Below are 54,102 nucleotides of genomic sequence, written 5' to 3'. Positions count from 1 at the left end.
CATGCTCATAGCTTTTTTAAATCGTTTTTTTACTTCTTTGTAATATATTAACGTAATGTTATATCTTCACCATTTAATATCTTTTTCATCGTCTTCGCTGGGCACATAGCACCACACATAGTACAGGTTCCTTCACATTCAGGTTTGCTTGATTCATAATAAGCACGTGCTTTTTCTGGATCAATCGATAACGGGATCATCGTATCAAAATCCACGGCTACCCGTGCCTTACTCATAGCATCATCCCAAGCCTGAGCACCAGGAATACCTTTTGCTAAATCTGCAGCATGAGCAGCAATACGTGCCGCAATAATTCCTTCTTTAACATCATTTACATCAGGCAAACGTAAATGTTCGGCAGGCGTTACATAGCAAAGAAAATCAGCCCCACAAGAAGCAGCAATAGCTCCCCCGATAGCACTCGTAATATGATCATACCCTGGTGCAATATCGGTGACCAATGGACCTAACACATAAAAAGGTGCACCATGGCAAAGTCGTTTTTCTAATCGCATATTTGCAGCAATTTCATTTAAAACCATATGCCCAGGACCTTCAATCATCACTTGTACATTATGTTCCCATGCTCGTTTAGTAAGTTCTCCTAACGTAATTAATTCTTCAATTTGTGCCGCATCTGTTGCATCATGCGTACACCCTGGACGACAGGCATCCCCTAAACTCAAAGTAACATCGTAGGCTTCACAAATATCTAACAATCTATCGTAATATTCATAAAATGGATTTTCCTGATTATTCATCTCCATCCAAGCAAATAAAAGAGAGCCTCCCCGTGATACGATGTTAGTTAAACGAGGATTCTTTTTTATACGATCTGCCGTTTTTAAATTCATCCCACAATGAATTGTCATAAAATCGACCCCATCTTCAGCATGCTGCTGAACAACAGAAAAAAATTCTTCTACGCTAATTTCTTTTAAATCCTTGTCCAACATTCCTACTGCATCATACATAGGTACAGTCCCAATCATGGCTGTCGACATATCAATTAATTTGGTTCGAAATTCACGAGTTTTACCGAAATTACTTAAATCCATAATCGCTTCAGCTTTGAGTTCAATCGCATTACGTACTTTTTGCAGTTCTTCTTCGTGATTATTGTGTTCTGGTGATACGCCAAGATTTACATTAATTTTTGTACGACAGTCTTGCCCAATCGCCTCTGGTGACAAGCTAGTATGATTTTTGTTTGCAGGAATTACCACTTTTCCACTAGCAATAAGACTACGTAATTTTTCCACATCCATCTGTTCTTTTTTTGCAACAATTTTCATTTGTGGAGTAATAATTCCTTTTCGTGCTGCATCCATTTGTGTTGTATACATCTTGCTAACCTCCCCATTAATATAAAAAAGCTCACCCGACATAGGTGAGCTAATTACCAATTTCGCTTCCCTACGACGGCATTATCCGTATCAGGTACAAGGGTCAAATTTCTCATTTTCTCAGCCATATGGCTCCCCTAGCTTTTACACTTGCATACATATATGATATATTATATTTTTTTACAATCGTATTGTCAATAAAAATATATCTTTTATACATATTGCGTATCAAAATTATTCAGTGATATAATAAAATCAAAATATTTTTAAGGAGGATTTTATGAAAAAAATACAAATGAAACACCTGTTTTTCTCTCTCATTGTAGCAAGTATCATGGGAATAACCAATGCCTTTGCAGCCACTCCCACTATGCCAAGTGAAGTGCATGTGATCGGTTATGCGGAAAAAGAAATCATCCCTGATACCGCCTACATTTCTGTAGGCGTAGAAACAACGGGTACAACCCCCATTGCCGCACAAAAAGAAAATAATTCCCTCATGACTAAATTATATAATTGTGCTGTGTCATTTGGTCTAGCTAATACAGATATGAAAACAGAACAATTTTCTATTTATCCAAATTATGATGAAAAAGGAACACACATTGTTTCCTATACCGTTACCAATACGCTACGTCTAAAACTTCACAATTTAAAGCATATTTCCCCGTTACTGACACAATTAACCGAACAGGGAGCCAACAAAATACATAGTATTTCTTTTACAAGTGAACATATCGATCAAATACAATTAACGTTGCTACAAGAAGCGATTAAAAATGGTAAAAAAATAGCAGAAGTCGCTGCCCAAGCAGCAGATAAACAAGTCGGCAGCATTAAAGAAATAACTATATCGGATTTTCCCACCTCCCAACGTATCATGATGCGTAATGTTGATGCCCTATCAGCTAGCACTGCCCCTCTTGAACCAGGGAAAAATACTATACGACGCCAAGTTTCGCTAATATTTTATTTACAATAAAGTAAGTACTACTACCACCCGTCCTACCGATGATAACATGTTCTCATGTTCTAACGAAAAAATATTCCTACCCAGTGGGTAGGAATATTTTTTTTACGACATTCCCTTATCTATACAAGTATAATCAATCGTTCCTAAAATAAATTTTTCCCACAAAAAAACTGACCTTCCATATTAGAAGGTCAGTTTTTGTTTAACTTGATCTAATTAAAATGTAAATACAAGTTGTGCCCGTGTTTCTTCATTTAATTTAGCATCTTTATCTGACTTTTTCTTAGAACTGAAAGATTGCATTGCTTGTAATTTTACATTCTTAGCTAAAACATAATCTACGCCAACACCCCAAGAACGAACATCAGATACCAACGTTCCATCTCTCCAAGAGCTGCTATTTACGTCTAAAGCGAATTTATCAGCATTTAAATATTCAACCCATACATCCCAAGATTGTGGCGTTACTGCATCAGCATAGCCATACTGTACTTTACCGCTCCAGAAGTCAGCACGTTTACTATCTTTTTTATCTTCTTTTAATGATTCATAATTAGCAGAAACAGTAATATTATTTCCTGCATTGATTTTAGCAAATGCACCTAATGCACGATAATTATTGTCATGTCCCCCTGGAATATTCATTACATTTGCGTGGTATACGCCAACAGAAGACATATCACCAAAGAATCCTTCTAACTGTTGGAAAGAAACTTTACGATTTGTTACATCATCTTCTTTAAATTTACCAAAACCAGCCGTAGCTACGATGTCATTGCCACCATAAGTAAGCGTTACGCCATCAGCAGCACCATCATAGAAATACCCTTGACCAAAGGTAAAATCTTGACGACCTACAACAACATTGATATTTTTAGGAAGGTTTACACTGACATTTGCTTTTTTCGTAACCGCACGAGCTTCATCAGCTTTCTTGCTATCGCCAAAATTTCCGGAATATTCAATGCCATAGTTTACAGTTACATTGTCATTAACAGCTGCTTCCGCATTTAAAGCGACTTTAGCATCATAAGAGCTATCCTTTTCATGTTTCTTATTGTCTTTAATGTGAATATAACGTACACGTGCATCACCCGTTAATTTTACATTACCTACGTTTTCTTCTAAATTCGATACACGAACACCCAAGTTATTCAATTCAGCAGCAAATTCTTGTGCCAACTTATTGATAACAGCACGTTGTTGTGCATTGGCACGTTGTGCATGTGCCATTGCTTTTGCTGTGATTTCAGCAGCTTCATACCGAGTAATATTACGGTTTCCTTGGAAATGTGTCCCATCTACACCCTGGATAATACCTGCATTAGCAATGCTTACTACAGATTTGTATGCCCAGCTATCTGCCGGTACATCAACAAACGGATTAGCTGCGAAAGCACATGTAGCACCAACTGCCATAGTTGCGACGAGAGCCGCGAGTACTTTTGACTTTTTCATAGTTAAAACTCCTTTATATAAATACTTACGTCTGTTATATAAAAGATTCCTTTCATCCTTACAAAGACGAGTTTTCCTTGTTTCCTCTCTTTGTATAATAAGACATACTCGGTATCTTTTCTAAATATTCTTGACGTAAAAGAATATTTATTAGCATTATGTTATCATTTTTATATAAAAATAGCAAGCATTAATTTAAAAATTTATTCTTCCATCCTATTTAATTGTTTATAATTAATAATTATTTTCAAATTACTTTTCTGATCAAAAGAAATTCACCTGTGTTTACTAGATATATACACTTATATAAATGTATACAATTTATTTTCTAAACTATCTAGCGTTCAATCTTTGTTTTCTTCTGTCGATACCCCATCTTTCTCTTTCATTTCTCCCTCATTGTCATCTTTTTTATTTACTTCTTCTTTAAATTCTCGCAAACTCATCCCCAACGCTTTACCTAAGCCACTCACTTTTTTGCCTCCAAATAAAATTAAAACAATTATCAAAATAATAATTAATTCTTGTGCTCCTAAATGCATAACTCTCGCTCCTTTCACTGTATGCTTACGGATAAATAAATCCTTCTACTTTTTTAGCTGGTGTAATTTCATCAATATGAATAACTGGTTGCATCAATCCATGCCAAGCCCGTTTTGTAACCGTTCCTTTTATAGCAACCCACTGATATTCTTGCCAGTGTTTAGGTCCTTCATAATGACAAGTAATACCAAAAGGAGTAACATCATTAATACAGCAAAACATTAAATAACGTGCAATAGTAAAATCATTTCCCGTTAACATTTCATCATCATAAGATACAAAACCGACTGCATATACAGTGTATCCTTGGTACATGTCTAAATTTTTAGTCAGTTCTAAATCAGCATCATAAAAATGTTTTGTATTCATAATAATCATACGATTATGATTATCAATCGTTATATGTGTTTGTCCATCAAAATCAATACCAAAGGGATGCGTTGATGCTTGCGGTGCATCTTGCATAGTTCCAATAATTTGTTTTGTATACGGTTCTTCTCCTAAAAGTAAAGGTCCCGTAATTAAGACAAGGGGTATCCAAATCCACAAACAAGCTTGATAAGATTGCTTATAAGAGACCTCTTTTCTACGCCATAGAGTCATTATCCCCCAAACTAAAAAAACAATAATAGATATACATACAAGGGGCAAAATACGTGGTGTAATAAACATTTTATACGTTCCTTGGATGACAAATATGCTTAATACAACCGCTAAAAGGATAAATAACATACCCTCTATCACTAATTGTAAATTCCAGCGTTTCATCATAACACCACACTTCCTGTAATCACCGCAAAGGCAAAGGAAAAAACAAAACAAGCCAATAATAAGGAAATAAGAAGTCGATATACAAATGCTTTAGGAAAAAGCGACGTTAGAACAAAAAAATTTTTAACATCCATCATCGGACCAAAGACCAAAAATGCTAATATACCAGGCAAAGGAATATTAGAACTCATATTGCGAGCAATCATCGCATCAGCCGTAGAACAAATAGATAGAACAAAAGCTAAAGCGATCATCAATTCAATGGTCATCGCTAAATTTCCCGTTAAAGAATAATATTTCAAGAAATTACCAATATATACTTGAAAAAATGATACAACCAAAGAGGCAATGATAATAAATGGAGCCATGCGAAAAAAATCTTTTCTTGCATTTTCTAAAAAATAAAATACCTTATTGCTTTTTTCTAGTGATTCCAATCTATCTTCCAAAGAAAGTAATCCTTGTCCCCTTCCTACAATCGAATCTAATCCACGATAGTGCAAGAATGATAAACTAACCAAAACAGCAATAATAACCCCTAAAACAAGACGTGCTATGACAACTTGAGGCATCCCAAAAAACGCATACCATGTTGAAAGAATGACAATAGGATTAATAATAGGGCTAGCAAGCATAAATAATAGTGCTGCCGGTAATGGCACGCCTCGCACTAATAGGCTACGGAACACAGGGATTGCCGCACAATCACATACAGGAAATAAAAAACCTCCAACTAAAGCCCAGCCCATAGAAGTAACCAGATTTCCTTGTAACCGTTTTGTAAAAAAAGAACTAGGAATCCACGTTTGCAAAAAGGACGAACAAATAATACCTAGCAGCAAAAATGATAGTGCTTGAATTACCGTTGCCATCCATAACGCCATCGCATATTTTACATTTTCTAATAATGGTATTGATGACACGGAAATCCCTATATAGCAGACAGCCATCCCTACTCCTAGTGCTATTGTTCTACCCGTGATATGCTGATGATCTTTCAATATTTTGTTAATACTACGCCGATCCACTAATGAAGAAACACGTATACACGGTGTATGTGGACATAACTGTTGCAGCCGACTTATCACTGTTTCATCATCGGTTTTAGATATAACTTGCGTCTCCTCTAATTTATCCCACCATAAAATACAATCGGCATTTGCTAATTGAGATTCAACAGCACTTCCGGTTTTTCCTAATAAATGCAAACAATAATTTGTCGTTGTCACAAAATATACCCGCTTAATCTGAAATATATTCACTAAACAAGGGTCGCAAAACAATCGTTCTAAAAGTGTAAAAGAAAGCATCCCATTGTACTCTAACCATACTTCTTGAACATCTTTTCCTTGTACCGCTATAAGCAGCGATTGTGCTACCTCTTCTATATTAGTAGTAGTTAACATCGGTAACATACATATAGGTGTATCTGATTTAGTCCTACCATCTTCCATGGCAACCCGTCCTACACGGGACGAACGAAAAGACAGAATATGATTTATTACACATGTTTTACCCGTACTTAAAAAACCTGTAACCACATATACTGGAATAGGTTCTATAATCCGACTCATCCCTCTTGCCACACTTCTTTCCATTGTTTTTCCGATAATTTCTTACCGATACATGTCAAGAAATTTTCTTTTATATCAATTGGTTTTATCACTATATTAGTACCATTATATTGAATTTCAATATGTCCATCAGGTGTTGGTAATATACCTTTCATCCGTACACATACTTCCGGCATTTGTTGCATGTGCCCTTCTATATATATACGCCATTCCTCTGCCGTTCTAGCTTGTCTCGCATGCCATGTATACGATGAAAATGATATATGTTCGTCATGTATATGGTCATACTCATGACAAGGTGCCGTTTCCAAGGTAATGGGCACCTCGACACTTGCCGCTTGCCCTAAATGTAATACCGTTTGCCATGGAATCTCATCCCATGGTTCTTGATAAATATATGCTGATGAATTATATTTTTTTATTACCGACAATGCTTCTCCTAACGCTTCTCTATTTTGTTCAACATGACTACAAATAATGATATCGCCTGAATGCAATTGATCTTCATAAAATTCCCCAAAATTACGTGCATATAATGCACATGTCTGTATGTCTATGATGGTAATACAGCCTTTAACGGTTACAAGATCAGATAATTCTTTACTTTGACAAGCCATACGTATTTCTGAGGCTTTTCCCACCCCGGATGGTTCAATAAAAATAATATCTACATCTTGTGTTGCCAATACTTCTTTCAAAGACGTTTTAAAATCGCCAGACAAACTACAACAAATACAACCCGAAGTTAATTCCCGTACATGCATCCCTTGTTTTTTTAAAACAGTTGCATCAAAACTAACTTCGCCAAAATCATTTTCTACAATCATAACCCGTTCTTTTTTATCTAATTGTGCTATAAGATGTTGAATACAAGTTGTCTTACCCGCACCTAAAAAACCTGAAATAATATATATAGGTATGTTCATGAGTAGTATCACCAACTTTTCTTTATATGCTGCCTCATTGTAGCACACAAATTTAACCAATTGCAATGCATATTCCCCTGAAAAATGATAAAAAACTAATTGACAAAAAATAGAATACAAGATATAATAATTTTTGTTGACGGGGCATAGCGCAGTTTGGTAGCGCACTTGGCTTGGGACCAAGGGGTCGCAGGTTCAAATCCTGCTGCTCCGACCAATATTTTATGCGGGTGTAGCTCAATGGTAGAGCGCCAGCCTTCCAAGCTGGTTACGTGGGTTCGATTCCCATCACCCGCTCCATTTATTATGACTCAGTAGCTCAGCTGGATAGAGCAACAGCCTTCTAAGCTGTGGGTCTAGAGTTCGAATCTCTACTGGGTCACCACAAAAACCTTTTAAAAACCTTCTATTTAATGGAAGGTTTTTATTTTATAGTGAAAAATAAAAAAACTTCAAGAAAACTCTTCTTGAAGTTTTTTTATACTATACTTGCAGCAACGAAATAAACGTGTCTACATCAGGTAATTCCGGTAATACTGCCCATGGTTCACACGCAGCAAGAACATCATACGAATAATGTCCCGTTGCTACCGCAATAGTCTTTGCACCAATAGCTTTTCCGCATTGTATATCATACGGTGTATCACCAATGACATACACTTCTGCAATTTCATCGCCCCACTGCTTTTCTGCAATTTTTCGTGCATGTTGTGCTAAATCATTGCGATAATAAAAATGAAAAGCAAATCCCGAATGCACAAAGTCAAAATATTTATCTAACCCAAAATAAGATAGCTTTAATTTTGCACCGATGGAACTATTCCCCGTTAACAATAGTTGCTTAACTTGAGGCTTATGATGCAAGGCCTCTAAAATAGGCGGTACCGCCTTAAAAATAGTCCCTTCCTTTCCCGTTCGTTGCAACCATTTCAATAAAGCCGCTTCGTATTGCCGACAAAAAGACTGGACTTCCTCTTCTGTTGGCATAATCCCCGTCGACTTGTACAACACTTGCTGACAAATATAATTATCCGTGCGTCCGCCTGCCTCAATTCGCGGCAGATGCACCTTTGGGCCCTTACACTGTCGAAATACTTCTAGCACTGCATGCATTCCCGCAACACCTGTATTAATAAGGGTTCCATCAATATCCCAATATACGATATTCATCTTGTACCTCTGCCGCTAAGATCGGCTATTACTTCGTCTGCGAAACAATATCACGCGTATCCCGAGCAATCATAATTTCTTCATTTGTCGGAATGACATATAATTTTACGGTAGAATCATCCGTACTAATCAACGCGTTTTTGCCACGTACATCATTACGTTTTTCGTCTAATTTTGCTCCTAAATAAGCTAATCCACGACAAATACCCGCACGATCTTCAATACCATTTTCGCCTACACCTGCTGTAAAGGTAATAACATCTACCCCTTCCATAGCAGCTGCTAACGCACCAATAGCTTTTTGCACTTGATAATGGAACATATCCAATGCTAATTTAGCTCGTTCATTCCCATTTGCTGCGGCTTCCCCTAAATCACGGAAATCACTGGATACACCAGAAATACCAAGTACACCCGATTTTTTATTCATAATCGTATCCATTTCCTTTGCCGATAAACCACGACGTTCCATTTCATGTAATACGATAGCTGGATCAATATCTCCACAACGAGTACCCATTAATACACCGGGCAAAGGAGTAAATCCCATTGTCGTATCTACGCTTTTACCATATTTAATAGCCGCTAACGAAGAACCATTTCCTAAATGGCAGTTGATAATACGCAATTTTTCAACAGGAACTCCCATAACGCGAGCAACTTCACCAGCAACATAACGATGGCTCGTGCCATGAAAACCGTAACGGCGAATACCATCTTCTTTATAAAATTCATAAGGAACACCATACATAAATGCCTTTGCGGGCATAGTTTGATGGAATGCTGTATCAAAAACACCAACTTGAACAACATTAGGCATAATCGCCTGGCAAGCTTTAATACCAATAATATTAGGCGGATTATGAAGTGGGGCCATATCTACGCATTCATCCAATGCCTGCATCACTTCATCTGTAATTAATGTAGAGCAAGCAAATTTTTCACCACCATGAACAACACGATGTCCTACGGCATCAATAGCATCCATAGAAGTAATAACACCACAGTCTTTATCTGTCAAAATGTTTAATACCAATTGAACAGCGACATTATGATCGGGAATAGGTTGATTAATAACCTTTTTCTGATCTTTCCATTTATGGGTTAAAACACCCTCTGCCAATCCAATGCGTTCTACTAACCCTTTTGCCATTACTTCTTCATTCTTCATGTCTATCAATTGATATTTTAACGAAGAACTACCACAATTTACGACCAATATGATCATTACCTGTACCCTCTTTCGTTCATCTAATTATTGTATGTGACCAAAGACACGATCAATAGCTTCTTTCCCGATGTTATCACCTTGACGATATACATATTGAATGTGCCATACTTGGTCTTTATCTTCAAAGAAGAGACTTTGCATCACAATACGGATTTTTTCATCCTTACGAAGTTGATTATAATGACATATCAATTCGCGTCCAGACCGATTACCAATATTGATTTGCCTACTCTTCATTTGTAGATCTGAAATATCTTCCGCCTGTGAAAGTGCTAACACCACGTTATCAATGGTTTGATCAACTGTCGTCGCTGTTTTAGGTTCAGCTAATGCAATGATGGTCATACGCTTATCTTCGCCACCATACAATACACCTGGATCTGATTTGCGCTGTATCCGCCCTAAATCAAAAGGACTTTGCATATACAATTCAGATGAGCCTACTTTTAATTGTACTGTACCAAAACTATATGTTTCTAATACAGATGCATTGCCGCATCCAGCCACAATAGCTGCTGTTCCAATTAAAATAATTGCTTGTTTCCAAGATTTCCACTTCATAACCTTCACCTATTTTTCTTTCTACAGACTCTTTTTAGTATATCATATTCACTGTCTATAATAAATATTTTTATTAATTTTTTTCATCATTTCTTGTCCGTTATAAATTTCTACCATCACTTCCTACCATCATATTTATTATCCCACTACTACCGCTCTTTTTTTACACGTTTCTAAAAGGGATAACACAAAAATTTCTAAAATACAACCCCTCTTTACTTTTTATCAAGCAAAGAGGGGTCCTATTCGGTTACTAATTTTTCGTGTATAAGTAACGATATTCCATATGTAACCCATTCATTTCTATTTTCTTACTACCCGCTGTAACACCGTTACTACAGATGCCGTAATAAAGGCCGAAATCAAAGCTTCTGGTAATCCATTCATCGCACAAATCCCAATGATAATATCCGCTACATGTGCAACAGGAATATGTCGAACTTCGGCAAAATGCTTAGCATATAATAAAAAGATACCTCCCATAACACCAATGGTATTAATAGCCGAACCAATAAATCCAGCAATTGCCAAGCTTAGTAAATTTTGTCGAATAAGCTTACGAATTCCTACATACGTATAATAAGCACCGACAGCAATTAAAATCCGTGGAAGGATCGAAATAAGTGGATTTAATAAAGCAAAAGATAATACAACAGGCGATGTGATTGCCTGAATAATGCTAAAACAACCAAATAAAAATCCAACCATTATGCCTACCCGCGGTCCAGCCAAAACAGCCCCAATAATAACAGGTACATGTAATATGGTTGCTTTCATCATCGGTAAAGGAATAAAACCATAACCCGTTACTCCCAATAAGACAGTAATGCCTGCCAGCATACCAATGATGGTTAATTCCTGAGTCGTAAATAAAGCCTTTTTTACGGGTACCGTGAATGAATCACCCGAATATTTATTCATTCTTTTTCCTCCGTTCTCGTTCTTGTACAGATACAAGTCGTTATAATCAAACATACCACTAACATTGCGGTCTCGCTTTATGCCAACCAACTATAACAATGCTTCGTATTTATGCCAAATGTATTATAACATAACCAAATGTACTTGCCCATAGAAAAACAAGAAAAAGTGAAAAAAAGAACAATTCTATGCCTAGGATGTGTTATTTGCTAAAACAAATCCTTCTTAGTAAGATGTTGCAACCCCTTATATGCAATGTCTTTACGATATTGCATACCTGCAAAATTAATTTTATCAACTGCTTGATAAGCTTTTATAACCGCTTCTTTTAAATCCATTCCCGTTGCGGTAACCCCTATCACGCGTCCGCCATTTGTCACAAAAGTCTGTTCTTTTTTTTTCGTACCCGAATGGAAAACAAGCACATCATGAATTTCATTCAGTCCATGAATAACATCCCCCTTATGAGAGGTAGCCGGATAACCGCTAGAAGCCATCATAACACAACAAGCAGCACCTTTTTGCCATGTGACTTGTTTAGCATCGACCGTTCCTACTGCACAATCATACATAATTTGTGCCAAATCTCCTGTCAGCAAAGGTAATATAGCCTGTGTTTCGGGATCACCAAAACGACAATTAAATTCAACTACCTTTGGTCCCTCTTTAGTAATCATTAACCCCGCATATAAACAACCTCGATAGGTAATTCCTTCTTGGTGTAATGCTTGTAATGTTGGGTATAAAATGCGTTCTTTTACTAATTTCATCAGGTCTACAGTCAATATAGGTGCGGGTGCATATGCGCCCATCCCCCCTGTATTCGGTCCTTTATCATGATCAAATATACGCTTATGATCTTGAGCAGAAATAAGAGGCACTACCTGTGTACCATCTACAAAAGATAATACACTTACCTCTTCGCCTTCCATGCACTCTTCTATCACAACCTTAACCCCTGCAGCGCCAAATTCTTTTTCTGCAAGCATACGTGAAACGGCTTGAATTGCCTCCGTTGTCGTCTGGGCAACGACTACCCCTTTTCCTGCCGCCAATCCATCCGCTTTAATTACAATAGGTGCACCTTGCTTAAGAATATACTTCTTCGCACTTTCTAAATCCGTAAACACTTCATATGCGGCCGTAGGAATCCCATATTTTTTCATCAATGCTTTAGCAAATGCCTTCGAGCCTTCTAACTGCGCTGCTTTTTTATTCGGTCCAAATACAGGAATACCTACGGCTTGCAAACAATCGGTTATCCCCTGTGTCAATGGTCCTTCTGGCCCAATAACAACAAGATCCACTTTTTTCTCTTGACAAATGTTTACCATTTCATCGAGGTTATTATTTTCCACGGGCACACAAGTAGCGAGTGCTTGCATTGCATCATTTCCAGGAATAGCATAAATTGATTCTACTTGTTTACTTTTTGATAATGCATAAACAATGGCATGTTCTCGACCACCACTACCAATAACTGCTATTTTCATTCTATGCCTTCCTTTCTTACTACCTCTTGTAAATACGTAGCAATAGCTGTATCATATGCCGCTGTATGAGCAAACGCTTCACGGGCTAATTTCAATCGATAGGCATCAGAAAAAACACCATCCCTTTGCAAAATAGAAATGCATTCGGCATATTGCTTGGGATTTGTAATAACCGCTACATAGGCATTATTTTTAGCCGCTGCACGGACCATACAAGGACCTCCAATATCAATCTGTTCAATCGCATCAACTAATGTAATACCCTCTTTTTGTATGGTTTCCTCAAAAGGATATAAATTAACTACCACCATATCAATAGGAATAATATCATATTTTTTCATTTCTTCCTGATCACGAATATGATCACGCCGTGCTAAAATAGCCCCATGAATCTTGGGATGTAACGTTTTAACACGATCATCCATCATTTCAGGAAAACCCGTTACATCGGATACGGAAATAACAGGCACCCCCTGTTCTTTTAATAACCGAAAGGTTCCTCCCGTAGAAAGGATTTCAATTCCCATTTTAGTAAGCGCCTGTCCCAATGCAACAATTCCCGTTTTATCCGATACACTTAGTAATGCTCGCTTTATTCTCATCCCTCTACCTCCTATTTTCGATGTACTACACGCGATTCACAAATTTCTAATTGATCATTACAAAATAACGATACGGCATGAACAAAAGCAAGATGTTCTTTAACCAAAATACGATTTGCCAATGTATCTTCTGTATCTGTTTCATATACAGGAACCGTTTCTTGCGTAATAATGGGTCCATCGTCCATCGCAGGCGTAACAAAATGAACCGTACAACCAGCAACTTTTACACCCGCCTCAAGTGCCTGCCGTTGTGCATGTAACCCCTTAAATGATGGCAATAAAGAAGGATGGATATTAATAATTCTACCTTCATATGCACGTACAAAATCTGCATCCAATATTCGCATAAAACCAGCTAAACAAATTAAATCGGGATGCAACGCATCAACCTGCATTTTTATTTTTTTATTAAACTCCCCTTTTGTAGGATATTCCTTTCTATCAACAAGAAAAAATGGAATATCCCATTCTTTCTCTTTTTGGCGGATCTGTGCTTGCGGTATATCACAAATAAGTCCGACGGGAATCCCATTAATACGACCATCTTGCATCGCTTCATACAAAGCACTCGCATTTGAGCCTCGTCCTGAAGCCAATAAAAGCACCTTTTTTTTAGTCATTAAAAAGTCCTCCCTCTAAAACAACAGGCACATCGCTTTCTCTGACTTCTCCTATTATATACGCTGCTTCATGTTGAGCCGCTAACCATTCACGAATGGGACCAGCATCTTCTGGTGAAACGACCAAAATCATACCAATTCCCATATTAAATGTGCGATACATTTCTCTTACAGCAACATTTCCCCAATTTTGTAATAATGTAAAAATAGGCAATACAGGCCACGCTGTGGTATCAATGACTACACCTAATTGGTTTGGTAATATGCGGGGAATATTTTCATAAAATCCGCCTCCCGTGATATGTACCATTCCCTTTATCGTGTATTTCTTTAAAAGCGGTAAACATACTTTCGGATACAAACGAGTAGGCGTCAATAATGTTTCTCCCAACGTAGTTCCTAGTTCAGGAATGTTTTGATCTAAAGAATAATGCATCCGATCAAAAATTATTTTTCGCACTAATGAGAACCCATTAGAATGTACGCCTGTTGAAGGAAGCCCAATCAATACATCACCAGCCTGTATCGTATTTCCCGTAATTAATTTTTTTCTTTCCACAATACCCACGCCAAAGCCAGCTAAATCATAATCACCTTTCGCATAAAATCCAGCCATTTCCGCCGTTTCGCCACCTAATAAAGCACACCCTGACTCTTTACAAGCTTGAGCGACGCCACGAACAATCGTAGCTACTTGCGTAGGCTCAAGTGCCCCTACAGCAATATAATCCAGGAAAAATAGCGGTTCTGCACCTTGTACTAAAATATCATTTACCGACATAGCAACACAATCTTGCCCCACTGTATCATGTTTTCCCATTTCAATAGCTAGGCGTAATTTAGTGCCAACACCATCAGTACCACTGACTAAAACAGGATCTTCCATCCCCATCTTAGCTAATGAAAACAATCCGCCAAAACCGCCTAAATCACCGATTACTTCTGGACGATAAGTGGCTTTAACAGAATCTTTCATTAATTCAACCGCCTGATTTCCAGCATCAATATTGACTCCGGAAGCAGCATAAGTTAACGCTTCTTGATTATTATTCAAAGGCATATTTTTCTCCTTCCTCCGTAACGACGGGGACAGTTGTAGGATAATGATTATTAAAACAAGCCATACACATAGTATTCGGTAAAATATGATCCATTGCTCGATATAATCCTTCAGGCGAAATAAAATGTAATTTATCTACGCCAATATAAGCTCTTATCTCTTCTTCATTCATACGTGCCGCGATTAATTCTTTTCGTACGGATGTATCAATGCCATAAAAACAGGGATATTTTACAGGTGGAGCAGAAATACATAAGTACACTTCTTTCGCGCCTGCTTCACGCAACATCTTGCAAATAATACCACTCGTTGTTCCGCGTACAATCGAATCATCTACCATGACAATGCGTCGATCTTTTACCACCGATTTGACCACATTTAACTTCATTCTCACCGCTAGTTCTCTTTGTTTTTGATCTGGTTTAATAAAGGTACGTCCCATATATCTATTTTTAATTAACCCATAATTAAATGGAATGCCCGAAGCCATAGAATATCCAATAGCTGCCGTTGTTCCACTATCGGGTACAGAAATTACTAAATCTGCATCATATTGTGTTTCTTTCCACATTTCTTCGCCCATGTTCAAACGAGCCTGATAGACATCTTGCCCATCAATAATACTATCAGGGCGAGCAAAATATATATATTCGAAAGAACATACTTGTTTCGATTGCGGAGCAGTATACATTTGTGAAGTAATTCCACGGTCGTTAATCTTAATATACTCCCCTGGCAAGACATCTCGAACAAACGTAGCATGAATGGCATCTAATGCACAACTTTCTGAAGCAATAACATAACCACCTGATGCCGTTTTGCCGATACAAAGAGGTCGAAAGCCAAAGGGATCGCGTGCTCCATATAAAGCATCTTTCGTCATAAAAACTACTGAATACGCACCTTCAATCCGTCTCAAGCTATCCATCATACGTTCTTCTATCGTTTTTTTGTGACTTCGCGCGACAAGATTAACTATGATTTCACTATCCATTGTCGTTTGAAAGGCTGTCCCGCTTTTATCTAACGCTTCTCTTAACTGTCTCGTATTAGTTAAATTTCCATTGTGTGCTAAAGCGACTTGTCCCATTGAAGTATATACCGCTAATGGCTGTATATTTTGTGGATTATTCGCACCTGTCGTAGAATAACGGACATGTCCAATCCCAATATGTCCAGTTGCCGAAGGAACTCCCTTTTCAAAAACATGACTAATAAGCCCCATTCCACGATGGGTATGGATATTTTCTCCATCATGTAAAGCCATCCCACCACTTTCTTGCCCACGATGTTGTAAAGCAAAAAGCCCCCAATAGATATATTTAGGAATATCTAATTTCGGGTCATAGATACCAAATACACCGCATTCTTCATGCCATTTATCTAAGGTTGGATCGTATAACATACCATTCCTCCATTAATATTATTGCTTTATATTGCTTGTACGGCCTCTTGTATTTTTTGATTTTTTCTTTCGACTTCTCCGGCCATATTATGCCGATAGGAGCTATATTGTTGAGCTAACTTATGATTTGATGCAGCCCCAATTTGAATAGCCAACAGAGCGGCATTTTTCGCACCATTAATAGCTACGGTAGCAACTGGCATTCCCGATGGCATTTGTACAATCGACAATAACGCATCCATACCTTTCATAGGGCCGCTTTCCAACGGTACACCAATAACAGGCAACGTAGTGTATGAAGCTACTACCCCTGGTAAATGTGCAGCCATGCCAGCCCCTGCAATAATACAGGTAATGCCTCTTGCTACAGCTGTTTCTGTAAACTCTCGAACTGCTTGTGGCGTACGATGAGCAGATGCTAATAACACTTCGTATTCTACTCCAAATTGTTTTAATACTTCTAACGCCTTTTTCATTACTGGGAAATCCGAATCACTCCCCATAACTACTCCTACTTTCAACAATAATCCCTCCTAAAAACAAATACACCTCAAGAACATCTTATTCTTGAGGTGTATACACTGAGACATACGACTTGCACCGCAATTTACAATGGCATTTTTTTCGCAGCTGTAATAAAGCAGGCATCGTATTCTCTCCATTCATTAACAATAATAACTACGTGTCCTAATTGACATCATCATTTTAACAAAAAGAAATATTCATGTCAATCTTTTAATGTGCCAATTATTTCACAAATATGTGTGATTTTTTCTTGTTGACAATATTTTTCAAGACCTATGGCAATCTCTTCTATTGCCTGCGGATTAACAAAATTATAAGCACCAACTGCAACCGTTGTAGCTCCTGCCAGCATAAACTCTACTACATCCTGCCATGTGCTGATTCCCCCAACACCTAAAATAGGAATATGTACAGCCTTAGCTACTTGCCATACCATACGTAAGGCAATCGGTTTAATCGCTGGTCCCGAAAGTCCACCCGTAATATTTCCTAAAACAGGTTTTCTTGTCGTAATATCAATAGCCATTCCCGTTACCGTATTAATAAGTGAAATTCCACTTGCACCCGCAGCTTCTACCGCTTGTGCCATATAGGTAATATCTGTAACATTAGGCGATAATTTCATAATTACTGGTTTTTTCGTATGCCTTCGCACTGCTGCTGTCACTGCTGCTGCCGCCTTAGCATCTGTACCAAAAACAATACCGCCTTCTTTAACATTCGGACAAGAAATATTGACCTCAACCGCATCTACGCCAGGTACATCTAATTTTTCAGCAAGCTCTCCATATTCTTCTACCGAACTAGCTGACATATTCACAATAAGTGGAATATGCAATTTTTGTATCTCCGGTAACAAATTAGCTAAAAAAAACTCCACCCCTGGATTTTCTAAACCAATACAATTAAGCATCCCCGATGGCGTTTCAGCAATACGCACACCTGCATTTCCTTCTCTCGGTAACGGCGTAATACCTTTTGAAATAATCGCCCCTACATACTTCATTTGTAAAAACGGCATATATTCAAAACCAAAGCCAAACGTTCCTGATGCCCCCATAATAGGCGTATTCATAGGTATCCCTAAAAAAGTAGTTTGTAATATAGAATTACTCATAAAAATACCTCCCGCGAGGAAAATACCGGTCCATCACTACATACTTTGTATCGAATACCAGCTACTTTTCCCGTAAAAGTACACCCTAAACAGACACCAAATCCACAAGCCATGCGTTTTTCCAAAGAAACCTCACAATCGATATTATGGAGCATTGCTTCTCTAGCAACTGCTTGCATCATTGGCGTTGGTCCACAAACAGCTATATGACCTACCGTATGCTGTTTAAAAATAAACGGTAAAGCAGCTGTCGCAAAACCATGGATACCTACGGAACCATCATCAGTAGTAGTATAAATTATATCGGTATAAGCTGAAAACAAGTGAGTCCAAAAAGTTTCTTCTTTATTTTTAGCCGAAATTAAGACAATAGGATGTTTTATCTTCTTGGCTAAAAACAAGAGTGGTGCCGCTCCCATGCCACCGCCAATTAATAAGGAATGTTCCCTACCGATTGAAAAAACTCCCTTTCCCAAAGGTCCTTCAACACTGATAACTGAAGTGGGTAATAACGTTTTCATTTCGTTAGTTCCTTGTCCTACTACACGATACATTATTGTAATGGTTCCCGTTGTAGGATCCGCATTAGCAATTCCAAAGGGTCTACGCAAAAACGTGCTACCTGCCATATATTTTACATTCACAAATTGTCCTGGCTTAGCAATCGCAGCAATCCGTGGAGCCTTGCACACCATTTGATAAATTGAAGGAGTAAGTACTTTATTCATCATAATTTCAGCATTTTCTACCCATGTTATCAATTAACATCCCATTCCTTTCCTTAAAGTTCCCATGTATTTTATCATAAAAAACACTAAAAATAAATAAAAAAAGCAAAGAAACATCTTTTATATGCTCCTTTGCTCTTGTATTCTCTTAAATACTTACCTTACAAAGACATTCGGGTAATGTAATTTTACGTGTCAATACTTTTTCAACGGCCTGACAAATAGTATCCGTTCCTAAATGATATGCCGTTAATAACTCATCCGGATCACCCGATTCGCCAAAGCAATCTTCTATACCGACACATTCAGCAGGTACACAACAATGTTGACTTAGTGTTTCGCAAATCGCACTCCCCAAACCACCTATACGCTGATGTTCCTCACAGATAACAACTGCTCCCGTAGCAGCTGCATATTGACAGATCCCCTCCACATCTAACGGTTTAACCGTATGTACATTAATAACAGATGCAGAAATACCTCTTGCTGCCAATTGCATAGCTGCCGCCAAACTTTGAGCTACCATCACCCCGTTAGCAAAAATAGTTACGTCTTTTCCTCTGCGCATAACAGATATTTTTCCCAACACAAAAGGTGTATCATCCGTAGTAACCACTGGTGCTGGATTACGCCCAAAGCGTATATACGAAGGCTCTTTAATATCATATAAAGCCAGCGTAGCCTTATATGTTTCCTTATAATCACAAGGAACAACCACAGTCATATTAGGAATCGTACGCATTAAAGCAATATCTTCTAGTGCTTGATGTGTACCACCATCAGGGCCAACAGAAATGCCCGCATGAGCACCACCTAATTTTACGTTCAAGCGATTATAACAAACAGTATTACGAATTTGTTCCCAGGCTCGCCCCGTTAAAAAAACACCATACGTAGAAACAAAAGGCGTTAATCCTGCTGCGGCCATGCCAGCTGCAGTACCAACCAAATCCTGTTCAGCAACACCAATATTAACATATTGTTCTGGATACTTCCGACGTACCCAATCGGTTCTCGTCGAGGTAGCAACATCTGCATCCAATATAATTACATCTTTATGAGTATGACAAAGTTCTAACAACGCATTACCATACCCATCACGCATCGGTACTCGTTTCATTCTTGTACCTCCTGGCTTAATTCCTTCATCGCACTGGCATACTGCTCTTTATTCGGAGCCATACCATGCCAATCTGCTTGATTTTCCATATATGAAACGCCTTTTCCTTTTACGGTCTTTGCCAGTAGTACTGTTGGTTTTTTCTTCACCTGTCGTGCTTCTATAAAAGCCTGATATAAGGCCTTTACATCATGCCCATCAACAGCTATAACATGCCAGCCAAAGCCCTGCCAAGCAAAAGCTACTCGCTCCATATCTTTTATCACATCGACCGAATCAACTAATTGTAAACCATTACAATCCACAATCAAACAGACATTATCTAATTGATGTTGCACGGAAAACATAGCAGCTTCCCAAATTTGTCCTTCTTGTTGCTCTCCATCGCCAATAAGACAATACACCCGTGACGCTATATCTTGTCTTTTTAAAGCGAAAGCTATTCCATTGGCAATAGATAATCCTTGTCCCAATGAACCCACGGCCATATCCAAACAAGGCAACTTTACCATATTGGGATGCCCTTGTAACGAGCTTCCTAATTGTCGCAGCGTTCGCAATTGAGATATTGGAAAAAATCCTTTGCGAGCCAAAACACTGTAATAGGCAGGTGCCGCATGGCCCTTAGATAAAATAAAACGATCACGCGTAGGATCATCTGGACATGAAGGATTACACTGAAAAATATCAGTAAAATATAAAGTTGCCATAATTTCTACTGCTGACAATGAACTTCCAGGATGACCTGAGCCTGCCAAATAGATAGAATGCACAGTATCTTGCCGAATTTGCCTACACAGTCTTTGCAGTTCCTTCATCATGCATTTCTTCCTCCTACTACCAGCAAACCAATATAAGGAAAAACGCATTGGTACGCCTTACATTAGCCCATGCGTTTTTCAATTCTACATATATAAAATCTTAGACCTCATATTATCATACCATGATTTTTCTGAAAAAATTCTTTTCATTATCTTTATTGTACACGCAATATATATATACGTCAATCAATTATCCGTTTTCATTATAATCATTTTGATATAAAAGCATACTCATTATCATTTTAATAAAGATATATGATTAGCAATTTGTGCAAATTCAGATAAATTCAATGTTTCTCCACGCCGATTACCATCAATATTCACTTGCTCTAATACATGCATAATCACATTTTTATCATAACCAGCACCTTTCAACGCATTCATTAGTGTTTTACGCCGTTGGGCAAATGCCGCTTTAACCACAGCAAAAAACCGTTTTTCATCACTTACTTCAACAATCGGCTTATTCCGAATTTGTAATTCCACAACGGATGAAGTGACCTCTGGTGCGGGTAAAAAAGAATGTGGGGAAATATCAAATAATAGCTGCGGCTCGGTATAATATTGTACAGCAACAGACAAAGCCCCATATATTTTATTGCCTGGAACTGCAACCATACGCTGTGCAACTTCTTTTTGTACCATAAAAATCATCCGCTTAATTGGTAACCTAGACTCTAACAACTGCATAATAATCGGGGTTGTTATATAATAAGGCAAATTTGCACAAACGGTAAAAGGCGTCTTTTTTACAATATCTAGAATCGATATTTTTAAAATATCGCCATGAATAATTTCTACATTATCATAATGTGCTAATGTTTTAGCTAATACTGGCAATAAATGTACATCTAATTCTACCGCATGCACAAATGCACCTGTTTCTGCTAAAGCCTGTGTCAAACTCCCTATGCCTGGACCAATTTCCAAAACCGAATCGCCGTCTTTAAGATCCGCTGCTCTGGCAATCTGATGTACTACATCAGGAGAAATTAAAAAATTTTGTCCCAACTTTTTATTCATCCGCAATCCAAAACGTTTAACAATATATCGTACTACATCTTCTTTTGCTAATTCTATATCTTTCATATATGCTAATCTCCTATTTGAGCAACGGCCTGTTTCCACTCTTCGCGTGTAACACCATAATGATTTAAACGTTGCAAAAATTGTTTTGCATTTCCATATCCTATACCCAATATTGCCCCTATCTTACTGCGACGAACCGACGCATTGCCACAACCACTACATTGCGCACTCCATAAATCAGCCATCGTAAAAGTGCTGGTAGGAGTATATTGTTGATATCGTGTTTTTAACAACGCACTTTTAATTGATTCTGCTGCTGCCTGCTCTATACCAATATCTCCATTAGCCGTAGCCTCTTCACGTGAAATAAACGCATGTTTTGCTTTAGGAAAACGTTTACTCAAATACATGCGAATACGTTCTCCCGCACTATCGGGATCCGTTAAAATAATAATCCCCCGTTTTTCATAAGCTCGTTGAATATGTTCTAATGTATCCTTCCTCAATGAAAAACCATCGGTAGTAATCATATCAACATCAATATGAGATGCTTGAATACGTGCTACATCCGATCGACCTTCTACTACCAATACTTCTTTAATCATACCCTACTCCTTCATTACGTTCCATAATATATTGTGCCGCCTGTAACACTGCTAATACATTATGCTCAAAAACAATACCCCCTTGCAAATATACAACATAAGGATCTCGAATGGGGCCATCTGCTGATAATTCAATAGAAGAACCTTGCACAAATGCACCAGCCGCCATAATAATTTTATCACTATAACCTGGCATATCATCAGGTATTGGTGTCACATGTGCATCAACAGGCGAAAAGGTTTGAATTCCTTCACAAAAATGACACATGTTATCTTCATTTTCCAAATAAATGGTTTGGATCAAATCAGAGCGCCGTGTCGTCGCTTGCGGCTCAACTTTAAACCCTAATTCCGCAAAAACAGCGGCTGCAAATACTGCCCCTTTAATAGCTTGAGCCGTTACATGCGGGGCCATAAAAAATCCTTGAAAAAATAACCGATATCCTGTTGCATAAGAACCTAATTCCTCTCCTAATCCTGGTGCAGTTAAATAATCGGCTGCCGCTTCTACCAGTTCTGTTTTTCCTGCAATATATCCTCCCGTTGGAGCAATACCACCACCAGCGTTTTTAATTAAAGAACCAGCAATAATATCTGCCCCTACTTCAATAGGTTCTCGCGTATCGGTAAATTCACCATAACAATTATCGACAAAGCAAATTGTTTGAGGACTATATTGTTTAACTGTTTTGATAATGCACTGTATATCTTCAATCGTCAAAGATGGTCTTGAAGCATAACCTCGTGAACGTTGAATAAGAGCAACCTTTGGTTGTAATCGCTTTACGGTCTTCGCAATCGAAGTTAAATCGTATGTATTATGCAAAAGCGATACTTCTTCATATAAGACACCTTTTTCTTTTAAAGAATGCGGCGTATAACGACTGTATCCAATTACACCTTGCATTGTATCATAAGGAGCACCAACTAACGATACCAATGTATCTCCTGCCTGTAATAAAGAACATAGCACCGTAGCTAGTGTATGTGTACCCGAAACAAAATGCGGTCTGACTAACGCTTTTTCCGCACGAAACACCTGTGCATAAACAGCATCTAAGTGTTCTCGACCTAAATCATTATAACCATAGCCTGTTGTTCCAGCAAAATGAAAAGCAGATAACTGAACTGCTTTATATGCTTGTAACACTTTACGTGTATTTTCCAATGCAATATGATCAATGTGCTGAAATTGATCTGCACAAATATAAAATGCTTTATTTTTAATTTCTTCCCACTGTATTGCCACTATTTTATTTCCTTTCTTGCAAATCCCAAGGCAAATTAGCCATAACATCTTGTATTAATTCGCTCTCTGTTCCATAGGTTTCTTTTGCAAACCAATGAATATATGGCATCCGTTTAAACCAAGTAATTTGTCGCTTAGCAAATTGCCTTGTTCTCTTTTTAATTATCATAACCGCTTTTTCCAAGCTTAATTCATGTCGTATATATGCAGCCAATTCTCTATAACCAATAGCCTTCATAGCTTGACTTTCCATATCGCATCCTAGTTGTAATAAGTACCTTACTTCATCAATCCATCCTTGTTGAATCATCATATCAATGCGCTTTTCAATACGTTCATATAACACACTTCTTGGTAATGATAAGCCAATCACATAAGCATCATAGCAAGGAGAACTAGCTTTACCTGCATGAATAAATTCTTTCCCCTGACCTAATTCAATCGCCTCAAGCAATCGAATTAAACGATTTTTATTCGCTAATAATTCATGCCAATCTCTCGGTTCCCACTGTGTATGTTTGTAAATATGTGCTTTCAATGTAGCCACATTACTATGTTTAATACGCTGTATCACCTGTGTGCGAATGGCTGGCACACTTTGAGGTGCACCAAATTCATATCCTTCTAACAACGCTTGTATATATAATCCCGTTCCACCAACCACAATCGGAATAGCATGTTGTTCATTATATTGGGCAATATACTGTTTAGCCTGAATACAAAATTGTGCCGCCGAATAAGTTTGTTCAGGCTGCAATATATTAATAAAATAATGACGAAATTGCCGTAATTCTTCAGGTGTTGGTTTCGCCGTGCCAATATCCATATGCTTGTATACTTGATAAGCATCACCAGAAATAAGTGGGGCATTTAATTTTTCCGCTAAAGCAAAACTTAAAGCCGTCTTGCCGACTGCTGTTGCACCGACTATGGCGACTACTTTGTCCATGCTTGACTGCCTCCTTTCAACACTGCATATTGAATATGACTATATTTTCCTCCAATATTCTCCATCCACGGAAACCATGATTGTATCCATTTCGTAGATTGTGTCTTAATAACTACGCGACTTGCTTTGGTTAGTGCTAAATCAATAATTTCTTTTGTTATGGGTTCTAAGGTTACAACATTGCGCAAAGGCTTAAAATTACTACTTAAAAGTACAGGATGTGCAAACATTGGATCAAAATAGATAACATCATAATATTCTGACGTTCGTCTCAACCAAATTTGATAATCCATGGCAATAAATCGAATGCGACGCAAGGCCGCAGTCACGTCCTCTTTTTCATGTCTATAATGTTGAAACCCCCACGCTGTAATAACGCCTAAATATGGTGAATTTTCTAATGCGGTTACACGTGTTCCCGAAGGCAAGCCAAAAGAAGCCGTAATTGCATCGGCCCCTAAACCACAAGTACAATCTAATATATGCCCGGCCTGTCTCATATCAAAAGCTTCTAACAGATAATCCCGTTCCCCTCTACGTAATTTTTTAATCCGTAATTCCGCTAACTGCAAACTAAAACCATGTTTTCCCTGAGGTGTATATAATTGAGGACCCTTTGCCGTATAAACAATAAAAATTCCACCGCTAAGCTCAGTTAAGCGTTCTAACGATTTTCCCCATCGCTCTACAAATATCCCCCCTATATGATGAGTCCACTGTTTAGCCGCGATACATACCGTCCCACTAGCTTTCATTGATGTCGTTACGATTAATTTCATGTTCGCTTAAATAATTTCGCCAATTCTTCCGCCGTAAAACGAATAATTACAGGTCTACCATGGGGGCAAACAAAAGGCTTTTCTGTTTTAAATAAATCATCTAATAACTGTTTCATCTCACGCATCGTAATATGATCCCCCGCTTTAATTGCTCCCCGACACGATAAATACGCTAATGCCCGATGCCGAATAGTTGCCTTATCAAGATGCTTATTTTCTTGTAAATCATGACATATAGTTTGCAATGATTCTTGAATCATACTCATCGACAAATCACAAGGAATTTCTTCTACACGAATAGTTTCAGGTCCAGCTTGTGAATACGTATAGCCTAAATCCTGAAATACCGCTTCTTGTTCTAATAAAATTGTCATATCATTTGTATCAAATTCAACAAACAAAGGCATCAATAATTGCTGACTCGGCAATCCTTCAACACGCTTGCAAAAACGATCATATCGTACTCGTTCATGAGCTGCATGTTGATCAATAATATATAAGTCATTTCCTTTTTTTGCTAAAATATAACATTCAGCTACCGATCCCAGGGGAAAGATCTCTTCCGTATCGGCAAAACGAATACTATCCGCACTCACCTCTTCTACGCCTTCTTTTGGGGCTAACTGCTGTGAAAATGCGCGTTCATCAACCGGAATAGATGAAGATGGTAACGGCACATAGTCATTCGTATGTCTGATCGGTTGTGCTGATTTTTCTAATGGCATATTAGACAATATAAGCGGTTGACTCTGTGACTCTACCTTGCTTCTTTCAACTAAACTATCTTCTCCACCAAAAAATGATTGTTGCACATGTGCATATTGAGCTGATGCTTCTTCAATATGTTGCATCTGCTGTGAATTTGCTTGGATCGGACGCGCCACCTGTTCTGGGGCCTCTTGTGCTACCAACGCTTGCACAATGGCATGATAAATAGCATGATAAATAGCTTTTTCATCAGAAAATTTAATTTCAGTTTTAGCTGGATGAACATTGACATCTATCGTAGCTGGATCCATCTGTAAATGAATCATAGCAAAAGGATATCCTACTTTGGGTAACATAGCATGATATGCATTATCAACTGCTTTGAACATCATCGGATTGTGAACAGTACGTTGATTCACCACACATGTTTGCCAGTTTCGTGAACTTTTTAAAATAGACGGTCTACCAACAAATCCCGTCACCATTACATACTCATCTTCATATTGTACTGGAAAAATTTCCTTTGCTACATCTACCCCATAAATAGCCGCAATTGTTTCTTTTAACTCACCAGTTCCACCCGTTTGTAGCGTAGTTCTACCATTATTAATAAAAGAAAAACCAATATCCGAATGAGCCAATGCCAACTTTGTCAACATTTCACTAATTTTTGACGCCTCTGTTCGCTCACTTTTTAAAAATTTTTTCCGTGCTGGCGTATTAAAGAACAAATCGTTCACTTCCATCGTTGTTCCAATAGACGAACCAACTTGTTCTTCCGTTTCTACCTTCCCTGCATTAACTATTAAATGAGTGGCAAAATCATCCTCTTTTCTACGCGTCGTAATTTGAAAACGAGATACAGAAGCAATACTCGGAATAGCTTCACCTCGAAAACCCAAAGATGTAATAGAAAAAATATCTTCAACCGAGCGAATCTTGCTGGTCGCATGTCGAATCATACACATGTGGGCATCTTCTTGACTCATACCACACCCATCATCTGTAACACGAATATAAGTTTGACCACCATTTGCGATTTCTACTTCAATCATAGTTGCCCCTGCATCAATAGCATTTTCTACTAATTCTTTAACACAAGAAGAAGGCCGTTCTACCACTTCTCCTGCGGCAATTTTATTTCTTGTAGCCTCATCCAGTACAGCAATCATCGCATTCACTTCATTCCACTCCCCTCTTTTGCCTCCGTTTGTAATTTATACAAAAACGAAATAGCTTCAATAGGTGTCAATGCCATAACATCCACTGACACTAATGCATCTATAATTGGATTCGTGAATAAATCTATATTACGTTCAACCACTTCCTTAGAAGCAGCCACCCGACAAGGTCTTGTTTCCGCTGCCTCCAAGTCTTTTAAAATTACTTCCGCCCTGCTTAATAAAGATTCTGGTACTCCCGCCAATCGTGCAACATGCAATCCATAACTACGATCCGCACCACCAGCAATAATACGTCGCAAAAAAGTAATATCTTTGCCGCGCTCTTTAACAGCTACCGTATAATTTTTTATTTTTGTCGTTTTATCGCTCATATCAATTAATTCATGATAATGAGTAGCAAATAATGTTAAAGCATGAACCTTACTTTCTACATATTCGATCACCGCACGGGCAATAGACATGCCATCAAAAGTACTCGTCCCTCGCCCAATCTCATCAAAAATAAGCAAACTATTCATAGTCGCATGTTTTAAGATATATGCGACTTCCTTCATTTCAACCATAAATGTACTTTGTCCTGTCAATATATCGTCACTAGCACCAATTCTAGTAAAAATACGATCAACGGGACAAATAGATGCTTCTTTAGCTGGAATAAACGCTCCTATTTGGGTCATTAAAACCAATACGGCTACTTGACGCATGTACGTCGATTTTCCCGCCATATTAGGTCCTGTAAGCACTAGAATTTCATGATCATTGTGATTTAATTGCACATCATTAGGTACAAATACTTCCGACTTCAAAAATCGTTCAATAATAGGATGTCGTCCGTCCCGAATAAGAATAGTCCGCTCTGTATTCAATTGCGGTCGTATATACCTATATTTTTGTGCTGCCACCGCAAGACTAACCAAGCAATCTACTTGTGCCAATGCTCGTGCCGTCTCTTGCATAGCCGCAATTTGTTGTTGCAAGTCTTCTCGTATTGTTGCAAACAATGCCGTTTCTAATGCTAACATCCGTTCTTGTGCAGTAAGTACTTTTACTTCAAATTCTTTTAAATCTGGCGTAATATAACGTTCTGCGTTAACCAATGTTTGCTTACGTACATAATAGTCAGGAATCGGTTTGGTATTAGCATGAGAAATCTCAAAATAATACCCAAATACTTTTGTATAACCAATTTTCATTTTAATACCCGTGCGTTCCCGTTCGGTTGCTTCCAATTCCTGCAATATGGTTTGACTATCTGCTGCTAATCGCCTAATCTCATCCAACTCTGCTGAAAAACCACTGCGGATAACCCCACCATTGCGTAACACCGTACCAGGATTATCGTTAATTCCCCTCATTAATAACGTATACATATCATCGTGTACAGAAATCTGTGTTGCCAATTGCTTAAGCATCCTAGATTGAGCTTGTGCTAAATATTGCTTAATTGCGGGCAACGCTGCTAACGACTCCCGTAAAGCTACCATATCTTTAGGATTGACTGTTCCAATTTCAATACGCGTCAAAATACGTTCAAAATCAAAAATACGGGATAAAATGTTTACCAAGTCTTGTCGTAATGTTACTTTTTGCACTAGTTCTGCCACACTGTCTTGTCGATACGTAATATCCCCAATCGATAGCAATGGAGATTCTAACCACTTCCGTAGTAACCGGCCTCCCATCGCCGTCTGAGTATGATCAAGCACTTCTAACAGTGTACCCTTACGCCCACCATCCCTAACATTTTGAGTTACCTCTAAATGACGCAAACTAGCAGCATCCAATACCAATTGTTTTGTATAATCAATGGCGATTAATAAATTCATATGAGAAATTTCAGACTTCATTACATCAGCAATATATTTCAACAACACACCGATACAAGCTAATACAGGTTTGGCTTTTTCAACAGCTTGTGCTGAAAAATATTTAACTGGTAACGTTTCATAAGCAATACTTTCATCTCGCTGAATCGCGGTTACCGTACAACTCCAATCACGGGTTTCTAAAAATCGTTTTACTCGAGACTGTTGCGATGAAGCCATTGTTTCTATCACTAATTCACGAGGTGTATAAACAGATAATATATCAAATAATTTCTCTTCCATCTGCTTAATACTACATGCCATCCACATACATTCTCCTGTGGTAACTTCCGCTAAAGCCAAAGATATCATATTTCCTTGTTGCATAATACAACCAATATAATTATTTTGCTTCGCTGCGACAGCATGCTCCATCGTAATCGTTCCTGGTGTTACCACTTTAATAATCTGTCTCTTGACAATCCCTTTTGTCATTTTGGGATCTTCCATTTGCTCACAAATCGCAACTTTATAGCCTTTTTGTACCAACCGTTCAATATACGTATCAGCCGAATGAAAAGGAACTCCACACATAGGAACCTTTTCTTTATTTCCCCCTGCACGCCCTGTCAACGTTAAATCTAATTCACGTGATGCCGTAATAGCATCATCAAAAAACATTTCATAAAAATCGCCTAACCGAAAAAATAATAATTGATCTTGACATTGCTTCTTTACTTCCAAGTATTGCTTCATCATGGGAGTCAATTTTACTTCCTCTGTCATGCTATCCTCCTTGGCTTACAATATGCCCCTTCAACACCCACGTTTGTCCTTTATCAACCGCTACCGAAACAGTATCTCCAATAGACACCGAACCATCATTTTCCCAAATAATCATTTTATTACCGCCCGTCCTTCCGAACCAATGATGTTCATCATTTTTAGTCGGACCTTCAACAATAACAGAATATACGCACTGTTCCATTTTTTTATTTAAAGCTAAACTAAATTCATTTTGAATATCCATCAAACGTTTCAATCGTTTACTTTTTTCCTCTTGTGGGATTTGATCTTTCCACGTTGCTGCAGGCGTACCCGTTCGTGGTGAATAAATAAAAGTGTAAGCCATATCATAGCCGACACGCTGAATAAGTGCCAATGTTTCCTGGAACATCTCTTCCGTTTCACCTGGAAATCCTACAATCATATCCGTTGTTAAGACTAAATCGGGCATTTTTTCTCGAGCATAATCGACTAACTCTAAGTAATGTTCCACTGTATAGCCTCGATTCATACGTTTTAACGTTGCGTTAGAGCCACTTTGCACGGGCAAATGCAAATGATGCACAACTCGTGTACTACGAGCAATAGCATCAATCATCTTTTTGGTCATATCCTTTGGATGACTCGTCATATATCGAATACGTTCCACGCCTTTAGCATCTTCCAATGCATCTACCAAAGAAGAAAAATCCGTTCCATCTTTTAAATCCAATCCATAGGAATTAACATTTTGCCCTAATAACGTAATTTCTTTATATCCAGCTCTCCCTAACGCCTTTACTTCTGCTACAATATCCTGCAAGGGTCTACTTACTTCACGTCCCCGTACATGCGGAACAATACAATACGTGCAATATTTATTACATCCATTCATAATAGGAACCCAAGCAAAAAATTTATGAAAACGCTTCGTGGGTAAATCATGAAAGGCCGGTAAAGACATATCCGCAGCTAGTGCATGTTTACCTTGTCGAACTTGTAATAACTCTGTAAGTTTATGTATATTATGCGTACCAATTACCAAATCAACATGCGGTGCACGTTCAAATAACCTATCTTGCCACTCCTGTGCCATACAACCTGTAATCGCAATAACCAACTTAGGATTTCTTTCTTTATAATGTTTTAATTCGCCAATTTTTCCTAATGTTTTTCCTTCCGCTGTTTCTCGCACACAACAAGTATTGAGTAAAATGACATCAGCCATATCCATATCTTCCGTCATGTGATATCCTAACGCCTCTAATTGACCTGCATAACGTTCACTATCACTAGAATTCATTTGACAACCATAGGTTGCAATATATGCAAATTTATTTCCTAAGACATCCATACTATCTTCAACACTCCACCACTATAATAGAATTTACATGTACTTTATATCATACCATAGCCAAGTAAAGTTACGCAAATAAACACCGCTCAGCCCATTCATAATTTTCCATACCTTCTCTTTCGTTTCTTTTTATCGATTCCTCTTTCATAATCCCCTCATTTTAAATAGCCTAAAAAACTAATTAATAAAAAGATCTCATGCTTTTTATAAAATAATCGACATCAGATATATAGTTTCTACTGATGCCGATATTTTTACAACATATAAACGATTTACCTAACACACACACAATCAATATATATTTTTCTTTTTCGCACTACCATTCATAGCCATACTTAATAGATCTTGCTTTTTTACTAATGCTGCTGCAATAGCTGGATGATATTTTCCAATTTCTCGTCGTTGTGCCGCTGTTACATAAGGTGAAAAAAAAGCAATCCATGCCGCAAAATCTGTTAAATATGCCGCCCATGATAGCTGTTCATCTACATCACGTGCTAGCATATAATCCCCTCCATTTAATTAGTATATCATTCGTAATAATGAAAAACAAACTCATTATTTATGTGTTTATATCAATATCTTGTAATCTTAGTCACATCTCTTTACATCAGCATTTTAAATATGTTATATTGCAACTAATAAAGAGTTTATTGAGAGGTGTTCATCATGAAAGTTTTATTATTAAATGGTAGTCGCCGTAAAGAAGGATGTACTTATACCGCATTAAGTGTCGTTGCCAATGCGTTACAAGAACAATCTATAGAAACGGAAATTATTCACGCTGTACCTACTGATACAGTAATAAAAGAAGTAGCCGAAAAATTAAAAACCTGTGATGGTATTGTTCTCGGTTCTCCTGTATATTGGGCTTCACCAACGGGAGAAGTAATTACATTTTTAGATAAACTTTGTACCATTGCTGGCAAAGAATTACATCATAAAGTCGGTGCCGTTGTTGTATCTGCTCGACGTGCAGGAACAACCGCATCGTTAGATGTCCTCTTAAAATATCTATCCTATCATCAAATGATCATCGTTTCTTCTAATTATTGGAATATGATCCACGGAAATCGTCCTGATGAAGTTCAACAAGATATTGAAGGATTACAAATTATGCGCACCCTAGGAAAAAATATGGCCTGGATCATGTCCTGCATCGATGCGGGAAAAAAGGTTGGTATAACCCCTCCTATAACCGAACAAAAAATTATGACCAATTACATTCGCTAATCGCTAATAAAAAAAGAGATGGATATATATCCATCTCTTTTTTATTAGCCCAAATGAGTTAACGGATCAGGGCCATATTTATTATTACCTTTTGTTCCTTTAGCAAATAAAAGATATACCCAAAACAAAATACCAATATAGGGTAAATACATAATAATACAATGCCATCCACTTTTATTACGATCATGTAATCGCCGGATAACAAACATACTTTGCATCACACAGAAACCTATAAAAATAGCAAATAATAACGTAATTTCACAATAAGAAACAGTAAAAAAAGTGCGCCCCGTAGGTAACATCAACCCTGTCATTCCGTGTAAAAAAGAATCCCATAATCGATTCATCAAAATGGAACCCCAAATGATCATAACAATCCAACCTATAATCGAAGACGCTGCAAAGGCCTTACGGCTCATACGTCCTCGTGGAGAAAAAAAGCGATCCGTCAACGAATCATCTCGCCATGGTTCATAATAAGTACGCGGATTATATCCATAACAGGGGGGATTTTGGTGGTAGGCATCTTTAGAACCTGCAAAACCTACTTCAAAAGGACTATCATAAGTAATTTTTTCTGTTTCATTCATATACATCAACACGCTCCTATCTCTTTTAAAACCCGTAATATCCCCATTAATAGACCTCTCTTTATTATAGTATACCACTAATAATAATATATATCAAAATAATCCTAAAAGGCATTACTAACAACGCCTTTTAGGATTATATAGTGATTTTTTACAAATTATAACAATGCATGACTTTTTTCAATATTCTTGCGAATGGCATCGCAGCATTGCTTAAACTCTACCTTTTCTTCATCTGTCAATTCATATTCAATAATCGACTCTACCCCTTTAGCACTAATGATGGCAGGAATACCACAATAAATTCCTTTTTCACCATATTCACCATTAAGATATGCCGATACAGGGATAATACGTTTTTCATCACGCAAAATCGTCCGTACTAACGTTGCTCCTGCCGAAGCAACACCATATTCCGTGCATTGTTTTCCTACATAAGTAACCCATGCCCCTTTAATTGCCATAGCTTGCGATTCTTCTTTAGTAAACTGGAATTCTTTTTTATTTGTCAATTCGCGTAATGGTTTCCCATAAAACGAAATGCAAGACCATGCTGCCATTTGTGCATTACCATGTTCTCCTATCATAAATGCCGTAAATCCACGAGCATCTAGTCCTGTATGCTTAGAAATAACCGCAATTAATCGTGCTGAATCCAATAACGTACCCGTTCCTACGACACGTTGTGTAGGTAATCCACTCTTTTCCCTAATTAAATTCGTAATAACATCGCAAGGATTAGTAATATTAACAAAAATACCATCAAATCCTGCAGCCATAATTTTAGGAATGAAATCAGCAACTTCTTTAACACTATTTTCTAACTCTTTATCACGATCATGAGTTGCTAACAACGCGATATTTCCCACCGCATTAACAATAATATCACAATCTTTTAAACCAGCATAATCAACCACCGTATAAACCGTATGATTAGGCATAAATGGGGCAGCATCATTCAAATCTTGCACTTCACTTAATACTTTTTGTTCATTTTTATCACAAAGATACACCGCGTCGGCAATGCCCATCATACCTAAATTAAACGCTACATGTGCACCCACATGCCCCAATCCAACAACGCCAACAATTCTTTTTTTTAATCCCATTATAATCTCCTCCATCATTATGCAAATAGGTTATTTTAATTATCACTATATAAATAGTACCATTCTTTTATTCTATATTCAATTAGTATAGTATATATTTGTCATACTAATTAGGAATAGCTAAAAAAGATACATATGATTTTTATAATCGTTTCCATTTTTCGAAGCTTCTTTTCATCTAAAAGTAGATAGAAAAATAAAATTATGTTAAAATAAATTGTTTATAATAAGAAATTCACATAAAGCAAGGGGTTAATATGGTTAATAAGTTTATTTCAGGTACATTGATTTTAACCTTATCGGGATTTGTCGTAAAGGCTATTGGTAGTATTAATTGGATTATTCTTTCGCGTATTCTAGGTGGAGAGGGCATTGGAATTTATCAAATGGCTTTTCCTATTTATTTATTAGCACTAGAAGTATCCAGCGCGGGTATTCCAATTGCCATTTCTATCATCACTGCAGAAAAAGTAGCAAAAGAAGATTACCTGGGAGCTAAACGAATTTTTCACGTTTCCCTCACCATGCTCTGCACTACTGCACTAGTATTAAGTATCTTAGTATTCTTCGGTTCGCGTTTTTTTATTGATGAACATATTATTCGCGAAAGCAGAGCGTACTGGTCATTAATTGCATTAGCACCAGCTGTATTTTTTACCACCGTCATTGCTGGTTTTCGTGGCTATCTCCAGGGCTGGAGACAAATGGCACCTACGGCGATTTCGCAAATTACCGAACAAATCGTGCGTGTTATTACGATGCTCGGATTTGCTTCATTTCTAATGCCCTATGGTCTTGAATATGCCGCTGGTGGTGCTAGTTTAGGTGCTGGGTTTGGTGGACTTGCAGCATTATTGGTGTTACTATTTTTTTACCACCGTTTGCAACAATCGCTTCCTAAAATACAAGCTCCCCTATATCCACAAGACAATGTACTCCACATATTAAAACGATTGGTTTCTCTTTCTATACCAATTTCTATGGCAAGCATTATGTTACCTGTGGTTTCCAATTTAGATTTACTCATTGTTCCTCGTCGCTTAGAAGTGGCTGGTTTTACTACACATCAAGCCACAGAATTATTTGGCTATCTTACAGGAATGTCTGTACCTCTGGTTACCTTAGCAACCATTTTAACTATTGCCATGGCAATGAATTTAGTTCCTACCATTAGCCACTATTTCACGTTAGATAATAAAGAAGAAATTTATCAACGTACTTCCAGTGCGTTACGGGTGTCCTTTTTAGTAACAATTCCCTTTAGTGTACTTCTATTTGTCATGGCATCTCCTGTCGTCACATTCATTTATAATGCACCTGCTGCAGCACCCGCAACTAGAACGTTAGCCATTGCCATTTTCTTTTTGGGTATGCATCAAATTACTACGGCTATTTTACAAGGACTAAAACGCCCAAAAATTCCAGTCATGAATATGATTATTGCCGCTGCCGTGAAAGTCTGTTGCAACTGGTTTTTAGTTGCTATTCCTACGTTAGGAATTCGCGGTGCCGCCTGTGCGACTGTGGCCGATATCGGTGTCGCTGCCTTATTAAACCTAATATTTATCTATCGACATACGGGATACCTCATAGATATAAAATTAATATTACGCAATGCTTTTGCTGCCATTATCATGGGTAGTATTGTTTCGCTTCTTTATATGTTCTTACACGTATATGTACCATTAGTCATCAGCCTATTTTTACCTTGTGCTATGGGTATGATCATATATATTGGAATCATGATGATAACAGGTGGAATAACGCGAGAAGATGTATCTAAAATTCCCTATTTTAATCGCTTTGCACATTACTTAAACTAAAAAAATGGTAAACATCTATAGATGTTTACCATTTTTCATTACTTAATATATCCTAAAATTGTACAAAATGCATCATACGGGCTATATACAATCGGCTCTTTAGAAAGCCCCTGTAAATATTCTTTTGATACATATTTTTTATCAATAATAATTTCATATACATACTCCGTAAACCATTCATCGGACATAGAAAAAATACCTTTTTTACCATTTCCCTCTCCCCACGAATTTTCTACCTTCCACTGAAATGGTTTACCCTCTTTAACCTTGACACCTGTAATATTCATCGCATGTGTAGCTACAGATTGTCTTGAATCTAACCGATCGGCTTTAGAAAAATCACCTACCGGCGTAAGTGTTTCTTCGTAATTAAATATACGCGGATCTAATATTCCCGCTTTACGATCACTCATTTTCCCTACATCACAAGCAAACCATGCCGTTTTCCCATCTTGCAAAGACCGTTGCATCGCTTGTTTCATCTCTTCAATAGGTACATTTAATCCCCGCAAACCATCCATTTCCACAATATTTTTAATTTCCTGATTCACAAACACCCGTCCATACGGATTACGTTCGCGCGGATCATGAATCAGTCGGATGGTCTGATCGTAAAAGCCTGCCAAATATTTTTGATAAAATGATTGGGGCGTCATATCCCGTTCTACATGATATTTTTTATCCTTATCAATATATTCAAAATCAAAGGAAGTAACTGGGTTTCCTATACATTTCACAAAAATACTATATACCTTTTCCAAGCATGCTTCTTGTAACGCATCCATCTCTACATCAGATACACTTCGACGAATATCCATCGCATATTTTTTGATAATCTCTTCAACCCGTTCGAACATATCTTTAGAATTTTCCGTATTAAAGCTTTCTCCCATGACACTTTTCGGTACAATGCCATATTTTTCAATCAATGCTTTAAAGTATTCAAAATAACCGCCATCTTCCGTTTTAAACGTAAGTGCATGTATCACTTCTCGACTATTAATATCCAAGTTTTTTGTTTGCCGAATCATATTTAAAAATACATTCGTTTTTTCCATATTATCAAAAAAATAAAGATATGATTGTGATAATTCAAAAGATTCTAACTTCAATTCTTTTATCAATTTAGGTCGTGCCATATTCAATGCGGCAAATAACCAGCAACGACCCGATTGCTTTTGATCGGTAATATTTTTATGTTCAATCTCTTCACTAAATATAAAGTTATGTTGCTGAATCATGCGTTTATTTTTACTAGCCTCTACTATACCTACATTAGAAATAGCACTTTCTATCAATTTATTACGTCCATCTTGCTCATATGCATCATGCCATTTTTGATATAATTCATTCGTTAATGTTTTCATATGTACTCCTTATTCTAATTTTCTTTATTCACAACTATTATACATATATGACGATAATACATTTTGCTCTTTCTTAACATAAAAAAACGGTGAACAAAATAGCTCCCCATGACATATCAACACCATATATATACTATTGTTAATTTATTATACTACGGTATCTTCATATCATTCAACGCCTTTTGATAGATATTTTTAATATAAATAAAAAGGTATATGCTAGCATACGTAAAGCAATAAAAACACCTGTATTTCTCTCATTCCCTAACACCAAACTTACCAAGCCAGCACTAAAAAAGCACGGAATGCAACCTGCAATTCCGTGCGTTAACACTACTATCCCCTATTTATTTATAACATACCAATCACATGTTGTACAATCAAACTTACACTTGCTACACCAAACCAACAAAGTAAACCCAATACAATAGGACGCAATCCATTCCTAATGAGTCCCAATAAATGCGTATGTAACCCAATAGCTGTCATCGCTACAACGATGAAAAACTTTCCCGCTTCGCCTAGAAAATGCAACAAACTATGGGGAATTACCGTATTCCCTACCGTACTAATGATAGATGCAATAATAAAGTATAAAATAAAATTAGGAAATACTTTACGTAAAGAAAAAGCATTGTCCCCTTTTTGGCGCTTGGCCATGATAGTTGCAATAATAATGCATACAGGTACGATCATTAATGCTCGTGTTAATTTTGTAATTGTAGCTAATCCACCCGCAACTGCACTATACGAGTAACCCGCAGCAACAACAGAAGACGTATCATTAATTGCCGTACCTGCCCACATCCCAAAACCACTATCTGACATATGCATCATATGCCCCAAAAAGGGAAATAAAAAGACAGCAATAATGTTAAATAAGAAAATCGTTGAAATAGAATAAGCTACATCCTTTTCATTCGCTTTAATAATAGGTGCTACAGCGGCAATGGCAGAACCACCACAAATAGCGGTGCCTACACCAACTAATGTAGTTGTGTTAAATGGTAATTTCAACAATTTACCAAATACAAACGCCACAATAAAAGCCGTAGCCAAAGTAAATACCATTACTGAAAAAGAACGAGCTCCCGTGTGAACAACATGCATTAAATTCATTTCAAAACCTAGCAAAACAATAGAATATTGCAATATTTGTTTTCCTGTATACGTAATTCCTGGTTCAAATGTAGGTGGTCGTTTTATCCCCGCAAAAATCATTCCTAATAAAATACCAAATACAGGACCACCAATAAGCGGAAATTTCCACCCTAATAATGCAGCCGGAATAGCAAAAATTAAGGTAAAGAGCATCCCTTTAATATGTATCCTAGACATTTCCCCAACAACTCCTCATTATAGAACTATATGCTATTCATATACATAAAAAATATGTATATCTTGTTAGCAACTGTAAAACAGTGTATCATATAAAAAAACATATGTAAAATTGTATTATTTTATATATTTGATAGGTAGGAGGCTATATGAAGAAATCTATTACATTACGGCACTTTTTCATATTTATTCGTGTTTGTGAAGAAAATAATATGACCCGCGCCGCAAAGCGCTTACACATGACCCAGCCATCAGTCAGTCAAGCAATCCAAGAAATAGAAACTCGCTATGATACAAAACTATTTGAACGACTAAACAAACATTTATACATCACCTCCGCAGGAAAGTGTTTATTACAATATGCTTATCAAATTTTTTCCCTTACCAAACAAATCGACACCTCCATGACATCATTTCAGAAAACAAATCCCCTCCGCATTGGTGCTAGTGTAACGATTGGCGAACTTTGTTTAATTGAATATATTCATTATCTAAAACAAACACATCATATCAAAATTGTTTCAGAAATTCATAATACAACCGAACTAGAAGGCATGTTGTTATCTGATAAACTAGATTTTGCCCTAGTTGAAGGAAATATCCATTCAGAATATTTATTAGCTCAACCATTTATGTCGGATGAACTAGTTGTCGCCCTTCCCCTTACCCATCCCTTACTCACCAAACAACACATCGACCTAATTGATTTACAAGACATCTCTCTATTCTTACGCGAAGAAGGTAGTGGTACACGAGATATGTTTATTCATCTAATGAAAGAACAGCATGTTGCTTTTAGCATCGATGGTAGTTATAATAACACAGAATCTTTAAAAAAAGCGGTCATAGCCGGTTTAGGTGGTACTATTCTTTCGTATCATTTAGTAGAAAAAGAAGTACGTGCTGGACTACTAGGCATTTGTTATGTAAAGAATAATATATTTAAACGAAATTTCAAAATAACTTATCATAAAAACAAATTTTTATTCCCCGAATTAAAAAAAGCCTTTTCCCTTTGTTATGACTATACTAAATGGTTTCCCTCCCCACACATTAATTCCCTACCCACACATTAATTCCCTACCCTAATATGGCTTGACCATCTATTCATATTTATGCTATGTTACTATAAATGAACCAACAAGGAGAATAACTCATGAAAACCCATAACGATAACAATTTTTTTATCGGAAAAAATACATCCATTGAACAAAACAGCAAACTTAGCAAAAAATCACGCCAAAGTATTTATATTGCCCGAGCTGAACATACTATCACAGCATATCGATCCGATTGGAATGATTTTTGTGATTGGTGCTCCTATCACCACGTCAGCTCTTTTCCAGCTGAACCAGAAACCATCGTAAATTATATGAATGATTTAGCAGACCATGCTAAGGCCAATACAGTGGCTCGCCGCATTAGTGCATTAACCGAAAATTTCGATGCCGCTGGATTACTAGAAAATCCTTGTCGAATGCCCTTAGTAAAAAACGCCTTACGCGGTATTAAACGCATGAAAGGAACAATTCAACAGGGGAAATTACCTATTCTATTTGATGACATTAAAGAAATGCTCACTTATATAGAAGGGAATCCTTTGCAACGAGCACGCGATAAAGCAATTCTACTTACGGGATTTTATGGAGCCATGCGACGTTCTGAAATCACAAATTTAGATGTCGAAGACATTCGCTTTACTCGACTTGGTATGCTTATTACCTTACGCAAATCAAAAACAGATCCTTTTGATAAAGGGCAAATGATTGCCATCCCCTACGTTCAAGATAGTCAAATATGTGCAGTATGTGCAGTAAAAAACTGGCTCTCCCTAAGTAACATCACAACTGGTCCTGTTTTTCGCGGATTCACAAAGGGACACAAAATTCGTTCAACACGTATTTCTGATAAAACAATTGCTCTCTTAGTTAAACATTATGTAGGTTTAATGGGTATGGATCCAAAAGACTATGGTGCACACAGTCTACGGCATGGTTTTGCCACCTCAGCGGCACAACACCATGTAGAAGAACGACAAATTATGCGCCAAACGCGACATAAATCACAATCTGTTGTACGGAGATATATCGATGAAGCCGATCGATTAATCGATAATCCTATCTTCAAAATTACCAATTCCAAAGAATAACCTTATTTCTTATAATTAAAAATCCCGTATATGTATACAAACATATACGGATTTTTTTCTAACTAATGCTAATTTACTATAATGACTTTTTTATCTTACCGTAAAATTTTACAAAGTTTTTATAGCTACTTTTATCAAAAAAACTAGAGGTTCAACATTGAACTTCTAGTTTTTTATATAATAGTCCATCAATTTATCTGCCCATCATTGTAATACAGCTCCCGTATTAGCAGATGTTACCAAACGAGCATACCGGGATAAGTATCCCGTTTTAACCTTCGGCTCTGGTTGTTTCCATGCTGCTTTTCGACGTGCTAACTCTTCATCGTCAACTTGCAGAACTAACTTACGTTGTGGTATGTCTACTACAATAACATCCCCATCTTCTATTAAGGCAATCGGTCCTCCTTCCATCGCTTCTGGTGATATATGACCAACGCAAGCTCCACGACTAGCCCCACTAAATCTCCCATCCGTTAACAAGGCGACTTTTAGTCCCATGCCCGTAATCACGGCGGTAGGATTCAACATTTCTCGCATACCTGGACCACCTTTTGGGCCTTCATAGCGAATAACGACTACATGCCCTTCCTTAATTTCTCCGCCTAAGATAGCTTTTATCGCTGCTTCTTCCGAATCATAACACTTCGCTGTCCCTGTATATGTTAATAAAGCTGGTTCTACTGCACTTTCCTTAATGACCGATCCTAAGGGAGCTAAATTACCTTTTAAAATAGCAATCCCTCCTTTATGCATATACGCATTTTCTATATGATGTAATACTTCCGGTCTTTCATTTACAGCATGTGCAATCCGATCTTTAATAGTGCCTGTTACTGTTTGAGCATCTGTATGAATCAAATTTAATGCAGTTAACTCTTTCATTACTGCATTCATGCCCCCAGCTTCGTTTAAATCTTGCATATGGTACGTACCACCTGGACTCATTTTACAAATATAGACTGCTTTGCGACTAATTTCATCAAAAACATCCAACGGCAATTCTACCCCTGCTTCATGTGCAATAGCGGGTAAATGCAACACCGTATTCGTTGAACCACCAATAGCCATATCTACGGCAATAGCATTTTCAAAAGCTTCTCGTGTCATGATATCCCGTGGCTTTATATCTTTCCTCACTAAATCCATAATCACATGCCCTGCCTGTTTTGCCAACATACGTCTTGCACCAGTATAAGCAGCAGGAATAGTGCCATTCCCAGGTAATCCCATTCCTAATACTTCCGTCATACAATTCATCGTATTCGCCGTAAATAATCCCGAACAAGAGCCACACCCGGGACATGCTTGCGATTCCATTTCTTGTAACTCTTCCTTCGTCATATGACCACTTTCTACCTTTCCAGCCGCTTCAAACATAGTACTCACACTAATATCTTTAACCTTGTGTCTTCCTGCTAGCATTGGTCCGCCACTAACTACCACGGCGGGTATATTTAATCGTCCTGCTGCCATTAACATCCCTGGAACAATTTTATCGCAATTAGGGATAAGCACCAACCCATCAAAAGCATGCCCATTAGCAACCGCTTCAATAGAATCACAAATAAGTTCTCGACTCGCTAATGGATACTTCATTCCTGCATGTCCCATAGCAATACCATCACAAATACCAATGGCTGGAAATTCAATCGGCGTTCCACCCGCAGCGGCTATCCCCAATTTCACGGCCTGTGCAATATCTCGTAAATGAATATGTCCTGGAATAATTTCATTAAATGCATTTACGACACCAATTAACGGTTTCTGCAATTCCTCATCTGTATATCCCATAGCATGAAATAACGTTCTATGAGCGGTTCTTGTAATTCCTTTTTTTACTACATCACTACGCATATTAGTCACACTTCTTTCTTTACATATTTTTTACGGGTACATCACCTCGAGATAATGAAATTTGACCCGTGCGAGCAATCTCTAATATTTCATATTCATTTAACATACGCAACAATGCCTCAATTCGATCTTCCTTGCCTGCGACTTGCAAAATAAGTGAATTTAACTGTACATCTACTACTTTTGCATGAAATAATGCCGCCATATTTGCCAGCTCTTCTCGTTGAGATGTATGCGTATACTTAACTTTAATCATCGCCAATTCACACCCAATAAAAGGCCGATCGTCTAAATTTATTACCTTTATCACATCAATCAATCGAGCTAACTGATTAACCGCTTGATCTAATGCTTCACGATTTTCGACAGTTACAATAATATTAATACGTGTCACGTCTGGTTCTTCTGTATATCCTGCATTGATACATTCTATATTAATTGCTCTTCGACTAATAAGTCCTGCTACATGGGTCAAAACACCAGGTTTATTATCGGTTAAAATAGCTAAATGTTGTCTCATTATACCGTTTTTCCCTCCCACACCATTTGATCTAATCGCTTACCCCCAGGCACCATAGGGTATACATTTTCATCTTCTGGAATCCGTACGTTTAAGACTCCGGATCCTTCCGCTATCAAAAATTCCTCTAAGGTAGGGATCAATTCTTCCGGTTCACTCACCTTCCATCCTGATACGCCCATAGATGCAGAAACCTTGGTTATATCTGGATTATCCGCTAATATTGAGGCTGAATAATGCCCCTTATAAAACATTCGTTGCCACTGATTGACCATACCAAGAACATTATTATGTAAAACAATAACTTTTATATCAATACCATATTTTGTCAAGGTCATAAATTCTTGACAATTCATCATGATACTACCATCACCCGTAAAAAGTACAACCATTTGGCGAGGACAACCAATTTTAGCTCCCATGGCGGCTGGCAAGCCATACCCCATGGTTCCCAATCCGCCCGATGATAAAAACGTGCGTGGAATAGACAAATTAAAAAATTGGGCAGTCCACATTTGATGTTGTCCCACATCAGTAACAGCAATCGTATCGTCTGGAACCCTTTTACGCACTTCTTCAAATAATTTTTGTGGTGATATCGTATGAGGTACTTGTCGAGTTTGAAATGGATGTTGAATATGTCGCTGTGTTACATGCTCTCGCCATGTTGCAAACTGATTGACAAAAGGAACTGCTGACGCCGTAATTTTTTTCAACAACAAAGGTAATGACCATCGCAAATCTCCATTTACACTAATATGTGCATGTATAATTTTATTAATTTCTACCTTATCTATATCTAAATGAATAATCTGTGCTTGCGGAGCAAAATTCGCAACAACCCCTGTCACGCGATCATCAAATCGCGCCCCCAAAGCTACCAATAAATCACATTCCGTAACAGCCATATTCGCAGCGTACGATCCATGCATGCCTACCATACCTAAATGATACGGATACAAGTCATCGACAGCACCTTTTCCCATTAATGTCGTAATAACTGGCACTTGTAACACATCAACAATCTGCCGTAGCAACGGAGATACATTAGCAGCAATGACCCCACCACCTGTTAAAAAAAGAGGACGCCGTGCTTCTTCTAGTGCGGCAACAGCTTTATCCAAATCAAAAACCTGTCCTTCGTAATGCCCTGTATATCCACGCAATTGAACCTCTTCTGGATACGTATAAAAAAATTCTGTATCAAATACATCTTTGGCAATATCCACTAATACTGGTCCAGGACGTCCCGTCTTAGCTATAAAGAATGCTTCTTTTAACACGCGGGGCAATTCTTTGACATCTTTTATTAAATAATTGTGTTTTGTAATAGGCGTAGTAATACCAGAAATATCAGCTTCTTGAAATGAATCTCTACCAATAAGTGCAGTAGCAACTTGCCCACTAATAATGACTAAGGGAATCGAATCCATATTTGCCGTAGCAATACCTGTAACCATATTACATACACCCGGTCCAGACGTAGCAAAACAGACACCAACTTTTCCCGTTGCACGTGCATATCCATCAGCCGCATGTACAGCACCTTGCTCATGTCCTGTTAAAATATGGGGAAACTTAGCTTTATACAATTCATCATATAATGTTAATACAGCCCCTCCCGGATAGCCGAAAACAACATCCACATGTTCTCTTTTCAGACATTCAAGCAGGGCTTGTGCTCCGGTCATTTTCATTATCTTCACCTCATACTATTTAAAGAACGGGCATCTTTCTATATCCATATAAAAAAGATGTCCGTTCTTTTTTTGATAGTTTACCAACCCTTAATCTTTTTTATCATCATTATGCAGCCATGGCATCATTTTACGCAGTGTTTCCCCAACAACCTCTACTGGATGTTCAGCATGTTGCCGTCGCATAGCTAAGAAATGAGCTCGTCCACCTGCATTATTTTCCAATAACCACTCTTTAGCAAAGGTACCGTCTTGAATATCTGCCAACACCTGTTTCATCGCTTTTTTCGTTTCTTCTGTAACCACTTTTTTACCAGCCGTATAATCACCATATTCAGCAGTATCACTGATAGATTGACGCATTTTTGCCATTCCGCCTTCATACATCAAATCAACGATCAACTTCATTTCATGAAATGTTTCAAAATATGCAATTTCCGGTTGATATCCAGCTTCACATAATGTTTCAAATCCATTAGTGATAAGTTGGCAAATACCACCACAAAGCACGGCCTGTTCACCAAACAAATCAGTTTCTGTTTCTTCTCTAAATGTAGTTTGCAATACTCCTGCCCGAGTTCCGCCGATACCACCAGCATAAGCTAATGCTAAATCAAAACAATTTCCTGTCGCATCTTGTTCCACCGCAAAAACATCAGGAACACCGCCACCTTCTACAAAGGTTCGCCGCACTAAATGTCCTGGTCCCTTAGGTGCAACCATAAAAACATCCACATTTTCTGGCGGTACAATCTGTTTAAAATGTATATTAAACCCATGAGCAAATGCCAACGCACTATATGATTTTAAATTAGGAGCAATTTCTTTTTTATATACGGTCGCTTGTTTTTCATCTGGAATTAAAACCATCGTTACATCTGCTTCTGCCACCGCTTGTGCTACCGGTTTTACCTCTAATCCCGCCGCTTTAGCTCGTGCTACCGACTTACTTCCCTCATATAAACCAACTACAACGTCTACACCACTTTCTTTTAAGTTCAAAGCATGTGCATGTCCTTGACTACCATACCCAATAACGGCCACCTTCTTATTCTTCAACACATCCCAATTTACATCTTTGTCATAATACACTTTTGCCATACTACATCTCTCCTCCATTAGGTAATAAATTATTCCTGTTGGAATGTAGAGAACGTCAGTGCCGTTTGCGATATAAAAAAACTCCGTCCCTCTTCTGAGGGACGGAGTATATTCCGCGTTACCACCCTGATTCCCGTTACATTACTGTTATTACGGGCTCTCTACAACGTACCAACATACGCGTTTCCTATAACGTGGAAAAATCGTGAGTGCTTAATAATATATTCAGCACTTCTCTTCAGGGATGATTTTCCTTTATCTTCCATTACCGATTCACACCACCCATCGGCTCTCTGAAAATTTCACTATAAAGTACTCTTTCCCGTCATCAGATTTTTACAATATCCTGCTTCAAGAACATCTTGTCCGTAAGCATGTACTTATTGTACAAAAGGAAAATATCTTTGTCAATATGTTTTTATAATTTTTTTAATATTTTTCCATTTTATCATTATACATATTAGTGTAGTCTCTTTTTAATTAAAATTCGCAAAAAGATATTTTACTTGTATTTCTTATTTTTTATTGCTTTTACGCCAAATTCCTTGAACTTCAGCAGATTGAATCAATTCCTCACGAAAATCAGGATGAGCAATAGAAATTAAAGCTTCAGCTCGTTGCCATGTAGTCAATCCAGATAAATGAGCTACACCATATTCTGTAACCAAATAAGGTGCCTGTGTACGTGGAGTAGTGATAATATCCCCAGCAGTAAACCGGGGTACAACATGAGAATGCTTACACCCATGTTTATCAACATGCATAGACGCCATAGTTAAAAAAGCCTTCCCTTCCGTTGCCATATATGCGCCTGTAACAAAATCTAATTGACCACCCGTTCCACTGATATGTCGTATTCCCGATGATTCCGAGGAAACTTGTCCATACAAATCAACCGCAATACAACCATTTATAGAGACAAAATTATCCAATTGGCGAATAACTTCTGGATTATTCACATAACTCATCGGTGCCGATAAAATATCTTGATTGCAATGCAAAAATTTATATAATTCAGTAGACCCTAAACAAATAGAAAATACGCCCTTATGTCGTTGTAAATTCTTACGTTTATTCGTAATTTTCCCAGCTTTATATAACTCTAAATAACCATCACTCATCAACTCTGTATGCATGCCCAAATCTTTCAAATCAGATGCCGCGATCAATTCACCTAATGCATTGGGAATACCACCAATACCTAGTTGTAAATTCATCCCATCATATAAATAGGGAAAAATATTTTCTGCAATCTTACGATCTAACTCAGTCGCTGCTCTTCCTGGTGCCGTGCATAAAGAAACATTGCTCTCTACCACATACTCAACATCGGAGATATGAATATGATCATTTGCCATCCCATAAATAACGGGCATATTAGGATTTACTTCTAAAATAATATGATCTGCTGCATCAAGTACTTCTTGTTGGCAACAATTCGTTAAACCATACGAAAAATTACCTTGCTTATCCATAGGTGCCACCGTTATCATAGCTACATTAACAGGTGCCATTCCCCTACTATAATAAGAACCACAATTTCTAAACGCCATAGGCGAATGAAAAGCACGATTTGTATCTAAATAAACTCGATCTAATGAAGAGCAATGCCATAAATTATAGGTAAAAGACTGTTGTGCTTTATCTTGTTCTACCACTTGCACGGGACAGCAAGAAATAGCATTACGAATTTTTACATCCTCTAACTCTCCACTGCGTTCTGCTAAGGCACGATCAAGTGCTTGAGGAAACGAACAGACCTGACTATAGTCAATCCAATCTCCATTTTTTACGATGCGTACCGCTTCTTGTGGCATACGCAACTTTTGCTTATATAGTTCCTGTACATTCATATCATCACCAAACCTTTTTTCATACTTTTTTATACACACAGAGATAATTATTTATACACATCTTACCACAACGATATAATTGGAGAAATAAGTAATATAAGGCCCATAAAAATAACCGGGATCAACTTCCAGTCTTTATATTTTTTTAAATAATCTAACTTCCATACCAAACAGGCTGGTAAGAAACAAGCAATAATCCCAATAAGACAGCCTAATATCGGTGTAAATTTCAAAATCGGTGCATTGACTAAAATGATTCCCCAGCATAGCAAAACACAAAATACACTAATGCCATACTTTAATACCCGACGATTTAAATTTTCTTCCGATGTAATCCGCTTAAGCACGTTCATCACAATACCCGTACAGGCATCTCTAAAACTCAAGAACATAGCAAAATAAGCCGTAACCACCGCAAAAATATTTAAAATCAAATTCAATATCTTAATTCCTGAACCACTCATATCCCGAGCAGCTAAAGCTAATGCCGATATATTGGCCGTATACGCATGTACAGCTTGTTCATGATTAATTGCTAAATTAAAGGAAATAGTATAAAAAACAACTAAAATAACTAAGATCAAATACGCTAAATTGTACACTCGCATCGAACGATAATGTGCTACCATCTTATTTTCTGATTGCGAACGAAAATAAATAACCACAGGTCCTAGTCCGACAAAAAACTCAATAGACATCGCAATAAAAGGAAGCATAATGATAAAATGCTTAATCACATACGTGATATTTTCTGGAATAAGTACATTCGCAATATGCCAATGAGGAAACATAATAATCCCCAACAAAGCAATAACGGCAGCCTTGGTAAATACCATGCCTGAAGATATTTTCATTAATAACTTTTCCCCTTGCGAAGCAACCATAACTAAAAAGGTAATAATAGATAATCCATAAAATAAATTCTCCGATAACAAATGATCCGTCACCCCAAATGTAACTAAAAAAGATGAACTATCATTCGTTAATGCAGTTGAATATAAAAATATTAAAATCGTTGTAAAAATAAAATAGAGCGAACCTAAAAAAAATCCCCAATTCTTTCCTAAATAGCCTGAAATGATACCAGCAAAATCCTCACATTCTGGGGCTTCTGCCAAAACATCTAAATATAATTTTTGATGCTGATAAGCAATAGGATATCCAACTAATGCTACAAGTAAAAAAATCAGCAACCCCGATAAACCCACTTGAATAGGAAGAAAAATAATTCCTGCCCCTAATGACATACCAATACACATAATAATCCATCCAACATCAATGCCACTAAAGGCAGTCGCTTTTTTCCATTCTTCTTTACTTAGTCCAGATGCTCGCTCATAACTTTCACCACGAAAGATACTCCGTAATACACTATTGACAATAGACATATTCTTCCCTCCTTACCTCAATTACCGCATCACTTGGAATAAGGGAGATGTATAATAATCCCCCTTATTCAGAATTACTTATACCGCACTTTTTCCTTTTTCAAATGCCTGTATATTTAACGCAACAAAGGATTTTTTTACCGTTTGTGCAATAATACTATGCCAATCTATATGCTTTAATCCTAGTGCCGCAATCAAAGCCCCTAATAAGACAATGTTAGCACTTTTCACATTGCCTAAATCGGTTGCAATTTGACTCGCATCCAAAGGCACTACTTTAACCTTACGTTGCAACTCTTCTAAACAGCCCTCAGGATACGTGCATTGCCCCGATAAAACCGTCATTGAGGGAATACGATGCATATTTACCACAGCAATCCCACTTTCTTTTAAAAAAGATGCATAGCGAACGCCTTCCATTTCTTCAAACGCCACAAGCACATCGGCCATACCTTCACCAATAATCGGTGATGCAACCGACTCACCAAAACGAACTTGCGTACTAACACTACCACCACGTTGACTCATGCCATGCACTTCAGACATTTTCACATCATAACCTTCTGCTATAAGTCCCATCGTTAATATTTTACTAGCTAGAATCGTTCCTTGTCCTCCAACTCCAACAAATAATACACTTTTTACAGCTGCCATTTATGCTCCCTCCCTATATCGAATTGCCTGTACCGGACACACTTGCAAACAAACAGAACAACCTACACAATCGGGTTGTGATATACTCGCTTTTTTATTATCGCCTTGATACCGCAAAGCTGGGCATCCCGTCTGTAAACAACGTTTACAACCTATACAAGTATCTTCATCTACTTCACACGGATCTTGATACACAGCATACTGTTTGAGTTCTTCTTCTGTAAACGTTTTCAACACACACGGCCACTTAGTAATAATAACACTCGGTTCATCCGTAATAGAAAATGCCCAATCTAATGTTTCCTTCATTGCCGTTAAATCTAATGGATTAACAATGCGCACTTGCGTAATTCCCACTGCCCGTACAACCGTTTCAATGTCAATAGCTAGTGTTTCTTCACCCATCAACGTATATCCCGTACCAGGATGATCCTGGTGTCCAGTCATCCCCGTAATCCGATTATCCAAAATAACACAAATTGCTGGTGAACGATTATAGGCAACTTCAATAAGCGAATTAATACCCGTATGGAAAAATGTTGAGTCGCCCATCACACCTACAACACGTTTTGACTGACCACTCTGCTTAAGTCCATGACATAATCCATGACTAACCGAAAAAGCACTCCCCATACAGACAGCTAAATCCTTTGCATGAAGTGGTGCTGCACCGCCTAAAGCATAGCAGCCAATATCGCCAACCATAACCGTATCTTTCCGTTTGGCTAACGCATAGAAAAACCCTCGATGCGGACAGCCTGCACATAACGTAGGCGGTCTTGGCACTGTCAACTTCTGATCAACAACAATACCCACTGACTTTTCTTGTAAAATACCTTCACTTACAATATTAGGATTTAACTCATCAATATTGGGAATGACATCTTTACCACGACAGGGGATACCAGCCGCACGAATAATATCTTCCATAAAGGGATCTAGTTCCTCTACCACATATAATTCATCAACTTTTTTAGCAAAATCTCGGATCTTTTCTAGTGGTAATGGATAGGTAAATCCTAATTTTAAATATGAAGCCCGTTCGCCCAATGCTTCTTTTGCATACGTATAAGCAGCACCAGCCGCCACAATACCAATACGCGTATCATTCATTTCTACCATATTAAACAATGATTCTTCCGCATATTGTTTCAACTGTTGTTCCCGTTCTTCCACAAAATACCTGCGTACTTTAGAAATAGCCGGTATAGCATCCATTTTTTCCCGTGCTTTTACATAAGGAACATAAGAAAATTCTTTTCGTTCGCCTGTCTTAACCAAACTTTTTGAATGACAAATACGTGTAGTCATCCGCAGCATAATAGGAACCGAATATAGTTCGCTAACCCGATATGCTTCTTTTACCATATCTAAACATTCCTGTGAATTAGATGGCTCAAACATGGCAATCTTCATTGATTTCGCATAATGCCGATTATCTTGTTCATTTTGAGAAGAATGCATCCCCGGGTCATCAGCTGAGACAAAAACAAAACCACCATTAATACCTAAATACGCAAACGTATAAATAGGGTCAGCCGCTACATTCAATCCCACCATTTTCATTGATGCAAACGAACGAACTCCTGCCATCGATGCACCAATTGCTGCTTCCATCGCTACCTTTTCATTCGGTGCCCATTCCGAATAAATCTCCTTATACGTCGCCGTATTTTCCAAAATTTCCGTGCTTGGGGTACCAGGATAAGCAGAAGCAAAAGAAGCTCCTGCTTCATATAATCCTCGTGCAACCGCTTCGTTTCCAGTCATTAACACTTTCATCATCATAACCTCCTTATATCCTTATACTCATAAACAACATACCTTTCTTTATACTCTTTTCTATGCAATTTCTGTGCCAACTAAAAATTAGCTATATCAACGCATATATCTCATGTTAAATTAAATTTTTATTTCTTTTGTGTAAAAATATTGATACAATATTTTACAACAGAAACAAAACATTACTTTTTTATTATAGGAGGTCAACATGAAAGAAATTTGTTTCCTTATTGCTGATACATATTTAAAAGACACGATCTGTCATACCTTATCTACCTACTATCCACAAATTCCTAAAACACAATTTCCAAAAATAGAAATTATCGAATTTCCGCGGCTCATATTACAAGCCAAAGAATTAATAAAAAATGGTACAAAAGTAATTATTACCAATAGTGGAGCACACCAAATTTTACAAGAAAAGATAAACGCTTTTCCCCTACTTTGCCTATACAGTTCTACCACCGATGTCTTATACACCCTTTCACAGTTACACGCCTATAAAAAAATTCATTTATTACTAAATAAAAATTTTATGTTTCGTATCGAAACTTGCCCTGCACACCTACGCAAAAAATTAATTATTCATCCGCCTTATAACTTAGAAGCACCTTTTGAACACTTACTTTCACTCATTCGCAAAATTCCTCCCAGTCCACATACAGCACTCGTAGGCTGTACTTTATTGCCACAACTTACAGACCATTTACCACTTCCTACCTTTCCTATATACCCGAGCGAATCTGTTATTCTATCTGCCCTGAATTTTGCCCACGAATTAATTCAATTTCACACAAAAACACAAAAACAATTAAGCATCCTTACCTCTATTCTTTCCCATATTGAGGAAGGGATTATTCTTCATGACGAAACGGGACATATTTCTCACTTCAATAGAAAGACAAAACAGTTTTTTCACATCCAAAAATTTCCAAAAAAAATAGAAGAAATTTCAATGGAGCTAAAATATACCGAACCAAGCAAAGAAACCATTATTACGCAAACTCCCTATACCTTAGTAGCAACAGCTAATACCTTTAAAATCAACAAAGAAACACATTCTATTATCACTTTACGCGATATCACACGCTTACAACGTTTAGAGAAAAATATTCGCTATAAATTAACGCGTACAGGCTTAACCGCCACACATCATTTTAATGATATTCACACCATCGATTCGAACATGAAAAAAATAATTTCCTTGGCACAACAATTTTCACTCTATGATGAACCTATATTAATTCAAGGAGATAGCGGTACAGGAAAAGAGTTATTCGCCCAAAGTATTCATAATGCTAGTTCTCGCTCTCATGGTCCTTTTGTTGCCGTAAATTGTGCGGCCTTACCCCCAGAACTCTTAGAAAGTGAACTATTCGGCTACGTAGGCGGTGCATTTACAGGTGCTCGCAAAGACGGGAAAACAGGATTCTTTGAATTAGCCCATACAGGCACTATTTTTTTAGACGAAATCAACAGCATGTCTCCTGCCATTCAAACTAAACTACTACGCGTCCTAGAAACCAAACAAGTCATGCGTATCGGTTCTGACTACGTTATTCCCCTTGATATCCGTATCATTTCTGCCAGCAATGACGACATTATACAAGCAGTATGCAATAACACCTTTAGACGTGATTTATTTTTTAGACTCCATACACTGACCCTCAACCTACCTTCTTTAGATGAACGGCCCGATGATATCATTTATTTATTTGAATTGTTTACAAAAAAAATAACGGGATCTACCAAAAAAATTCCTGCTGCATTGAAACAAGTTTTACAACATCATCATTGGTGGGGAAATATTCGCGAATTATACAGCGTTGCCCTTCGCTATCACATCTTGGGTTTAAAGGATAATTATCAAACATTATTTGATAATCCTTCTACAAAAAAAAATCCACTAATTGATATCCATTCTATGAACATCAATTTAAAAAAACTACATCAAGATATGGATACCCTTCTCATTCAAGATCTACTTCAACAAGGATTTACAAAAACGCAAATAGCCAGTATATTAAATATTAGCAGACAAACTTTATTTAACAAAGAACAAAAAAAATAATAATTTTTCCACTTTATTTTTAAGATTACGTAACAACTTATCAATCTATACTTTTTGCATTATTGTTCCAATCCACGCACCCATAAAGGGTAAACTAAATTAACCAATCATCTTATATAAATAATTAAGTAGCAATAAAAAAAAGAAAGGACAGTAGTTTTTTTCTACTGTC

The 54,102-nt window shown here is 37.5% G+C and carries 47 protein-coding genes, 3 tRNA genes, 1 riboswitch and 1 other annotated feature; of the genes, 9 read left to right on the top strand and 41 right to left on the bottom strand.

What is annotated here, in order from left to right; translation table 11 throughout:
• Positions 1 to 47: 47 nt before the first annotated feature.
• Positions 48 to 1,346, bottom strand: coding sequence for a phosphomethylpyrimidine synthase ThiC (gene thiC / locus HMPREF1040_RS06005; RefSeq protein WP_007392998.1), 1,299 nt, complete (start codon positions 1,344 to 1,346; stop codon positions 48 to 50).
• A gap of 50 nt (positions 1,347 to 1,396) precedes the next feature.
• Positions 1,397 to 1,495, bottom strand: a riboswitch (TPP riboswitch).
• A gap of 131 nt (positions 1,496 to 1,626) precedes the next feature.
• Between thiC and HMPREF1040_RS06000 the strand changes: the two genes are divergently transcribed.
• Positions 1,627 to 2,328 carry an SIMPL domain-containing protein gene (locus HMPREF1040_RS06000; protein WP_007393018.1) on the top strand — a complete coding sequence of 234 codons (702 nt, stop codon included), beginning with the start codon at positions 1,627 to 1,629 and terminating at the stop codon, positions 2,326 to 2,328.
• A gap of 207 nt (positions 2,329 to 2,535) precedes the next feature.
• On the opposite strand, the gene HMPREF1040_RS05995 is transcribed toward HMPREF1040_RS06000, so the two are convergent.
• From HMPREF1040_RS05995 to HMPREF1040_RS05975, 5 genes are all read right to left on the bottom strand, one after another.
• A complete protein-coding gene (locus HMPREF1040_RS05995; RefSeq protein ID WP_007393006.1) occupies positions 2,536 to 3,777 on the bottom strand; it encodes an S-layer homology domain-containing protein in 1,242 nt (413 codons plus the stop codon).
• A 344-nt stretch (positions 3,778 to 4,121) separates the two neighbouring features.
• A complete protein-coding gene (locus tag HMPREF1040_RS05990; protein ID WP_007393034.1) occupies positions 4,122 to 4,319 on the bottom strand; it encodes a twin-arginine translocase TatA/TatE family subunit in 198 nt (65 codons plus the stop codon).
• Between the two features lie 25 nt (positions 4,320 to 4,344).
• The gene (locus HMPREF1040_RS05985; RefSeq protein ID WP_007393003.1) at positions 4,345 to 5,091 is read right to left on the bottom strand and encodes a TIGR03943 family protein; all 747 of its coding nucleotides are present in this window, start codon (positions 5,089 to 5,091) and stop codon (positions 4,345 to 4,347) included.
• Entirely contained in the window at positions 5,088 to 6,665 is a 1,578-nt protein-coding gene (locus HMPREF1040_RS05980) for a permease (RefSeq protein ID WP_036257794.1), read from the bottom strand. Before HMPREF1040_RS05980 ends, HMPREF1040_RS05985 begins: the two co-directional genes overlap by 4 nt.
• Complete coding sequence (locus HMPREF1040_RS05975) at positions 6,662 to 7,591, bottom strand: GTP-binding protein (protein WP_036257815.1); 930 nt, start codon at positions 7,589 to 7,591, stop codon at positions 6,662 to 6,664. The genes HMPREF1040_RS05980 and HMPREF1040_RS05975 overlap by 4 nt, the downstream gene beginning before the upstream one ends.
• A 140-nt stretch (positions 7,592 to 7,731) precedes the next feature.
• Here HMPREF1040_RS05975 and HMPREF1040_RS05970 point away from each other — a divergent pair.
• From HMPREF1040_RS05970 to HMPREF1040_RS05960, 3 genes are all read left to right on the top strand, one after another.
• Positions 7,732 to 7,808 (top strand) — tRNA-Pro (locus HMPREF1040_RS05970).
• A 9-nt stretch (positions 7,809 to 7,817) separates the two neighbouring features.
• Positions 7,818 to 7,891 (top strand) — tRNA-Gly (locus HMPREF1040_RS05965).
• 8 nt (positions 7,892 to 7,899) lie between these two features.
• Positions 7,900 to 7,976, top strand: a tRNA-Arg gene (locus tag HMPREF1040_RS05960).
• A 98-nt stretch (positions 7,977 to 8,074) separates the two neighbouring features.
• Here HMPREF1040_RS05960 and HMPREF1040_RS05955 read toward each other — a convergent pair.
• The 23 genes from HMPREF1040_RS05955 to HMPREF1040_RS05845 form a co-directional block, all read right to left on the bottom strand.
• Positions 8,075 to 8,761, bottom strand: a complete 687-nt coding sequence (locus HMPREF1040_RS05955; protein WP_007393036.1) for an HAD family hydrolase — start codon at positions 8,759 to 8,761, stop codon at positions 8,075 to 8,077.
• A gap of 28 nt (positions 8,762 to 8,789) precedes the next feature.
• Complete coding sequence (locus HMPREF1040_RS05950) at positions 8,790 to 9,989, bottom strand: acetate/propionate family kinase (protein WP_007393031.1); 1,200 nt, start codon at positions 9,987 to 9,989, stop codon at positions 8,790 to 8,792.
• 27 nt (positions 9,990 to 10,016) lie between these two features.
• Positions 10,017 to 10,553, bottom strand: a complete 537-nt coding sequence (locus tag HMPREF1040_RS05945; RefSeq protein ID WP_007393014.1) for a hypothetical protein — start codon at positions 10,551 to 10,553, stop codon at positions 10,017 to 10,019.
• Between the two features lie 303 nt (positions 10,554 to 10,856).
• Entirely contained in the window at positions 10,857 to 11,474 is a 618-nt protein-coding gene (locus tag HMPREF1040_RS05940) for an ECF transporter S component (protein ID WP_007392996.1), read from the bottom strand.
• A 209-nt stretch (positions 11,475 to 11,683) separates the two neighbouring features.
• Positions 11,684 to 12,967 carry a phosphoribosylamine--glycine ligase gene (purD, locus tag HMPREF1040_RS05935; RefSeq protein WP_007393019.1) on the bottom strand — a complete coding sequence of 428 codons (1,284 nt, stop codon included), beginning with the start codon at positions 12,965 to 12,967 and terminating at the stop codon, positions 11,684 to 11,686.
• Positions 12,964 to 13,569, bottom strand: coding sequence for an IMP cyclohydrolase (locus HMPREF1040_RS05930; protein ID WP_007393039.1), 606 nt, complete (start codon positions 13,567 to 13,569; stop codon positions 12,964 to 12,966). The genes purD and HMPREF1040_RS05930 overlap by 4 nt, the downstream gene beginning before the upstream one ends.
• Before the next feature lie 11 nt (positions 13,570 to 13,580).
• Positions 13,581 to 14,192, bottom strand: coding sequence for a phosphoribosylglycinamide formyltransferase (purN, locus tag HMPREF1040_RS05925; protein WP_007393040.1), 612 nt, complete (start codon positions 14,190 to 14,192; stop codon positions 13,581 to 13,583).
• The gene (purM, locus tag HMPREF1040_RS05920; RefSeq protein WP_176604713.1) at positions 14,185 to 15,246 is read right to left on the bottom strand and encodes a phosphoribosylformylglycinamidine cyclo-ligase; all 1,062 of its coding nucleotides are present in this window, start codon (positions 15,244 to 15,246) and stop codon (positions 14,185 to 14,187) included. Before purM ends, purN begins: the two co-directional genes overlap by 8 nt.
• Positions 15,239 to 16,657, bottom strand: a complete 1,419-nt coding sequence (gene purF / locus HMPREF1040_RS05915) for an amidophosphoribosyltransferase (protein ID WP_007393038.1) — start codon at positions 16,655 to 16,657, stop codon at positions 15,239 to 15,241. The genes purM and purF overlap by 8 nt, the downstream gene beginning before the upstream one ends.
• Positions 16,658 to 16,683: 26 nt before the next feature.
• Positions 16,684 to 17,178: a 5-(carboxyamino)imidazole ribonucleotide mutase gene (gene purE, locus HMPREF1040_RS05910; RefSeq protein ID WP_007393032.1), complete on the bottom strand. Its 495-nt coding sequence runs from the start codon at positions 17,176 to 17,178 to the stop codon at positions 16,684 to 16,686.
• Between the two features lie 206 nt (positions 17,179 to 17,384).
• Entirely contained in the window at positions 17,385 to 18,299 is a 915-nt protein-coding gene (locus HMPREF1040_RS05905) for a dihydroorotate dehydrogenase (protein WP_007393008.1), read from the bottom strand.
• A complete protein-coding gene (locus HMPREF1040_RS05900) occupies positions 18,296 to 19,060 on the bottom strand; it encodes a dihydroorotate dehydrogenase electron transfer subunit (protein ID WP_007393016.1) in 765 nt (254 codons plus the stop codon). Before HMPREF1040_RS05900 ends, HMPREF1040_RS05905 begins: the two co-directional genes overlap by 4 nt.
• Positions 19,061 to 19,175: 115 nt before the next feature.
• Complete coding sequence (locus tag HMPREF1040_RS05895) at positions 19,176 to 20,147, bottom strand: transketolase family protein (RefSeq protein WP_007392997.1); 972 nt, start codon at positions 20,145 to 20,147, stop codon at positions 19,176 to 19,178.
• Positions 20,144 to 20,968 (bottom strand): transketolase, encoded by an 825-nt coding sequence (locus HMPREF1040_RS05890; RefSeq protein ID WP_007393020.1) that lies wholly within the window; start codon positions 20,966 to 20,968, stop codon positions 20,144 to 20,146. Before HMPREF1040_RS05890 ends, HMPREF1040_RS05895 begins: the two co-directional genes overlap by 4 nt.
• A 237-nt stretch (positions 20,969 to 21,205) precedes the next feature.
• A complete protein-coding gene (gene rsmA / locus HMPREF1040_RS05885; protein WP_007393023.1) occupies positions 21,206 to 22,057 on the bottom strand; it encodes a 16S rRNA (adenine(1518)-N(6)/adenine(1519)-N(6))-dimethyltransferase RsmA in 852 nt (283 codons plus the stop codon).
• A 5-nt stretch (positions 22,058 to 22,062) separates the two neighbouring features.
• Positions 22,063 to 22,602 carry a ribonuclease M5 gene (gene rnmV / locus HMPREF1040_RS05880; RefSeq protein WP_007392994.1) on the bottom strand — a complete coding sequence of 180 codons (540 nt, stop codon included), beginning with the start codon at positions 22,600 to 22,602 and terminating at the stop codon, positions 22,063 to 22,065.
• Positions 22,595 to 23,845, bottom strand: a complete 1,251-nt coding sequence (locus HMPREF1040_RS05875; RefSeq protein ID WP_176604712.1) for a methionine gamma-lyase family protein — start codon at positions 23,843 to 23,845, stop codon at positions 22,595 to 22,597. Before HMPREF1040_RS05875 ends, rnmV begins: the two co-directional genes overlap by 8 nt.
• A 10-nt stretch (positions 23,846 to 23,855) precedes the next feature.
• A complete protein-coding gene (gene miaA / locus HMPREF1040_RS05870; RefSeq protein WP_007393029.1) occupies positions 23,856 to 24,800 on the bottom strand; it encodes a tRNA (adenosine(37)-N6)-dimethylallyltransferase MiaA in 945 nt (314 codons plus the stop codon).
• Positions 24,788 to 25,579: a class I SAM-dependent methyltransferase gene (locus tag HMPREF1040_RS05865; protein ID WP_007393011.1), complete on the bottom strand. Its 792-nt coding sequence runs from the start codon at positions 25,577 to 25,579 to the stop codon at positions 24,788 to 24,790. The genes miaA and HMPREF1040_RS05865 overlap by 13 nt, the downstream gene beginning before the upstream one ends.
• Positions 25,576 to 27,459, bottom strand: a complete 1,884-nt coding sequence (mutL, locus tag HMPREF1040_RS05860) for a DNA mismatch repair endonuclease MutL (protein WP_071777859.1) — start codon at positions 27,457 to 27,459, stop codon at positions 25,576 to 25,578. The genes HMPREF1040_RS05865 and mutL overlap by 4 nt, the downstream gene beginning before the upstream one ends.
• Before the next feature lie 5 nt (positions 27,460 to 27,464).
• On the bottom strand, positions 27,465 to 30,035 hold the full coding sequence (gene mutS / locus HMPREF1040_RS05855) for a DNA mismatch repair protein MutS (RefSeq protein WP_083818375.1): 2,571 nt from the start codon (positions 30,033 to 30,035) through the stop codon (positions 27,465 to 27,467).
• Between the two features lie 28 nt (positions 30,036 to 30,063).
• Positions 30,064 to 31,395 (bottom strand): tRNA (N6-isopentenyl adenosine(37)-C2)-methylthiotransferase MiaB, encoded by a 1,332-nt coding sequence (miaB, locus tag HMPREF1040_RS05850; protein ID WP_007393009.1) that lies wholly within the window; start codon positions 31,393 to 31,395, stop codon positions 30,064 to 30,066.
• Between the two features lie 294 nt (positions 31,396 to 31,689).
• Positions 31,690 to 31,902, bottom strand: coding sequence for a hypothetical protein (locus HMPREF1040_RS05845; protein WP_007392999.1), 213 nt, complete (start codon positions 31,900 to 31,902; stop codon positions 31,690 to 31,692).
• A gap of 165 nt (positions 31,903 to 32,067) precedes the next feature.
• On the opposite strand from HMPREF1040_RS05845, the gene HMPREF1040_RS05840 reads away from it, so the two are divergent.
• The gene (locus HMPREF1040_RS05840; protein WP_007393007.1) at positions 32,068 to 32,631 is read left to right on the top strand and encodes a flavodoxin family protein; all 564 of its coding nucleotides are present in this window, start codon (positions 32,068 to 32,070) and stop codon (positions 32,629 to 32,631) included.
• Positions 32,632 to 32,675: 44 nt separating this feature from the next.
• Here HMPREF1040_RS05840 and HMPREF1040_RS05835 read toward each other — a convergent pair whose 3' ends face one another.
• Positions 32,676 to 33,227 (bottom strand): DUF805 domain-containing protein, encoded by a 552-nt coding sequence (locus tag HMPREF1040_RS05835; RefSeq protein WP_007393017.1) that lies wholly within the window; start codon positions 33,225 to 33,227, stop codon positions 32,676 to 32,678.
• A 152-nt stretch (positions 33,228 to 33,379) separates the two neighbouring features.
• Positions 33,380 to 34,330, bottom strand: coding sequence for a lactate dehydrogenase (locus tag HMPREF1040_RS05830; RefSeq protein WP_007393000.1), 951 nt, complete (start codon positions 34,328 to 34,330; stop codon positions 33,380 to 33,382).
• A gap of 257 nt (positions 34,331 to 34,587) precedes the next feature.
• Between HMPREF1040_RS05830 and HMPREF1040_RS05825 the strand changes: the two genes are divergently transcribed.
• A complete protein-coding gene (locus tag HMPREF1040_RS05825) occupies positions 34,588 to 36,153 on the top strand; it encodes a polysaccharide biosynthesis protein (RefSeq protein ID WP_007393013.1) in 1,566 nt (521 codons plus the stop codon).
• A gap of 38 nt (positions 36,154 to 36,191) precedes the next feature.
• Here the strand turns inward: HMPREF1040_RS05825 and HMPREF1040_RS05820 are convergent, their stop codons facing one another.
• On the bottom strand, positions 36,192 to 37,520 hold the full coding sequence (locus HMPREF1040_RS05820) for an aminopeptidase C (protein ID WP_007393015.1): 1,329 nt from the start codon (positions 37,518 to 37,520) through the stop codon (positions 36,192 to 36,194).
• 351 nt (positions 37,521 to 37,871) lie between these two features.
• The gene (locus tag HMPREF1040_RS05815) at positions 37,872 to 38,858 is read right to left on the bottom strand and encodes a YeiH family protein (RefSeq protein WP_007393021.1); all 987 of its coding nucleotides are present in this window, start codon (positions 38,856 to 38,858) and stop codon (positions 37,872 to 37,874) included.
• Between the two features lie 149 nt (positions 38,859 to 39,007).
• Between HMPREF1040_RS05815 and HMPREF1040_RS05810 the strand changes: the two genes are divergently transcribed.
• Both HMPREF1040_RS05810 and HMPREF1040_RS05805 read left to right on the top strand, forming a co-directional pair.
• Complete coding sequence (locus HMPREF1040_RS05810; protein WP_007393012.1) at positions 39,008 to 39,934, top strand: LysR family transcriptional regulator; 927 nt, start codon at positions 39,008 to 39,010, stop codon at positions 39,932 to 39,934.
• Positions 39,935 to 40,014: 80 nt separating this feature from the next.
• Positions 40,015 to 41,007, top strand: coding sequence for a site-specific integrase (locus HMPREF1040_RS05805; RefSeq protein WP_007393028.1), 993 nt, complete (start codon positions 40,015 to 40,017; stop codon positions 41,005 to 41,007).
• Between the two features lie 204 nt (positions 41,008 to 41,211).
• On the opposite strand, the gene ilvD is transcribed toward HMPREF1040_RS05805, so the two are convergent.
• The 8 genes from ilvD to iorA all read right to left on the bottom strand — a co-directional run bounded on the left by ilvD (position 41,212) and on the right by iorA (position 51,862).
• The gene (ilvD, locus tag HMPREF1040_RS05800) at positions 41,212 to 42,864 is read right to left on the bottom strand and encodes a dihydroxy-acid dehydratase (protein WP_007393004.1); all 1,653 of its coding nucleotides are present in this window, start codon (positions 42,862 to 42,864) and stop codon (positions 41,212 to 41,214) included.
• Positions 42,865 to 42,883: 19 nt separating this feature from the next.
• Entirely contained in the window at positions 42,884 to 43,384 is a 501-nt protein-coding gene (gene ilvN, locus HMPREF1040_RS05795; RefSeq protein ID WP_007393024.1) for an acetolactate synthase small subunit, read from the bottom strand.
• Positions 43,384 to 45,081 (bottom strand): biosynthetic-type acetolactate synthase large subunit, encoded by a 1,698-nt coding sequence (gene ilvB, locus HMPREF1040_RS05790; protein ID WP_007392993.1) that lies wholly within the window; start codon positions 45,079 to 45,081, stop codon positions 43,384 to 43,386. The genes ilvN and ilvB overlap by 1 nt, the downstream gene beginning before the upstream one ends.
• 90 nt (positions 45,082 to 45,171) lie before the next feature.
• Entirely contained in the window at positions 45,172 to 46,182 is a 1,011-nt protein-coding gene (gene ilvC, locus HMPREF1040_RS05785) for a ketol-acid reductoisomerase (protein WP_007393026.1), read from the bottom strand.
• Between the two features lie 94 nt (positions 46,183 to 46,276).
• Positions 46,277 to 46,520 (bottom strand) — a binding site (T-box leader).
• A gap of 177 nt (positions 46,521 to 46,697) precedes the next feature.
• A complete protein-coding gene (locus HMPREF1040_RS05780) occupies positions 46,698 to 48,035 on the bottom strand; it encodes an acetyl-CoA hydrolase/transferase family protein (protein WP_036257787.1) in 1,338 nt (445 codons plus the stop codon).
• Between the two features lie 62 nt (positions 48,036 to 48,097).
• A complete protein-coding gene (locus tag HMPREF1040_RS05775; protein WP_007393037.1) occupies positions 48,098 to 49,423 on the bottom strand; it encodes an aromatic amino acid transport family protein in 1,326 nt (441 codons plus the stop codon).
• A gap of 78 nt (positions 49,424 to 49,501) precedes the next feature.
• Complete coding sequence (locus HMPREF1040_RS05770; RefSeq protein WP_007393033.1) at positions 49,502 to 50,077, bottom strand: indolepyruvate oxidoreductase subunit beta; 576 nt, start codon at positions 50,075 to 50,077, stop codon at positions 49,502 to 49,504.
• Positions 50,078 to 51,862 carry an indolepyruvate ferredoxin oxidoreductase subunit alpha gene (iorA, locus tag HMPREF1040_RS05765; RefSeq protein ID WP_007393027.1) on the bottom strand — a complete coding sequence of 595 codons (1,785 nt, stop codon included), beginning with the start codon at positions 51,860 to 51,862 and terminating at the stop codon, positions 50,078 to 50,080.
• A gap of 205 nt (positions 51,863 to 52,067) precedes the next feature.
• On the opposite strand from iorA, the gene HMPREF1040_RS05760 reads away from it, so the two are divergent.
• On the top strand, positions 52,068 to 53,930 hold the full coding sequence (locus HMPREF1040_RS05760) for a sigma-54-dependent Fis family transcriptional regulator (RefSeq protein WP_007393030.1): 1,863 nt from the start codon (positions 52,068 to 52,070) through the stop codon (positions 53,928 to 53,930).
• Positions 53,931 to 54,102 lie beyond the last annotated feature (172 nt).

Origin of the sequence: Megasphaera sp. UPII 135-E, assembly GCF_000221545.1 — a bacterium.
GTDB classification, from domain to species: Bacteria; Bacillota; Negativicutes; order Veillonellales; family Megasphaeraceae; genus Megasphaera; species Megasphaera hutchinsoni.
This window is presented reverse-complemented; position numbering and strand designations above follow the sequence as displayed.

What these genes read in the sequence shown, in the direction of transcription:
- HMPREF1040_RS05940 (WP_007392996.1), bottom strand. Translation starts at nt 11,474, where the DNA reads ATGAATAAATATTCGGGTGATTCATTCACGGTACCCGTAAAAAAGGCT.
- HMPREF1040_RS05780 (WP_036257787.1), bottom strand. Translation starts at nt 48,035, where the DNA reads ATGAATGTACAGGAACTATATAAGCAAAAGTTGCGTATGCCACAAGAA.
- rsmA (WP_007393023.1), bottom strand. Translation starts at nt 22,057, where the DNA reads ATGAAAGATATAGAATTAGCAAAAGAAGATGTAGTACGATATATTGTT.
- HMPREF1040_RS05995 (WP_007393006.1), bottom strand. Translation starts at nt 3,777, where the DNA reads ATGAAAAAGTCAAAAGTACTCGCGGCTCTCGTCGCAACTATGGCAGTT.
- HMPREF1040_RS05990 (WP_007393034.1), bottom strand. Translation starts at nt 4,319, where the DNA reads ATGCATTTAGGAGCACAAGAATTAATTATTATTTTGATAATTGTTTTA.
- purD (WP_007393019.1), bottom strand. Translation starts at nt 12,967, where the DNA reads ATGAAAATAGCAGTTATTGGTAGTGGTGGTCGAGAACATGCCATTGTT.
- HMPREF1040_RS05950 (WP_007393031.1), bottom strand. Translation starts at nt 9,989, where the DNA reads ATGATCATATTGGTCGTAAATTGTGGTAGTTCTTCGTTAAAATATCAA.
- HMPREF1040_RS05835 (WP_007393017.1), bottom strand. Translation starts at nt 33,227, where the DNA reads ATGTATATGAATGAAACAGAAAAAATTACTTATGATAGTCCTTTTGAA.
- HMPREF1040_RS05865 (WP_007393011.1), bottom strand. Translation starts at nt 25,579, where the DNA reads ATGAAATTAATCGTAACGACATCAATGAAAGCTAGTGGGACGGTATGT.
- ilvB (WP_007392993.1), bottom strand. Translation starts at nt 45,081, where the DNA reads ATGAAAATGACCGGAGCACAAGCCCTGCTTGAATGTCTGAAAAGAGAA.
- iorA (WP_007393027.1), bottom strand. Translation starts at nt 51,862, where the DNA reads ATGATGAAAGTGTTAATGACTGGAAACGAAGCGGTTGCACGAGGATTA.
- purF (WP_007393038.1), bottom strand. Translation starts at nt 16,657, where the DNA reads ATGTTATACGATCCAACCTTAGATAAATGGCATGAAGAATGCGGTGTA.
- HMPREF1040_RS05945 (WP_007393014.1), bottom strand. Translation starts at nt 10,553, where the DNA reads ATGAAGTGGAAATCTTGGAAACAAGCAATTATTTTAATTGGAACAGCA.
- rnmV (WP_007392994.1), bottom strand. Translation starts at nt 22,602, where the DNA reads ATGATTAAAGAAGTATTGGTAGTAGAAGGTCGATCGGATGTAGCACGT.
- HMPREF1040_RS05820 (WP_007393015.1), bottom strand. Translation starts at nt 37,520, where the DNA reads ATGAAAACATTAACGAATGAATTATATCAAAAATGGCATGATGCATAT.
- miaA (WP_007393029.1), bottom strand. Translation starts at nt 24,800, where the DNA reads ATGGACAAAGTAGTCGCCATAGTCGGTGCAACAGCAGTCGGCAAGACG.
- HMPREF1040_RS05985 (WP_007393003.1), bottom strand. Translation starts at nt 5,091, where the DNA reads ATGATGAAACGCTGGAATTTACAATTAGTGATAGAGGGTATGTTATTT.
- mutS (WP_083818375.1), bottom strand. Translation starts at nt 30,035, where the DNA reads ATGATGAAGCAATACTTGGAAGTAAAGAAGCAATGTCAAGATCAATTA.
- HMPREF1040_RS05825 (WP_007393013.1), top strand. Translation starts at nt 34,588, where the DNA reads ATGGTTAATAAGTTTATTTCAGGTACATTGATTTTAACCTTATCGGGA.
- HMPREF1040_RS05895 (WP_007392997.1), bottom strand. Translation starts at nt 20,147, where the DNA reads ATGAAACGAGTACCGATGCGTGATGGGTATGGTAATGCGTTGTTAGAA.
- HMPREF1040_RS05845 (WP_007392999.1), bottom strand. Translation starts at nt 31,902, where the DNA reads ATGCTAGCACGTGATGTAGATGAACAGCTATCATGGGCGGCATATTTA.
- HMPREF1040_RS05775 (WP_007393037.1), bottom strand. Translation starts at nt 49,423, where the DNA reads ATGTCTATTGTCAATAGTGTATTACGGAGTATCTTTCGTGGTGAAAGT.
- HMPREF1040_RS05805 (WP_007393028.1), top strand. Translation starts at nt 40,015, where the DNA reads ATGAAAACCCATAACGATAACAATTTTTTTATCGGAAAAAATACATCC.
- HMPREF1040_RS05810 (WP_007393012.1), top strand. Translation starts at nt 39,008, where the DNA reads ATGAAGAAATCTATTACATTACGGCACTTTTTCATATTTATTCGTGTT.
- HMPREF1040_RS05955 (WP_007393036.1), bottom strand. Translation starts at nt 8,761, where the DNA reads ATGAATATCGTATATTGGGATATTGATGGAACCCTTATTAATACAGGT.
- miaB (WP_007393009.1), bottom strand. Translation starts at nt 31,395, where the DNA reads ATGGATGTCTTAGGAAATAAATTTGCATATATTGCAACCTATGGTTGT.
- HMPREF1040_RS05770 (WP_007393033.1), bottom strand. Translation starts at nt 50,077, where the DNA reads ATGGCAGCTGTAAAAAGTGTATTATTTGTTGGAGTTGGAGGACAAGGA.
- HMPREF1040_RS05815 (WP_007393021.1), bottom strand. Translation starts at nt 38,858, where the DNA reads ATGTCTAGGATACATATTAAAGGGATGCTCTTTACCTTAATTTTTGCT.
- purN (WP_007393040.1), bottom strand. Translation starts at nt 14,192, where the DNA reads ATGACTAAAAAAAAGGTGCTTTTATTGGCTTCAGGACGAGGCTCAAAT.
- thiC (WP_007392998.1), bottom strand. Translation starts at nt 1,346, where the DNA reads ATGTATACAACACAAATGGATGCAGCACGAAAAGGAATTATTACTCCA.
- HMPREF1040_RS05975 (WP_036257815.1), bottom strand. Translation starts at nt 7,591, where the DNA reads ATGAACATACCTATATATATTATTTCAGGTTTTTTAGGTGCGGGTAAG.
- ilvD (WP_007393004.1), bottom strand. Translation starts at nt 42,864, where the DNA reads ATGCGTAGTGATGTAGTAAAAAAAGGAATTACAAGAACCGCTCATAGA.
- ilvN (WP_007393024.1), bottom strand. Translation starts at nt 43,384, where the DNA reads ATGAGACAACATTTAGCTATTTTAACCGATAATAAACCTGGTGTTTTG.
- mutL (WP_071777859.1), bottom strand. Translation starts at nt 27,459, where the DNA reads ATGATTGCTGTACTGGATGAGGCTACAAGAAATAAAATTGCCGCAGGA.
- ilvC (WP_007393026.1), bottom strand. Translation starts at nt 46,182, where the DNA reads ATGGCAAAAGTGTATTATGACAAAGATGTAAATTGGGATGTGTTGAAG.
- HMPREF1040_RS05840 (WP_007393007.1), top strand. Translation starts at nt 32,068, where the DNA reads ATGAAAGTTTTATTATTAAATGGTAGTCGCCGTAAAGAAGGATGTACT.
- HMPREF1040_RS05890 (WP_007393020.1), bottom strand. Translation starts at nt 20,968, where the DNA reads ATGATGAAGGAACTGCAAAGACTGTGTAGGCAAATTCGGCAAGATACT.
- HMPREF1040_RS05830 (WP_007393000.1), bottom strand. Translation starts at nt 34,330, where the DNA reads ATGGGATTAAAAAAAAGAATTGTTGGCGTTGTTGGATTGGGGCATGTG.
- HMPREF1040_RS05930 (WP_007393039.1), bottom strand. Translation starts at nt 13,569, where the DNA reads ATGAGAATAAAGCGAGCATTACTAAGTGTATCGGATAAAACGGGAATT.
- HMPREF1040_RS06000 (WP_007393018.1), top strand. Translation starts at nt 1,627, where the DNA reads ATGAAAAAAATACAAATGAAACACCTGTTTTTCTCTCTCATTGTAGCA.
- HMPREF1040_RS05980 (WP_036257794.1), bottom strand. Translation starts at nt 6,665, where the DNA reads ATGAGTCGGATTATAGAACCTATTCCAGTATATGTGGTTACAGGTTTT.
- HMPREF1040_RS05905 (WP_007393008.1), bottom strand. Translation starts at nt 18,299, where the DNA reads ATGAGTAATTCTATATTACAAACTACTTTTTTAGGGATACCTATGAAT.
- HMPREF1040_RS05760 (WP_007393030.1), top strand. Translation starts at nt 52,068, where the DNA reads ATGAAAGAAATTTGTTTCCTTATTGCTGATACATATTTAAAAGACACG.